Source organism: Citrobacter sp. Cu233 (assembly GCF_030332225.1).
Classification (GTDB): domain Bacteria; phylum Pseudomonadota; class Gammaproteobacteria; order Enterobacterales; family Enterobacteriaceae; genus Citrobacter.
In genome coordinates this window covers 173,015-230,516 of record NZ_JAOWIF010000033.1, presented here as the reverse complement: position 1 = coordinate 230,516, position 57,502 = coordinate 173,015, and the positions used below count along the sequence as shown (strand labels likewise).

Sequence of the window (57,502 nt, the reverse complement as noted above, 5' to 3'; positions counted from 1 at the left end):
TTACATTATGTGGATGGGGATTGTCGCTGATTGCGTTACCAGCGCTATTTTCTTAACGGCGATGGCACCAAACCTGCTGCTAATCGGTCTGATGAAAGGTGCATCTCACACGGCGCTAAGCTGGGGAGACTGGTTCTTAGGGATGCTGCCGCTGAGTATTTTGCTGGTGTTGATCGTGCCCTGGCTGGCATACGTGTTGTACCCGCCGGTACTGAAATCCGGCGACCAGGTACCGCGCTGGGCAGACACCGAGCTAAAAGCAATGGGACCGCTGTGCGCGCGTGAGAAAAAGATGCTGGTGCTGATGGTTGGCGCGCTGGTGCTGTGGATCTTCGGCGGTGACTATATCGATGCCGCGATGGTCGGTTACAGCGTGGTGGCACTAATGCTGGTGCTGCGCATCATCAGTTGGGATGACATCGTCAGTAATAAAGCCGCGTGGAACGTCTTTTTCTGGCTGGCCTCACTGATAACGCTCGCCACTGGACTCAATAACACCGGCTTTATCACCTGGTTTGGCAAGCTGCTGGCAAACGGGCTAAGCGGTTACTCGCCAATGATGGTGATGGTGGCACTGATCGTGGTGTTTTATCTGCTGCGCTACTTCTTTGCCAGCGCCACGGCATACACCTCGGCACTGGCGCCGATGATGATTGCCGCCGCTCTGGCGATGCCCGCTATCCCACTGCCAGTCTTCTGCCTGATGGTGGGGGCGGCGATTGGTCTGGGCAGCATTCTGACCCCCTATGCAACCGGCCCAAGCCCTATCTACTACGGTAGCGGCTATTTGCCAACGGTAGATTACTGGCGATTAGGTGCCATTTTTGGCCTGATCTTCCTCGTGCTGCTGGTGATAACCGGCCTGGTCTGGATGCCCCTCGTTTTACTGTAAACCCCACTGGGGCGGCGTATTGCCGCCCCTTTTTCCATAAGCTTCTCATATGACCCTTTTCCCACTGTGCTGAGGCATACTTTTTTGTACACAAATACCCTCATGCCGATAAGGGAAACGCTCTGGATACCGTTGCGCACGAGACACATACACGGGGCTGGCAGGCCGAACTGGATTTGCAGTTTACCCGCACCACACACAAAACGGTGCTTGCCTCGTCGCGTCATCACGGTCCGTTAACAGTCCAGCGCCCGTTTTACCCGGAAAACGACGTCTGTCATCTCTATTTACTTCATCCTCCCGGCGGCATTGTCGGCGGTGACGAGTTGCATATTTCCGTTTCACTCAACGAACACAGCCATGCCTTAATAACAATGCCCGGTGCGGGCAAGTTCTATCGTAGCCGTGGACCGCAGGCGCAGCTACGCCAGCATTTTACCCTCGCCCCACACGCCACACTGGAGTGGCTACCGCAGGACACGATCCTCTTTCCCGGCGCCAATGCCACTCTCCAGTCAGTCTTTCACCTGACACATGAAAGTCATCTGTTTGCCTGGGATCTCTTGTGTCTCGGACGACCGGTACTGCAGGAAACGTTCAGTCACGGCACGCTGCAGAACCGTCTGGAAGTATGGCGGGACGGACAACCGCTCCTGGTAGAACGCCTAAAGTTGCAAGGTGGAGACTTGAGCAGCATTGCCCGGCATCCCTGGGTCGGCACACTGCTGTGCTACCCGGCGAACGAAAATATGCTGGAAGGTGTACGCGAACGGCTTACACCACTGGGAAATTACGCCGGAGCCACGCTTAACGACGCGTTGCTTACGCTACGTTTTCTGGCAGATGACAACCTGGTCGTTCAGCGCGTGATGCGCGATATCTGGCAATTCCTACGCCCACTGCTTATGCAGAAATCTCCCGTACTCCCGCGAATCTGGCAAACCTAAGAGAGCCATTATGGAACTGACCCCCCGAGAAAAAGACAAGCTGTTGTTGTTTACCGCTGCGTTGGTGGCGGAGCGGCGCCTGGCCCGCGGGCTAAAGCTGAACTACCCGGAATCAGTGGCGTTGATTAGCGCTTTTATTATGGAAGGTGCGCGCGATGGCAAAACTGTTGCCTCACTGATGGAAGACGGTCGCCACGTTCTCACCCGCGATCAAGTGATGGAAGGCGTTCCGGAGATGATCCCGGATATTCAGGTAGAAGCCACGTTTCCGGACGGTTCTAAGCTGGTCACCGTCCATACCCCGATCGTTTAAGGAGCAGCAATGATCCCTGGTGAATATCAGATCTCAACGGGAACTATCGCGATCAATTCGGGCCGGACAACCCGCACGATCGTAGTGGAAAATCATGGCGACCGCCCCATCCAGGTGGGATCGCACTATCACTTTTACGAAGTCAATCCGGCGCTACATTTTAACCGTCAGTCCGCACGTGGTTTTCGCCTGAATATTGCTGCGGGTACCGCAGTACGTTTCGAACCCGGACAAAAGCGGGAAGTCGAACTGGTGCGTGTGGCCGGTGCACAGCGGATCGTGGGTTTTCGCGGTGAAGTCATGGGTGCACTGGAGGCAGACAATGAATGAACTGTCCCGGCAGGCTTACGTTGACATGTTTGGCCCGACAACCGGCGATAAAGTACGGCTGGCAGATACGGAATTGTGGATCGAAGTAGAAAAAGACTTCACCACCTACGGAGAAGAGGTCAAATTCGGCGGCGGAAAAGTGATCCGCGACGGTATGGGGCAGGGTCAAATGCGCACGCAAGCGTGTGTGGATCTGGTGATAACCAACGCGCTGATCGTCGATCACTGGGGGATCGTTAAAGCGGATATTGGCATCAAAAACGGCAGGATCTTCGCCATTGGCAAGGCAGGTAACCCGGATATTCAACCTGACGTCACGATCCCTGTCGGCGTTGGCACAGAAGCGATCGCCGGAGAAGGTAAGATCGTCACCGCTGGCGGTGTGGACACCCATATTCACTGGATCTGCCCGCAGCAGGCGCAAGAGGCTCTGGTCTCTGGCGTGACGACAATGATCGGCGGTGGCACGGGACCGGCAGCAGGAACCCATGCCACCACCTGTACGCCAGGCCCATGGTATATCGCCCGTATGCTCCAGGCGGCTGACGCGCTGCCGGTCAATATCGGTCTGTTGGGCAAGGGCAATGGTTCGAATCCCGACACGTTACGCGAACAAGTCGCTGCAGGGGCGATTGGCCTTAAGATCCACGAAGACTGGGGTGCCACCCCGGCGGCTATCGACTGCGCACTGACCGTCGCTGATGAAATGGACATTCAGGTCGCGCTGCACAGCGACACGCTGAATGAGTCTGGCTTCGTCGAAGATACGCTGGCGGCAATTGGCAATCGCACTATTCATACCTTCCACACCGAAGGGGCAGGTGGTGGCCATGCGCCGGACATCATCACCGCCTGCGCACACGCGAATATACTGCCCTCTTCTACCAACCCAACGCTGCCTTACACCGTCAACACCATCGACGAGCACCTCGATATGTTAATGGTCTGTCACCACCTCGACCCGGATATCGCCGAGGACGTAGCTTTTGCCGAATCGCGTATTCGTCGGGAAACGATCGCCGCCGAAGATGTGCTGCACGATATTGGCGCATTTTCCCTGACCTCATCGGATTCTCAGGCCATGGGACGCGTGGGAGAAGTGATCCTGCGTACCTGGCAAGTGGCGCACCGCATGAAGGTACAGCGCGGTCCGCTGGCGGAAGAAACCGGCGATAACGATAACCAACGCGTTAAACGCTATATCGCCAAATACACCATCAACCCGGCGCTGACCCACGGTATCGCCCACGAAGTCGGTTCCATTGAGGTTGGTAAACTGGCTGACCTGGTGCTGTGGTCACCGGCATTCTTTGGTGTAAAACCGGCAACGATCGTTAAGGGCGGGATGATTGCCTGTGCGCCGATGGGCGATATCAATGCCTCGATCCCGACTCCGCAGCCGGTGCATTACCGCATGATGTTTGGCGCGCTCGGCGCGGCGCGGCATCACAGTCGTCTGACATTTATCTCTCAGGCTGCTGATGCGCTAAACCTCCCGCTACAGCTCAATCTGCAAAGTGCCATCGCTGTCGTTAAGGGCTGCCGGACGGTGAAAAAAGCCGACATGATCCACAACAGCCTACAGCCCAATATCACCGTCGATGCCCAAACCTACGAGGTGCGTATTGATGGCGAACTTATCACCAGCGAACCGGCAGATGTGTTGCCGATGGCGCAACGCTATTTCCTGTTTTAAGGAGTGATGATGATCTATCTGACCCAACGCCTTAACCACGCCCATCCTGTCACTGCAAGCGTCACGCTACCCATTGATGTTCGGGTAAAAAGTCGCGCCAGAGTCGCGTTGAACGACGGCCGCGAAGCCGGGCTGATGCTACCGAGAGGCTTACTGTTGCGCGGCGGCGATCTGCTGACCAACGACGAAGGCAGCGAAGTCATCGAAGTCATCGCCGCGCCGGAGTCGGTTTCTGTCGTGCGCTGCGCCGATCCTTTCCTGCTCGCTAAAGCCTGTTATCACCTCGGCAACCGCCACGTTCCTCTGCAAATCCTGCCCGCTGAATTGCGCTACCACCACGATCATGTGCTGGACGATATGCTGCGCCAGTTCAACCTTGAGGTCACGTTCGCCCAGTTGCCGTTTGAACCGGAAGCTGGCGCTTATGCCAGCGAGTCACACGGCCATCATCACGGTCATGCGCACTGATGCATAGCACCCAACAGCTGCGCCTGATGCAGCTTGCCAGCAGCAGTTTACCGGTGGGAGCGTTTACCTGGTCCCAGGGGCTGGAGTGGGCGGTCGAGATCGGCTGGGTGACAGGCGTCGATGACTTCTCTGACTGGCAAATCCAGCAGATGGAGCACAATTTTTTTACCGTCGACATGCCGCTGCTGGCGAGATTGTATCGCGCCTGTGAGCAGGACGATCTCGCCGCCGCGCGCCGCTGGACTGCTTACCTGCTGGCCTGTCGGGAAACCCGCGAACTGCGGGATGAAGAACGCAGCCGGGGCATAGCCTTTACGCGCCTGGTCACCGACTGGGAGCCCGGTTGTTCCCCGCAATGGCGCGCGCTCTTTAGTGAAAGCCAGCTTTGCGGCATGGCCTGGCTGGGCGTGCGCTGGAAAATCCCACTGACAGAGCTGGCGTTAAGCTTCGGCTACAGCTGGATTGAAAGTGCGGTGATGGCCGGCGTCAAACTGGTCCCCTTTGGTCAGCAGGCGGCGCAGCGCTTGATTATCTCGCTTTGCGATCGCTATGCGCAGGGTCTGGCACAGGCACTGGCTTGCCCTGACATTTGTCTCGGCTCCTCTACGCCACTGGCCGCCATCGCCTCTGCCCGGCATGAAACGCAATATTCCCGACTATTCCGCTCCTGAGGAGAAAACATGAGTGCACACAAACACCCCCTGCGCGTGGGCGTAGGCGGCCCGGTGGGTTCCGGAAAAACCGCGCTACTGGAGGCATTATGCAAAGCCATGCGCAACACCTGGCAACTTGCCGTCGTGACCAACGATATCTACACCAAAGAAGATCAGCGCATTCTCACCGAGGCTGGCGCACTGGAGCCTGAACGGATTGTCGGCGTGGAAACCGGCGGCTGCCCACATACCGCAATCCGTGAAGATGCGTCAATGAACCTGGCGGCAGTTGAAGCGCTGAGCGACAAATTTGGTAATCTGGATCTGATCTTCGTGGAAAGTGGCGGCGATAACCTGAGTGCCACCTTTAGTCCGGAACTGGCCGACCTGACGATCTACGTGATCGACGTTGCCGAGGGCGAAAAGATCCCGCGCAAAGGTGGCCCTGGGATCACAAAATCTGATTTTCTGGTGATCAACAAAACCGATCTGGCACCCTACGTAGGTGCCTCGCTGGAGGTCATGGAACGCGATACCCTGCGCATGCGCGGCGAGCGGCCATGGACATTCAGCAACTTAAAATCCGGAGAGGGTCTGGAAACCATTATCGCGTTTCTGGAAGAGAAGGGGATGCTGCGGATGTAGCGTATTGCCCGGTGGCACTGCGCTTCCCGGGCCTACGATATTGTGAGCTTATGCCGCCGGTAATTCCGCCAGCGGCCAGCGTGGACGTACCGTCACGCCAAGGTCGGCCGTCGCGCCAGCTTTAAAACGCACCATGCCGGCATAGGCGATCATTGCCCCGTTGTCAGTGCAAAATTCCGGACGCGCATAGAACACTTCACCACGGCGTTTTTGCATCATCTCGGCCAGCTTTGCACGCAGCGTACGGTTCGCACTGACGCCCCCCGCCATCACCAGACGTTTAAAACCGGTTTGATCCAGTGCGCGCTTGCACTTGATCATCAGCGTATCGACTACCGCATCTTCAAAGGCTCGGGCGATATCTGCGCGAGTCTGATCGTCATTTTCGTTATTGCGAATGGTATTCGCAGCAAACGTTTTCAGACCAGAGAAGCTGAAATCCAGCCCCGGGCGGTCAGTCATTGGACGCGGGAAGACAAAACGCTTTTCGACGCCCTGTGATGCCAGTTTTGACAGCATTGGACCACCAGGATAATCCAGCCCCAGCAGCTTGGCAGTTTTATCGAATGCTTCACCTGCCGCATCATCAATCGATTCGCCCAGCAGTTCATACTGGCCAATTCCGGTGACGCTAATCAGCTGAGTATGACCGCCGGAAACCAGTAGCGCGACAAACGGGAATGCAGGCGGATTTTCTTCCAGCATTGGGGCTAACAGATGGCCTTCCATGTGGTGTACAGGAATTGCCGGAACGCCCCAGGCAAATGCCAGCGAACGCCCCACGGTTGCGCCGACCAACAGCGCACCAACCAGGCCAGGACCTGCGGTATAAGCTACCGCGTCAATCTCTTTGGCTGTCAGTCCCGCCTCTTTCAGCGCGGCCTGGATCAGCGGTACGGTTTTACGCACATGATCGCGCGAAGCCAGTTCTGGCACCACGCCGCCGTAGTCAGCATGTAATTTCACCTGACTATACAATTGGTTGGCTAAAAGACCTTTTTCATCGTCGTAAATGGCGATGCCGGTTTCATCGCAGGATGTTTCAATGCCCAATACACGCATGACTTGTTTTACCTCGCTCTATTACCGCGCAGTGTAGGACCAATGCGGGTTGATGTAAAACTTTGTTCGCCCCAGGAGTTCCGCTCGTGTATACTCCTTGTCCTTATAAAAGTCCCTTTCAAAATCGCGTCGGTGCTTTACAAAGCAGCAGCAATTGCAGTAAAATTCCGCACCATTTTGAAATAAGCTGGCGTTGATGCCAGCGGCAAACCGAATTTATTAAAGGTGAGAGTTACATGCCGGTAATTAAAGTACGTGAAAACGAGCCGTTCGACGTAGCACTGCGTCGCTTCAAGCGTTCATGCGAAAAAGCAGGTGTTCTGGCGGAAGTTCGTCGTCGTGAGTTCTATGAAAAACCGACTACCGAACGTAAGCGCGCTAAAGCTTCTGCTGTGAAACGTCACGCGAAGAAACTGGCTCGCGAAAACGCACGCCGTACTCGTCTGTACTAATCCATTGAGAGCCAACGCTCTCAATTCAGACTGAGTTGTAGTTGTAAGGCCGTGCTTCCGGAAGGAATGCGCGGCTTATTTTCGTTTATACACGTCATCATTCAAGCTGCCTCTGTGTTGGCTGCAGTCGCTCACCCCAGTCACGTACTAATGTACGCTCCTGAGGATTCGCTCCCTTGCCGCCTTGATGCATCCTGAATGATTTTGTGTATATGAGTCATCAAAAAAACAGGGGCATATGGCTGGACGAATTCCTCGCGTATTCATTAATGACCTGCTGGCAAGAACCGACATTGTCGATCTCATCGACGCGCGGGTAAAGCTGAAAAAGCAGGGCAAAAATTATCACGCGTGCTGTCCGTTCCATAACGAAAAAACCCCCTCTTTCACCGTAAACGGTGAAAAACAGTTTTATCACTGCTTTGGGTGTGGTGCACACGGCAACGCCGTCGACTTTCTCATGAACTACGACAAGCTCGAGTTCGTGGAAACCGTCGAAGAACTGGCCGCAATGCACAACTTAGAAGTGCCCTATGAAGCAGGCAGTGGCCCCAGTCAGATAGAGCGCCATCAACGGCAAAGTCTTTATCAATTGATGGACGGCCTGAACACTTTTTATCAACAGTCTTTGATGCAACCCGCCGCTACCCCTGCGCGCCAGTACCTGGAAAAGCGAGGATTAAGTAGCGACGTTATCACCCGTTTTGCCATTGGTTTTGCGCCCCCCGGTTGGGACAACGTCCTGAAACGGTTTGGCGGCAATCCCGAGAATCGCAAATCGCTGATCGACGCGGGAATGTTGGTCACCAACGATCAAGGACGCAGTTACGATCGCTTCCGCGAACGGGTGATGTTCCCCATTCGTGATAAACGTGGCCGGGTCATTGGTTTTGGTGGACGTGTGCTGGGCGATGCCCTGCCGAAGTACCTGAACTCCCCGGAAACCGATATTTTCCATAAAGGTCGCCAGTTGTATGGCCTTTATGAAGCCCAACAGGATAACGCCGATCCGCAGCGTCTGTTAGTGGTCGAAGGCTATATGGATGTGGTCGCCCTGGCGCAATACGGCATTAACTACGCCGTGGCATCCCTGGGGACGTCAACCACCGCCGATCACATTCAGCTGTTGTTCCGTGCGACGAACAACGTCATCTGCTGCTACGACGGTGACCGCGCCGGGCGCGACGCAGCATGGCGCGCGCTGGAAACCGCACTGCCTTATATGACAGACGGCCGCCAGCTACGTTTTATGTTTTTACCTGACGGCGAAGACCCCGATACGCTGGTGCGTAAAGAAGGGAAAGAGGCTTTCGAAGCCCGAATGGAGCAGGCTTTACCGCTCTCCGCATTTTTGTTCAACAGCCTGTTGCCGCAGGTCGATTTGAGTACCCCGGACGGGCGCGCACAGCTCAGTACGCTGGCGCTACCGCTGATCACTCAGGTTCCAGGCGAAACGTTGCGCATTTATCTGCGACAGGAGTTAGGGAACAAGCTCGGCATCCTGGATGACAGCCAGCTTGAACGTTTAATGCCAAAACTGGCAGAAAATGGGGCTTCCCGCCCTGTTCCACAGCTAAAACGTACGACCATGCGTATACTTATAGGGTTACTGGTGCAAAACCCGGATTTGGCCCCGCTGGTTCCGCCGTTAGGCGCACTGGATCAAAATAGGCTGCCTGGACTTGGCTTATTCAGAGAACTGGTCAACACTTGTCTGTCTCAGCCAGGTCTGACCACCGGACAACTTTTAGAGCACTATCGCGGTACAAATGATGCTGCGACCCTTGAAAAACTGTCGATGTGGGACGATATAGCAGATAAAGATATCGCAGAAAAAACCTTCACCGACTCACTCAACCATATGTTTGATTCGATGCTTGAACTGCGCCAGGAAGAGTTGATAGCTCGTGAGCGCACACACGGTTTAAGCAGCGAAGAACGCCGGGAACTCTGGACGCTGAACCAGGAACTGGCCAAGAAATAAACTGAAAGACAACAGTATTTAACGGCTTAACTGCCGAATATCGATCGGGAAGCCCCCGACAGCCGCACGGAGAGGCAGCGGCAAAATATAAGTATGCCCTCGTTTTGCCGTTGGCGGTTTTACCGCCCAACACCAATCAAACGAATTAAGTGTGGATACCGTCTTATGGAGCAAAACCCGCAGTCACAGCTGAAGCTTCTTGTCCAACGTGGTAAGGAGCAAGGCTATCTGACCTATGCCGAGGTCAATGACCATCTGCCGGAAGATATCGTCGATTCAGATCAAATCGAAGACATCATCCAAATGATCAATGACATGGGTATTCAGGTGATGGAAGAAGCACCGGATGCCGATGATCTGCTGCTTGCCGAAACCTCCAACAGTACCGATGAAGACGCGGAAGAAGCGGCTGCCCAGGTCCTGTCCAGCGTTGAATCCGAAATCGGTCGTACAACTGACCCGGTCCGCATGTACATGCGCGAAATGGGTACCGTTGAACTGTTAACCCGTGAAGGCGAAATCGACATCGCTAAGCGCATCGAAGACGGGATTAACCAGGTTCAATGCTCCGTTGCCGAATACCCGGAAGCCATCACCTATCTGCTTGAGCAATACGATCGCGTAGAAGCTGAAGAAGCTCGTCTTTCCGATCTGATCACCGGCTTTGTCGATCCGAACGCAGAAGAAGACATGGCGCCAACCGCGACCCACGTCGGCTCTGAACTCTCTCAGGAAGAGATGGATGACGACGAAGACGAAGATGAAGAAGACGGCGACGACGACAGCAGCGACGACGACAACAGCATCGACCCTGAATTAGCGCGCGAGAAATTCGGTGAACTGCGTACCCAGTACGAAATCACCCGCGACACGATCAAAGCGAAAGGCCGCAGCCATGCAGCCGCGCAGGAAGAAATTCAGAAGCTGTCTGAAGTATTCAAACAGTTCCGCCTGGTGCCAAAACAGTTCGACTACCTGGTAAACAGCATGCGCGTCATGATGGACCGCGTGCGTACTCAGGAACGTCTGATCATGAAGCTCTGCGTTGAGCAGTGCAAAATGCCGAAGAAGAACTTCATCACTCTGTTCACCGGCAACGAAACCAGCGAAACCTGGTTCAACGCGGCAATCGCGATGAACAAACCGTGGTCTGAAAAACTGCACGATGTGGCAGATGATGTTCACCGCGGCCTGCAGAAACTGCAGCAAATTGAAGAAGAAACCGGCCTGACCATCGAGCAGGTTAAAGACATCAACCGTCGTATGTCCATCGGTGAAGCGAAAGCCCGCCGTGCGAAAAAAGAGATGGTTGAAGCAAACTTACGTCTGGTTATCTCCATCGCTAAGAAATACACCAACCGTGGTCTGCAGTTCCTGGATCTGATTCAGGAAGGTAACATCGGTCTGATGAAAGCGGTTGATAAGTTTGAATACCGTCGTGGTTACAAGTTCTCCACCTATGCAACCTGGTGGATCCGTCAGGCGATCACCCGTTCGATCGCGGATCAGGCGCGTACCATCCGTATCCCGGTACATATGATTGAGACCATCAACAAGCTCAACCGTATCTCCCGCCAGATGCTGCAAGAGATGGGTCGCGAACCGACGCCGGAAGAACTGGCTGAACGTATGCTGATGCCGGAAGACAAGATCCGTAAAGTGCTGAAGATCGCTAAAGAGCCTATCTCCATGGAAACGCCGATCGGCGACGATGAAGATTCGCATCTGGGAGATTTCATCGAGGATACCACCCTCGAACTGCCGCTGGATTCTGCCACCACTGAGAGCCTGCGTGCTGCAACGCACGACGTTCTGGCTGGGCTTACCGCACGTGAAGCGAAAGTTCTGCGTATGCGTTTCGGTATCGATATGAACACTGACCATACGCTGGAAGAAGTCGGTAAACAGTTCGACGTTACCCGCGAACGTATCCGTCAGATCGAAGCGAAGGCGTTACGCAAACTGCGTCACCCGAGCCGTTCTGAAGTACTGCGCAGCTTCCTCGACGATTAATCTCGTTACAGCCGTATAAGCATAAACGCCACCGCAAGGTGGCGTTTTTATTTACAGCCCGCGCATAATTAGCGCGTCATTCAACTCCCGATACGCTCCCACTAACGTATCCAGCGTCATACGGCTTAACCCACTGGGGTTCGGCAATACCCAAATCTGCGTTGCACCAATCGTCAGTGTCTGTTTTCCCCACTGCGCGCCACGTTGACTGAACCCCTGCTCAAATGCCTGCTTCCCGAGGATTGCGAGCGCATCTGGCTGGTACTCTTCTATCTTCCCGATGAGCTTACGGCCACCGCTACGCATCTCCTGTAGCTTAACCTCATTGGCCTGTACCGTTGGTCTGTCGACGAATTTGGTGACACCGCAGCGGAAGTCCAGTAGGTGTTGCGCCTCTTCCGGCTTTAGCTGGCGTTCGGTAAATCCCGCCTGATGGATAACCTTCCAGAAGCGGTTAGCCGGATGCGCGAATGGGAAGCCGGTCCCCGCAGAAGACAGCCCCGGATTGATGCCGCAAAATACCACCCGCAGCCCCGGCGCCAGTATGTCCTTAACCATAATTACTCCGAACAATACATCAAGGGACAAGTATAACGGACTGAAAATACATTGTTTATAAAAACAGCATCCGTACGCTTATATCTGGATTGCAACGCGGAGTTACTTTATAATCCACCGCCACGGCCCCTTAGCTCAGTGGTTAGAGCAGGCGACTCATAATCGCTTGGTCGCTGGTTCAAGTCCAGCAGGGGCCACCAAATTTCAAGGGCTTGCGAGAAATTGCAGGCCCTTTTTAGTACCGATTATTCCTCTCATAAGTTACCCCCAGTGTTTATGCCTTTCAGCCAACGCCATCTGGTCGATATTAATCTTCCCCTCAACCTCCGATAATCGTCACCCAAAAATCAGGAGGTAAAATATGACGCTAAAACCAGGTGAGAACTCCGGTAACAACGGAGGTATCTATGTGGAGGTCGGGCCACGTGGTGGGGTAAAAGATAACTTTGCCACTATCGCGGACAACAAAACCGCGCCACCAACGCAAAGTCCTAAAAGCCACTGGGTGCTGGCAAAAAGAACACCCAACAGTAAACGTAAGTAAGAGCATCCGGCGCCAGCCTACTGCTTACAATCTGTCGAGTGCTTTGCCGCCCGGCAAGCATTGCGCGAAATATTCAGTGAGGAAATCTATGCAGGTTTTGATACGATCAGAGCTTGATGAACGCCGGGTATATACGGCCCAGATATTCGCTTCCTGATACCACTGGGACAATACGTGAACCAGTTCACCGCGTGCAATATACTGCGCAACATCCCATTCCGATCGCAATGTAATGCCATGACCTTTCAGTGCCCAAATGAGCACCACGCTACCGCTGTTGGAAGAATGAAAACCGTTTAGTCGGCAATGTGTCTGCTGCCTGCCATCCGTTAATATCCAGTTGCCAAATGCCGAGTTTTTTTCCTGAATCATCAGGCAATCATGTTGCACAAGCGCACTAACAGACTCTGGTTTACCGTGGCGTTCGAGATACTCAGGGGAAGCACAAAGGATCCGGCGATTAGTGGCCAATTGCCTTGCGATATACAATTCATTGATGTCATCCCCAACACGAATCTCAATATCGACTCCCTCCTCCACAAGATCCACTTCACGATCTGTTAGCATGAGTTTTACCGTGATATCAGGGTAGGCGATCATAAATGACGACAGCGCCTCTGCGACATATTTATGCCCAAAACCAAATGAGCAGTTGATGGTGATATGACCCGCCAACACGCCACGTTGATTATCCAGACGACTGACAAAGCCATCCATTTCACTGACGACCTGCATCGCCCCATCCAGCGCATTTTCACCTTCCGGAGTGAGACGCATCACTCTGTTATTACGGAAAAAAAGCCGGATGTTGAGGCATTTTTCAAGAATAGCGATACGTTTGCTGATATAGGAGGGGGATAGCCCCAGCTCCAGCGCTGCCCGGGCAAATCCACCGTTGCGGGCAACGGTGACAAAAACGAAAAGATCTTCAACAGAAGGCCAGCCCTCAAGAGGCTGGCGATGCTTTTTACCTACAGGCGTCGTTTTCATAACATCGCAGCGAGATGACGGAAAATGACAATGTTATAACACCGATCGCAAAAATGACTGCAGTTTCTGCATGAAGATCTCTGGGATCTCCTCTTGCAGAGAATGCCCGCAAGGCAATGCTTCACCCTGCACGTGCGTCGCTTTTTCTCTCCAGGTATCCACCACATCATACAACTGCCCGACCGTGCCCTGAGCTCCCCACAGCAGCAGTAACGGACACTCAATACGTGCAGACGCATCCGCAGCATCGTCTTCAAGGTCAATCGATGCCGCAGCACGATAATCTTCGCAGACCGCATGGATCATCTCTGGATTCTGGTAACAGCGCAGGTATTCATTGAACGCATCTTCTGATGTCGCCCCCGCAGTTTTCAACTGGCCTGCAATATGCTTACGCAGAAAAAATGCCGGATCGAGCGCGATCATTGTTTCCGGTAATGGAAAAGGTTGGATCAGGAAAAACCACCAAAAATAGCGCGTGGCAAACGCCTTATTGGTTAACGCGTACATTGTGGCTGTCGGGGCTATGTCGATGAACGTGCAACACGTCACACTGTCAGGATAATCCAGGGCCAGCCGATGTCCCACTCGTCCTCCACGGTCATGCCCGACAAAAGCGAACCGCGGATAACCCAAAATCGCCATCAGCATGACAATATCCTGCGCCATCATACGCTTTGAATAGGTACGATGTGCCGGGTCACTCGCCGGCTTGTCGCTGTCTCCATAGCCCCGTAAATCCGGCAAAATCACCGTATGGCTTTTCGCCAATTCCGGTGCGACTTTGCGCCATGTGATGTGGTTCTGCGGATGGCCATGTAAGAGCACCAACGGCGAACCGTTTCCTCCGGTGGCAACCCGGATTGTTAAACCATTTGGCAGCCGTACATCCTTTAATGCAAACCCTGGAATAAATGGAGAAGCGCCGCATTCAATAACTGTACTCATCACTGTCTCCTGTCTTCATTGCTTGCCCGACATTGCACCCGTTTCATCGCCATCTCTTTTCTTAGCCACCTGTGGATACCGGACGCTTTAACCATGGGCGACGTGCGTAATGCTGCGCCTCGAAATTTTCGATCTCTGGCAGATATTGCAGTGTCCAGGCAATCGCATCTTCGCCAGCGGCCAACATCTCTCGTTTGAGTTCACTAATGACAAAAGGAAGTGTTTCGTCTGCTGTCACAATCTCGCAGCGTTCAAGAGAAACCGTGATCAAATTGCTGTCAGCCTTCGCTGCTAACAGTGCCAGACGAGCCAGAGACGCGTCATCCAAAGAGATTGTCAGGATCCCGTTGCGCTGGCAGTTGTCATCAAAAATCCCGGCGAAAGTGGAACCTAACAGCGCCCGGATGCCCAACTGTTTTAATCCCCAAACGGCATGTTCACGGCTCGATCCGCAGCCAAAATTGGGGCCGACCAGCAAAAACGTCGCGTCCTGCCAGCCCGGCATATTGAGAATAAAATCGGGATTAGGCTGACCATTGCCCAGGAAACGGCGATCGAAAAACACCCCTTTATTCAATCCCTGACGATCGATCCCTTTCAGGAACTGTTTCGGCATAATCACATCGGTGTCGATATTCGGTTCCAGCATTGGCGCAATTCGCCCGCTAATTTGCTTAAACGTATCCATCTCATTCCCCCGCCTGAAGTAATGTCCTAACATCGACCAGATGCCCTGCTACCGCTGCTGCCGCGACCATCGCCGGGCTCATTAGATGCGTTCTTGCCCCTGCACCCTGCCGCCCTGGGAAATTACGGTTCGTACCCGATGCGCAGCGATCGCCTGCTGCCAGCACGTCCTCATTCATCGCAAGGCACATTGAGCAACCTGACTGACGCCATTCAAAACCAGCGTCAATGAAGATTTTCGCCAGCCCCTCGTCTTCCGCCTGGCACCTCACCTGCGTTGAACCGGGCACAATAATCCCGCGCACATGGCTGGCAATTTTGCGTCCTGCCACGACTTTCGCGACGGCCCGCAGATCCTCAATGCGACCATTCGTGCATGAGCCAATAAAAGCGTGCGAAATACGAATGTCACTCATCGGCGTACCGGGCCGCAGATCCATATACTGGAGAGCTTTCTCAAGCGCGAGGCATTTAAGTGGATGCGTTTCGTGTTCCGGGGATGGGACATAGCCGGTGATCGCACAGGTTTGATCCGGGCTGATCCCCCAGGTCACTTTAGGCTCAAGATCGAGACAGTCGATCGTCACGGTCTTATCAAAAACCGCATCGGCATCACTACTCAACTGCGACCATTCCTGCAATGCCTGTTGCCAGAGTTCACCTGTGGGCATTTGCGGCTTCCCGTAGATATAGTCAAAAACCTTTGCATCCGGCGCAATAATCGCACCGCGAGCCCCTGCCTCCACGGCCATATTGCAAAGCGTCATTCTCCCCTCAACACTCAGGGCACTGATTGTTTCACCGTCGAATTCGATGGCATATCCTGTCGCGCCATCTGCGCCAGTACGTTCGAGTAATTCAAGAACGATATCCTTTGCAGAACAACCAAAAGGTAATTCACCCTTAACGCTGACACGCAGGGTTTTCAGCTTACGATAGACCAGCGTCTGAGTAGCCAGCAGGTGTTCGATTTCCGACGTACCGATACCAAATCCCAGAGCGCCGAACGCACCGTACGTGGTGGTATGGCTGTCGCCAGCCGCAATCACCATTCCGGGCATGACCAGCCCCTGCTCGTGGGCAACGACATGTTCTATCCCTTGTCGTGGGTCCAGCACATCAAATAACGTGATACCAAAATCAGCGGCATTTTCCCGAAAATAATCAACCTGCAACTGACCGCCGGGATCCGTCATCAGCATATCGCGCTGTGTTCGGGTGGGATTAACATGATCAACATTCAGCAGAAAGGCTTCCGGATGCCGCACCGGCCGCCCCCGTTCCCTTAACCCGCTAAATGCTTGTGGACTGGTATATTCATTGAGTATCGAACGATCGATATAAAGTAAAACATGCCCTTCGTTATCAAGTTCCCGAACGGTATGCGATTCAACTAATTTTTCATACAACGTTTTAGCAGACATAGATATATTCCTGGGGTAACGAATGGCTGAGTAATGAGATATTCGTCAATGAGGCTTTTGGCTATAGTGACACATTCATGAAAAAACGATGATTCCAGGCGGGAAAGTATAAAAACACACTTCGTGTTGGTGAGCAGACGCCGCTCAGAGTAGGTTGCGCTGCGATCACAACGATTCCGCAGGTACCGCTGACCTGATTAGATTCATATTTGTATTTTGCCCAGAGGGACAAAACGAAATGGCGTATTTTATGAAATGGAGATCGTCAGAGGTTAACCAGATAATAAAAACGTGGTTATTTTTAAGATATAGAGTTAGCCACGCGTTTTAAACGCACCAGGATGGCAATCGAGATTAATCAGAATTATGGCAACGCTTTTGGACGCTGCCATCCAGAGATGGAAACGTCCGTTAGCGTTTTATGCGATAGTCAGCTCACACAAGTTCTTTGAGCTGCTCCTGCATATAGGTCGAAAAATACTCTGGATTCTTGATAAGGATACGGTTGCCGGAGGCCACTTTTTCTGCCCATCCGGCCACTTTTTTCGTGAACTCAGGATTCCATCCCTCCTGCTCACCCCGTGCCATCACAACTTCCGGACTCGCTGGCACACCTAAGTCATGCAAATACTTTAAGATTCCCTTAGCGGTACTTTCGTCCATTGAATGGGGTACTGACACCGAGGTGTTCATACCACCAATAAAATCCAATGCTTTCTCAATTGCTGTTGGCATGCTCTTATCCTTAAAATTAACCACGTGAGAGACACATTTATACTATGTACCCAACTCAGCCGGGATATCAAAGAGAACGTTGCCTTTATTTGATTTACCCCGCAGCTAAACGCTTGCGGCGACTGTTTTCTGCGCTATTTTTTTGCTTCCCCGGCTAAAACCAGGCCGGTTGCCACCGCATTACGCGGCCCTTCGGTCCCTCGGATATTGCCCTGTCCTGCGACGACACCGTAATGCGCCAACGCGTCGGTGATCATCTGCGGAATTTCAAAATCCAACGACGAGCCACCCACCAGCACCACAAAAGTGATATCACGAATGGAACCGCCGGGTGACACCTGCCGTAATGCACGCAGGCAGTTCGTCACAAAGACCTTCTCCTTAGCCTGACGTCGCACCAGACGAATTTTTTCCAGCGAAGTCTGGTTATCCACGGGGATCAGCTCGCCGTCTTTCAGATACACCACTTTGGCAAAAACCGACGGGCTGAGTGGTTCGCGGAAAAACTCCACCGCACCGTTCTCATGACGAATACTGAACAGGCTCTCTACTTTCGCCAGCGGGTATTTTTTTATTTCCTCGGCCAGAAACGGATCGCTCAGCCCCAGCTCCGTCTGAATCAACAGGCTGACCATGTTCCCTGCCCCGGCCAGATGTACCGCCTTTACTGCACCTTCGCTATTGATGATGGCAGCATCAGTGGAACCTGCGCCTAAATCGAGGATCGCCAGCGGCGCAGCACATCCAGGCGTCGTTAACGCGCCAGTCACGGCCATATTGGCCTCTACCCCCCCCACTTCAACAGAGGTGTTTAACCGCGCGCTCAACTCGCTGGCAATAGCCTGCATTTGTAAACGATCGGATTTCACCATCGCCGCAATGCCGACAGCATTTTCCATCGAACACTCCCCGGCGATGCCGCCCTGAACCTTACGAGGAATAAACGTATCAACTGCCAGTAAATCCTGAATATGCACCGCGTTCATGTCATGCCCGGACAGCGATGCCATCACCTTACGCACGCGTTCCAGCATACCGCCTGCGTGCGTTCCCGCTTCACCGCGAATGTCACACACAGGCGCACAGGCGCTCATCGCCTGCATGATAGCCTGCGCCCCTTGCGCCACGTCAGCCTCGCCGCCGCGCCTTTCTCCGCGGATAAAGATCTTACCCGCCGGGATCACCCTTGAGCGCACATCGCCCTGCGGCGTTTTCAGCACCACGGCGGAGCGGTTACCAATCAGCGCCCTGGCAATAGGGACGATGGTTTGCGTTTCCTCCGGCGTCAGGGCAAAGAACGTGGCGATGCCGTAGGGGTTAGACAGCGCACGAACAACCTGGCCCGCGGCCGCGACTTCGACCGCCGCCAATACCCCCTCCGGCACTTTTTCCAGCAGCGTGACTTCATCAACCACCGGCATCGTTCTACGCAGGCGATTATTGACCAGTACGCCATCATCTTTTTTCAGGATCGCCGCCACCACGTTGACGCCACGATCCAGCGCCTCATTGATAAGCCAAACGGCTTCGAGGAAATCCATTTCCTCACCCACCAATGGGATCCAACCCTCGGCAAACTGAGGCTCGTTCAACGATGCCAGGCGCTCCACGGCGATCGTGGTCCCCATCCCCACGCCGACCCCGCCAGGGGTTTGCGGGTTATGACCAATCATCGTCGATTCAGTAATGATGGTTTCCGTGATCGTTTCCATCGCCACATCACCAATTACTGGTGCGGCCTCATTGATACAGATTTTCGCCACATCTTTAAGCGACCATGGCGTTTTTTCCAGCGCCTGCTGCAGGGAAGCGACCACCCCGGCAATATTGTCCCGCGTTCCTTTCATGCCCGTGGTCGCGACAATCCCGCTGGCGATAAACCGGCCATGCTGCGCCAACGCCACTTCCGTGGTGGCGTTGCCGATATCAATCCCTGCAATTAACGGCATATTCCCTCCGTCACTGGCTATCTTTACGCAGCTTGTTTCTCTGCTGATACACCTCTGCCGACTCACGCACAAATCCGGCGTTCACTGTCGCATGCCAGGTATGTTCCAGCTCATCAGCGATCGCCTGTAGCTCCGCGAATGAAGAGCGAAACGGACGTAGTGCATTGTAGATTTCCAGAATGCGGGTATCCGGGATGGCAATCAGTTCCGCCGCCCGACGGAAGTTGCGCGCCACGGCGTGACGTTGCATCTGCTCGGCAATCTGCGCCTGATACTCCAGCGTTTGCTGGGAAATACGCACATCCTGCGGCCCCACATGTCCCGCCAGCACATTCTCAAGAGTGATATCGGTTAACGGTTTCCCGGTGGGGGTCAGGATTTTCTCCGGGCAGCGGGTAGCTAAAGGATAATCCTGCGCGGTCATGATGTTGTCGTTCATTGTCATTCCCTTACTAATGCAATATGCAGCGTGACAGGCGCAGCATCCTGCACCACATGCTTGGTTTCTTTAATGTGAAACAACGCGGCTTTGGCCATAAATTTGGGGCGCACCATCTGGTCATTGACCACCGGAACCGGCGAGGGCGACTCTTTGCGTGCATAGCGCGCAGCGTTCTTTCCAATCTGGCGATACGTTTCCAGCGTCAGCAGCGGGGCCTGAGAGAAGAGTTCAAGGTTACTCAGAGGCAGCAAATCACGCTGATGAATAACTGTCGTTCCCTTTGACTGAATACCAATCCCGATGCCGGAGCCGCTGAGGTTCGCCGCATCCCACGCCATAAAAGAGACATCCGAAGTGCGCAGAATTCTCACCACTCGCGCATGCAGTCCCTCTTCTTCAATCCCTGCCACCAGCTCTTTCAGAATCGCGTTGTGCGGCATATCAATCAGGGTTTTATGCTGGTGCTTGCCAAAGGCCGGCCCGACGCCAATCACCACTTCGTCGGCGCGATCGTCTGCTTTTGCCGCCTCACCTTCACTGACCTGCAAGGTAAAAACGGGCTTACGTTCAGTTGTGCATTCCACGATGTACCGCCTTATTCAATCGAACTGGGCTGAACCACACCCGCAATATTTTTAATTTCCGCCCAGCGTTCGGCACTGATGCGATAGCCGGTGCCGGGTCCCTGATAATCATTGATGTCGTTCACGGCGCTGACCACGTCGAACTGACGATCCAGAATGGCCGATGTTTGCAGGTAATCGCCGGTCACGCGCTGTCTCAACATATTGAGAATATTGCTGGCGATATCTTCAAATCCGCTACCGCTTAGCGCCCCGACGATATCCAGCCCGGTAATGTTACGCTTCATCATCTCTTCCACCGCCGCCAGATCTTCCACCACATTGCGCGCAGGCATGTCTTTGCTGCCGTGAGCATAGGTGGCAGCCTCCACTTCCTCATCACTGATTGTCGGCAGGCTCAGTTCGCGGAATACCGCCTGAATAGCCCGTGCCGCCTTGTTACGGATGGCGATGGTTTCTTCTTCAGTTACCGGGCGCAGACCGCCGTCAACCATCAGGTCACGTTGCAGTATGTTGTAATCATCGAAGTCTTCAGCATCGAAGTTAGAGCCAGCAAACATGTTGTCGTAGTTAGGGACGGCGCTATAGCCAGAGAAGATAAAGTCGGTGCCAGGCAGCATCTGCATCAGGGTGCGGGCGGTACGACGAATATCGGAGTGTGAGAAGGTCTGGTCATTGGCCGAGGCCACTTCAAGGTCGAGCATCGACGCAATCAGGTTTTCCGCCAGCACTGCGCGAATACCCGACGGCACTGCGCCCGTCATCCCGATACAACTGACCGCACCGTTTTGCAGCCCCTGCACACCCGCACCCTTGGTAATGAAAATGCAGCGGGATTCCAGGTACAACATCGATTTACTCTCGGAATAGCCCATCAAGGCTTCCGAACCGGTGCCGGAGGTATAGCGCATCTTCAGGCCACGAGATGCATAGGCCGAGGCGAGAAACGCTTTTGACCACGGCGTATCATCGCCATCGGTAAACACCGACTCCGTACCGTAGACCGATACCGTTTCGGCGTAGCTGGTTAACCCGCGCATTCCCAGTTCCAGCTCAGTAGCCTCTTCAACGGAACATTGTGTCAGTACGCCAGGGCGACCACACTGAGAACCGACCAACAGCGCCAGGGCGTTAAACGGCGCATAGCGGGCAATCCCGACCGTCGTTTCCTGCTCGGAAAAACCACGAATCCCCGCCTCAGCGGCATCGGCGGCAATCTGCACCGGATTATCTTTCAGGTTAGTCACGTGACACTGGTTGGAGGGCGTGCGTCGGGCGCGCATTTTCTGCAGCGCCATCATCATCTCTACCACGTTCATTTTTGCCATCACCTCCACCGCTTTCGCCGGGGTAATAGCGGTGGTAATGGCAATGATCTCTTCGCGACTGACGTGGATATCCACCAGCATTCTGGCGATCTCCAAAGCGTCGAGCTGCATGGCGCGCTCGGTTTCAGCCACGTTTATCGCGTAGTCGGCAATAAAGCGGTCAATCATGTCGAACTGTGCGCGGCTCTTGCCGTCCAGTTCCACAATACGACCCTTTTCCACCCTCACAGAAGAGGCCGGATCGTAGGGACTTTCCATGGCTATCAGACCTTCTTCCGGCCATTCGCCAATAAGCCCATCCTGATTTACAGGACGCTTCGCAAGGACTTCGAATCGTTTTGATCTTCTCATAGTTTATGGACTCAAAAGATAAAGAATAGGGACGCCAGGCTGTATCGCTGGTGCTCTACCACCCCAGCAATCGCCTTTATCAGCAATAGCCGAACTTTAAATGAGCAGGCCGATAAAAAAATAAAATTAATTACGTTCCAATTTGATACATATTTAAATGTCAGCGTTTCATATTGAAACGGTCAACAGGAATATCCACAAAGAATTGTGACACGCTTAAATGATCATTATCAATAAATGCCGAACGCAGGAAATAAAATTAATACTTTAGAAAAAACCACGCTATTGACTTAATAACGCGTCGCGAGAAAATACAGAAAACCCAATGAGAAAAAAAATAGCTGTAGCGCGATATTTTTTGCGACCTCAGCCCTACAACCTTGTCAGGAGATACTGTGAATAAGAGCCAACAAATCGCCACCATTACGTTGGCGGCAGCAAAGAAAATGGCGACTGCCGTCGAGGCAAAAGCGCTTGAAATCAACGTTCCGGTGGTCTTTTCCGTGGTTGACCGCGGCGGAAACACGCTACTGATGCAGCGCATGGACGAGGCGTTTGTCACCAGTTGTGATATTTCTCTCAATAAAGCCTGGACCGCCTGCTGTCTGCGACAGGGCACCCATGAAATTACTGATGCAGTACAACCAGGTGCTTCTCTATATGGTTTACAGCTCACCAATCAACAACGAATCGTTATTTTTGGTGGCGGTTTACCTGTTATATTAGACGGACAATTAATCGGTGCTGTCGGCGTTAGTGGCGGTACCGTGGAACAAGATAGATTATTGGCTGAGACCGCACTGAATTGTTTTTCCGAATTATAATTTAAATCTAAGAAGGTATATTATGAGCTATCGTATGTTTGATTACCTTGTGCCAAATGTTAACTTTTTTGGCCCAAATGCTATTTCCGTTGTCGGCGAACGTTGCAAACTGTTAGGCGGTAAAAAAGCACTGCTGGTCACCGATAAAGGTCTGCGGGCGATAAAAGACGGTGCGGTAGATAAAACGCTGGCACATCTGCGTGAAGCCGGGATTGAGGTGGTCGTATTTGACGGTGTAGAGCCGAACCCTAAAGACACTAACGTGCGCGACGGTCTGGAGGTATTTCGTAAAGAGCAGTGCGATATCATCGTTACCGTCGGCGGCGGTAGCCCGCATGACTGCGGTAAAGGTATCGGCATCGCGGCCACGCACGAAGGCGATCTCTACAGTTACGCCGGGATTGAAACGCTGACCAATCCGCTGCCGCCAATTGTTGCGGTCAATACCACCGCGGGTACGGCCAGCGAAGTCACCCGCCACTGCGTGCTGACCAATACCAAAACCAAAGTGAAGTTTGTGATTGTCAGCTGGCGTAACCTGCCGTCGGTTTCCATTAATGACCCGCTGCTAATGCTCGGTAAACCAGCACCACTTACCGCCGCAACCGGGATGGACGCCCTGACCCACGCCGTGGAAGCTTACATTTCCAAAGATGCTAATCCGGTCACCGATGCCGCCGCTATCCAGGCGATCCGTCTGATCGCCCGTAACCTGCGCCAGGCCGTCGCGCTGGGCAGCAACCTGAAAGCCCGTGAAAATATGGCCTACGCCTCTCTGCTGGCCGGTATGGCTTTCAACAACGCCAACCTCGGTTATGTTCATGCGATGGCACACCAGCTCGGTGGCCTGTACGACATGCCGCACGGCGTGGCAAATGCGGTACTGCTGCCACACGTAGCCCGTTATAACCTCATCGCCAACCCGGAGAAATTTGCCGATATCGCTGAGTTTATGGGCGAGAACACCGACGGGCTGTCAACCATGGATGCCGCTGAGCTGGCCATTCACGCCATCGCCCGTCTTTCCGCCGATATTGGTATTCCACAGCATTTACAGGAGCTGGGCGTCAAAGAGGCCGATTTCCCTTACATGGCGGAAATGGCGCTAAAAGACGGCAACGCGTTCTCGAACCCGCGTAAAGGGAACGAGAAAGAGATCGCTGAGATCTTCCGTCAGGCTTTCTAATCCAAAGGGGGCGCAATGTCACTTTCATCACCGAGCGTACATCTGTTTTATCACTCACGCTGGCAGGATACCCGCGCGCTTGATGAACTGTGCTGGGGACTGGAAGAGCAAGGCGTCCCATGCCGGACTGTCTGTTGCGACGAGAATGACTGTGCGCTGGCCTTGAGCAAACTTGCGGCCAAAAGCTCAATGCTGCGTGTCGGTCTTGGTCTCAACGCCACGGGTGATATTGCTTTAACCCACGCCCAGTTGCCCGAGGATCGGGCGCTGGTCCGTGGTCATATCACTGCCGGAATTGCGCAGATCCGCACGCTTGGCGCCAATGCCGGTCAACTGGTCAAAGTGCTTCCTTTCAGCGAGATAAAATAAATGTACCGTATCTATACCCGCACTGGTGATAAGGGCAAGACCGCGCTGTTTGGCGGCAGCCGTATCGACAAAGACGATATCCGCGTGAATGCCTATGGCACCGTGGACGAACTGATTTCCCAGCTTGGCGTCTGCTACGCCAGCACGCGCCTGACAGCGCTTCGCCAGGATTTACATACCCTCCAGAAGACGCTGTTTGTGCTCGGCGCAGAACTTGCCAGTGATGAGAAGGGCCTTGCTCGCTTAACGCAGACGATTAGCCCCGAGGATATTCAGGCGTTGGAGCAGCTTATTGATCGCAATATGACGCAAAGTGGCCCGCTAAAAGAGTTTGTTGTTCCGGGGAAAAACCTCGCATCGGCACAGTTGCATGTTGCGCGCACGCTGGCGCGTCGGCTGGAGCGACTTCTCATCGCCATGGACAGAACGTTGACGCTGCGTGATGAACTTAAGCGTTACATCAATCGTCTGTCAGATGCCCTCTTCTCGATGGCGAGGATCGAAGAAACTACTCCAGATGTTTGCGCTTAAACTGGCTGGCATCGATGTCGTACTGTTTCATCTTGCGCCACAAGGTTGTGCGGCCAATATTCAACAGTTGCGACATTTCCTGCACACGTCCGCTGGTGACGCGGGCGGCATGGATAATCGCCTCTTTTTCGATGGCGGTAAACGTCAGGCTGGCTGGCAGCAGTGAAGACGCCGTCTCCAGACCCGGACGTTCGGCAAACAGATAATCTGGCAGATTACTCAGGCGAATATGGCCGTTGTCGCTACTGATGGCAATATTTTCGATAATGCTGTTGAGCTCAAAATCATTGCCCGGCCACGAGTAGGCAACCAGTTGTGCCAGCGCGTCATCGTCCAGCTTCAGACTGGATGAAAAGCGTTTTTTCAGGCTATTTAAGCGTGTATGAATCAGCGCCGGAATGCTGTTACGCCGTGCCCGCAGCGGCGGAATAACAATTTCAAAGGAGTGTAATGCGTAATACAGTTGGCGGCTAAAGCGGTTTTGCTCCACCAGGTTGGCGAGATCAACCGTGGTAGTGGCAATCACTTTCACATCTACCGGGATCAGGCGGCGGGCATCAAGGCGGGTCAATACACCCTGCTTGATTACCTGCAACAACGCGGATTGCAACTCGGGTGCCAGATACTCAATTTTTTCCAGAAACAGCGTACCGCCGTTCGCCAGCTCAAGGCGGCTCAGCCGACCGTTTTCATCATCGGTTGGCGCACTGCCCATAAAATCCTGCCCCAGCACGCTGTTGGCATACAGTTGGCAGTTAACGGCGATATAAGGCCCGCTGGCACGTTCACTTTCATTGTGAATAGCCTGGCTCAGTAGCTCTTTACCCACCCCCTCTTCACCACACAACAGAATAGGGAAACTCCCTCTCGCCGCCTGGCGACCAAAATGGATCAGCCGACGGGTTTCCGGGTCATCCGTCGACATCTGTTCAAAGGTGTGGCTGACTTTCCCGAGCTGGCTGGTCATCAACTGACGCATTTGTTCAACGGGATGAAGCAGCAGAATAAAGCTGTTGCCCTGCTCTTCAACGATGGGTTTCAGAGTAATAACAGCATCAACAAACTGGTGCTGACTTTCGAAAGTCACTTCGACGTGATTCAGGCCGCGAGCATGTTTGATCGCCCGGCGCAGCAAGGTGGGCAGATTAACCAGGTCATTAATGTTTTTTCCCTGGCTGGCCTGTGCATCCAGATGTAAAAGCAAAGCGGCACGGGCATTAAGAAACTGCAGAACGCCCTGCTCGTTCCATGCCATTACGCCATCATCCATGCTCTCTAACAGCCCATACATCTGATTAAGATGGCGGTTAGATTCGGCCAACAGGCTGTCGGTCAGCAAAGAGTTACCGACTTCTCTGGCAATTGCCAGCGTCAGGGAGAGATCGGCAACGGATTCATGCTCCACCAGGCAGCACAGAGAAATAGAGCCAAACAGCCGCCCATGGTTATCAAAGACCGGGGTAGAGCAGAACGACCACGGATGCAGTGCCTGCTTAAAATGCTGATCGCCAGAGGTTTTTGTCGGCTGCCCTGGCATCGTTGCCAGCGATAGCGCACAACTGCCGATAATGCTTTCCGCACAGTAACTACCGTCACGAAAGCCAAGTTCCGCCAGCTGTTCCACCGTCTGCGGATCGCCGCACCGGCTGAGAATACAAGCCGATTCATCCAGAATCAGCAGCGCACAGGGACGTCCATCCATAAACTCCCAGGCATCTTCCAGCGCGGCCTGTCCAATCGTCAGCAGTGCCGTCTTACGGCGACAAATCGACTCAAAAGTCAGTCCCTGCGCCTGATGCGGTGCCTGCCAGGTTTCCCGCTGCATAAACTTGCTGCAACGATGCCATGACTGAGCAATGACCGAAGAAACTTCCTTCCCGATGCCATGAGTGTGCGCCGTCATATCCATTTCCGCTGTTTGACCATAGACAACCCCTCCGGCAGAGACTGTCAGAGGGGGAGAAAATGCCGAATAGAAGGCTTACCGACGTCTGATTAACGCGCCAGCCACTGCTGTCCCAACAGGTCTGCCGTCAGAATAGCGGCATGGACGCTTTCAGGCGTCACCGGGAACGGCATATTGTGAATGGTTTCACCTTCCGCGCAGGTGGCTTTCGCAACGGCCATAATCTTAGCGTCGATGCCATCTTTCACGCCCATTTGCGCCAGCGTTACCGGCAGATCCACTTTCTGGCAGAAATTCAGCACCGTTTCGATCTCTTCCATCGGGCTGTTCTGCAGTACCAGTTGCGCCAGCGTACCAAACGCCACTTTTTCACCGTGGTACAAATGGTGACACTCTTCCAGAATGGTGAAGCCGTTATGGATGGCGTGTGCCCCCGCGAGGCCACTGCTTTCAAAGCCAATACCGCTGAGATAGGTATTCGCTTCCACAATACGTTCCAAAGCATCGGTCACCACGCCAGCTTGCGCCGCCAGACGCGCCTTTTCACCTTCTGCCAGAAGCGTATCATAGCACAAGCGCGCCAGGCTCAGGGCTGCCGCTGTGGACTGCCCCCCCGCCATGCTGGTCGCTCTGGCGTCATAACACGCTTTTGCTTCAAACCAGGTCGAGAGCGCATCGCCCATCCCGGCCACCAGCAGGCGTACCGGCGCTTTGGCGATAATTGCCGTATCCATGACAACCATATCCGGGTTTTTCGGGTAGATCAGATATTCTTCAAACTCACCGGCTTCGGTATAGATAACAGACAGTGCACTGGTTGGCGCATCAGTTGAGGCGATAGTTGGAATCACCACCACCGGCAGTTTCTGGTAGTAGCCAATCGCTTTGGCGGTATCCAGCGTTTTCCCACCGCCAATCCCAACCACACCACGGCAACCGTGCTGCTTCAGAATGGCAATCAGGCGATTAATTTCAACATGGCTGCATTCGCCATTGAAGCGTTCCGCGTGGCAGCTAATACCGTGGCTGTGCAGACCATTGAGTACTTTGTCTCCCGCCAGTTTCATGACGAAGTCATCTGCAATCACGAAAAAGCTGTCTGCCAGATTTTTAGCGTATTGACCAAATAAGGTAGAAGCGTCAGGACCCTGGAGATATTTGGCTGGAGATTGAATAACTTTTAGCATTCCTTTCATCCTCAAATAAGTACATGTTTTTACATGGTGAGCCCTGGCGTTAACCTGTTTAGCCTGTTGCGAACGGCGAAAACGGGAGGTACCGGAGCGATGCAATAACTGTATGGCGAGGCGGGAACAAAAAAATCATTCGTCTTTTTGTTCTGATATGAAACAGATAAAAATGATATGCGTTCCATATTGAAACAATTAACCATAAAAAAACTAAGGTTTGCGATCCCGATCCGTTCATTTACCGGCAAATCCTTGCAGAACGCGAAAATCGAATTCCCTTTGCCTCTCTCTGCCCCCATTAAAAGCAGTAACAAAACGTTTACTATGCGGTGTGGCCAGCACTGAAAAAGCGATAAAAAAGTCGAGCGGGCTCGCATTGTGATCGTTCCCCTCACAAATACGTTTCATTACGGAACAAAAAATAACAATTACGTTCCGTAATGAAACTCATTTTGCCGCTGTTTTTTTCCACGCAGACTCCGCCAGAATCTCCCCATCGCCTCCGCACCATGACAATGCATTCGGGGGTTTGTCTTACACTCAACCTCGAGGAGCCGTTATGTCTCAATTCTTTTTTAATCAGCGTACCCAACTCGTTAACGACGTCATCGACGGTACGATTATCACCAGTCCGTGGAACAATCTGGCGCGTCTGGAAAGCGATCCGGCTATTCGCATCGTGGTTCGTCGCGATCTCAACAAAGATAACGTGGCGGTGATCTCCGGTGGCGGCTCAGGACACGAACCCGCCCACGTTGGCTTTATCGGCAAAGGGATGTTGACCGCGGCAGTCTGTGGTGACGTGTTTGCGTCCCCGAGCGTAGATGCAGTGCTTACCGCAATCCAGGCGGTAACTGGCGATGCTGGCTGTCTGTTGATCGTTAAAAATTACACGGGTGATCGTCTTAACTTCGGCCTCGCCGCCGAAAAAGCACGCCGCCTTGGCTATAACGTCGAAATGCTGATTGTCGGCGACGATATCTCCCTGCCGGATAACAAGCATCCTCGCGGGATTGCGGGCACTATCCTGGTACATAAAGTGGCAGGCTATTTCGCTGAACGCGGCTACAACCTCGCTACCGTCCTGCGTGAAGCACAGTATGCAGCAAGTAACACCTTCAGCCTGGGCGTCGCCATTTCCAGTTGCCATCTGCCGCAGGAAACCGACGCTGCACCACGCCATCATGCGGGCCATGCCGAACTGGGCATGGGCATTCACGGCGAACCTGGCGCCTCGGTTATCGCGACCCAAAACAGTGCGCAGGTGGTGACTCTGATGGTCGATAAACTGATGGCGGCACTGCCTGAAACCGGCCGTCTGGCAGTGATGATTAATAATCTGGGCGGCGTGTCCGTTGCTGAAATGGCTATCATCACTCGGGAACTGGCAAACAGCCCACTGCATCCGCGTATCGACTGGCTGATTGGCCCGGCCTCGCTGGTCACCGCCCTGGATATGAAAGGTTTCTCGCTGACCGCCATCGTACTGGAAGAAAGCATCGAAAAAGCGCTGTTAACCGAAGTAGAAACCAGCAGTTGGCCGACACCTGTCCCACCACGCGAAATCAACTGTGTGCCATCATCGCAGCGCAGCGCGTGTGTAGAATTCCAGCCTTCAGCCAATACGCTGGTCGCCAGGATTATTGAGCATGTCACCGGAACGCTTTCCGATCTGGAAGCACACCTCAACGCGCTGGATGCCAAAGTAGGTGATGGGGATACAGGTTCAACTTTTGCCGCTGGTGCACGTGAAATCGCTGACCTGCTGCATCGTCAGCAGCTTCCACTGGATAACCTCGCCACGCTGTTCGCACTGATCGGCGAACGCCTGACCGTGGTGATGGGCGGGTCCAGCGGCGTACTGATGTCAATCTTCTTTACCGCCGCCGGGCAGAAGCTGGGGCAAGGGGCTGATGTTGCCGAAGCACTGAATACAGGGCTGGCGCAGATGAAGTTCTACGGCGGTGCAGACGAAGGTGACCGTACGATGATTGATGCGCTGCAACCCGCGCTGACGTCTCTGCTGGCACAACCGCAAAACCTGCAAGCTGCTTTTGACGCGGCACAAGCAGGCGCAGAGCGTACCTGTCTGTCGAGCAAAGCCAACGCGGGTCGCGCATCGTATCTCAGCGGCGATAGCCTGCTGGGCAATATGGACCCCGGCGCACACGCTGTCGCTATGGTATTTAAAGCACTGACTGAGAGTGAGTTGGGTTAAATCATAACAGCCTGGTGGCGCGCTGCTTCCAGGCCTACCGTTTGCACACTGTTGTAGGCCGGATAAAGCGCTTGCGCCACCATCCGGCTGCATATTAGCGATAGACGCGAATACCGCCTTCTACGCCCCGGCTAAACAATACTTGCCACAGCTCAATGTCTCTGGCGCGGAACGCTCCGGCACAAGCGCACAGGTAATAATTGAACATCCTTCTGAAGGTCGCGGAATAACGCGATGACAGCTCTGGCCACGCCTGATTAAACCGCGCATGCCAGGCCATCAGCGTTTTATCATAGTCACTGCCAAAGTTATGCCAGTCTTCCATCACGAATCGCGATTCGCTCGCTTCAGCAATATGAGAAATCGCCGGTAAGCAGCCATTCGGGAAAATATATTTATTGATCCACGGATCAACGCTCATCCCTTTTTTATTGCTGCCAATGGTATGCAGCAGGAATAATCCGTCCGGTTTCAAACAGCGGTCAGCAATACTGAAATAGGTATCGTAATTTTTTGGCCCCACATGCTCGAACATCCCTACGGAGACAATACGATCGTAGTGCTTGTCGAGGTCACGATAATCCTGAAGCAGAATGGTCACATCCAGGCCTTCACAGCGCTGCTGCGCCATTTTTTGCTGCTCTTTCGAGATAGTGACGCCTTCTACCGCTACGCCATAATGACGCGCCGCATATTCGGCCAGTCCGCCCCAACCACAACCAATATCCAGTAAACGCATGCCCGGTTTCAGTTGCAGCTTTTCGCAAATCATTTTTAATTTGGCATTTTGCGCGTCGTCTAAGGTGGTTGCCTCTTTCCAGTAGCCACAGGAATATTGCATGTGGGGATCCAGCATGAGCGCAAAGAGATCGTTGCCAATATCGTAGTGTTCTTTACCGACAATCCACGCTCGACTGCGAGACTGCAAATTAAACAGACGGGCGCTGGCAATGCGCAATATATCCTTCAGATTTCCCGGCATTTGCTGGTCGAGTTTTGCTTTCAGGATTTTGCAGAACAGAACATCAAGCCGTTCGCAGTCCCACCAGCCTTCCATATAGCTTTCGCCAAGCCCTAAGGAGCCTTGTTGCAGCACCCGTTTAAAGAAACCGGCATGATGAAGTTGAATATCCCAGGGGCGGGAACCATTGATCTGAATATCTGCTTGCTGGAGCAGCTCTTTTCCCATTCGGGTCCAGTTATCATTTGTTTCATTGACGATGACAGCATCTGAACAAAGCGTGTTCATGGTATTTACCAAAAGTGGGCCAATAATTATTACGCAAGATTATTATGGAAAAAAGAGTGTATGTATTATGATTTGCGGACAAGATCTATCGAGCAGCGGCCACCTGACCGGGAGAATCACTTCTTTGAATATGGATACTTTCCCCCCAAAACAGTGGAACGCCTTCCCCGACGACTCCATGGCCGAGCTGCCGCAGGACGTTTACTTTCGCTCTTATGTCCTTGAAGCCAACCACCATGTTCCGCAGCACTCACATGCTTTTATGCAGTTTCATTTTGCCCGCAAAGGCAGTATGCGCATTGATGTCGCCGGCAAGTGCTGGATAATCCCCGCGCATTACGGCATCTGGATCCCCAATAATACTGAGCATGCAGTTTGGGCGCTGGATGATGTGCATTTAGAGAATCTGGATATTAAGCCAGGCTTTCTCGAGGAAAGAATCGATGAGTGTAAAGTTGTGGCGATCAGTGATTTCGCCAGAGAGTTTATTCATTACGCGACCACCTTAATTTCAGGCCATTATGATAATCAGTCAAAAGAAGGCAAACTGGTCAGTGTACTGGTGGACATTATTTTGCAATTACCAGAAGTCGCCTTTGTATTACCGTGGCCGCAGGATCGCGAATTAACCAAAGTGTGCCGAACAATACAAGCGTCTCCGGCGCTGGAACATTCCGTTGAGTATTGGGCACAACATTTAGGTATGTCTGCCCGTACCTTTTCGCGTCATTTCAAAAAAGAAACCGGATTACCCTTCAGCGTCTGGAAGCAAAAAATGCGAATTCTGGAGTCCGTACTTATGCTGAAGAAAAATAAAAGCGTAACCGCCGTGGCGCTCGATGTGGGGTATTCGAGCACCGCAGCGTTTAGTTATGCCTTCCGCCAGGCATTTGGCGTTTCACCGTCACATTATTAATTAACGTTCCGGCGTTGATGCCAGTAAGCTGCTGCACGCACCAACTGCTGATCGAAAGCCTCAGTAGCAAAGCGGGCGCTCAGGTTTTTCACCACTTTTCCTTCGCCAGTTATCCAAATGAAATAATCCTGTGCAGGCACGGTCAGCTGTGAAAGCTGCTCATTCACTGCCTGTTCGTCATGGCCGACAAACCACTGAATGGTAAAACCGTCGAGATGAGCAAAATAGTCCTGATACGCTGCATCGCGTACGCTGACCAGCGCCGTCACGTCTGGACGTACCGCTAAACGGCCGATCGCCTCCAGCCGACGACGTAGCGCTGGCATTCCAGATTCATCACAAACGTAAACCTGGTACGCATAGTCTTCTGGTACCACCAGCGAGCCACGTGGTCCGCCAATCGTCAATTTGTCACCTTCATGAGCATTCATCGCCCACGTACTCGCCACACCGCCGTCGTGGATATAAAAATCCAGCGCCAGTTCATGGCGTGCCTGGTCATACAACGGCGTGTAATCACGGGATACCGGACGCACACCCTCTGGCCAGACAATCCCCTCATCCGTCACTACGGGTGGCACAAAGTGACTGCCAGGTTCAGGAAAAAAGACCTTGGTATGGTCGTCAAAACCCTGTGAGCTGAAACCATCCAGAGCGTCACCGCCCAGTACAATGCGCTGAAAACCTGTGCTGATACGTTCAACGCGCAGGACGGTCAGTTCACGGAAGCGCAGCTCATTGCGAACGCGCTGTGGATAGCGTGAAGTGTTATTTGTCATTTTTTCGCCTTCGTGACAGAGATTAGATATATCTAAACAAATTTCAAATGATAATGATTGCTAATTAAGAATATTGCAAGAACTTTTTTGATAGAGTCATGACGGACCATTCCTAACGTCAGATGTAAAAATAAAAACATACAAATCAGTAAGTTGCATTATTATTTGCGAGTAGACTTGCAAATGCAAAAAGTTTAGATATAAATTAGATATATCGAAACAACATCAGGAGATGAATGATGCAAGATCATCATGAAGGTTGCTGCAAACATGCAGAACACCAGCACGAAGGCTGCTGTAAAGGCGAAGGGCATCGCCACGAAGGTCACCACAGCGAACACCACGAAGGTTGCTGCAAAGGTGAAGAACGTCGTCACGAAGGCTGTAACAAAGAACACCGCCATGAACATGGCTGCGGACATCGCCACGGTGGCGGCGGTGGTGGCGGTCGACGTCAGCGCTTCTTCGGCCACGGCGAATTACGTCTGGTGATTCTGGATATTTTGACCCGCGATGCCAGCCACGGTTATGAGCTAATCAAAGCGATTGAAACATTGACTCAGGGTAATTACACCCCAAGCCCGGGCGTTATTTACCCGACACTGGATTTCTTACAGGATCAGTCGCTTATCGCCATCCGTGACGAGGAAGGTGGACGTAAGCAAATAACAATCACAGAGCAAGGCCTGCAATGGCTGGAGGAGAACCGGGAACATCTGGAACATATCCACGAACGTATTAAAGCACGCAGTGTCGGCTTTGAATTACGCAAGAATCCACAGATGAAAAGAGCGCTGGAGAATTTTAAAGCCGTGCTGGATCTGCGGGTCAATCACGGTGACACCAGCGAAGCGCAAATCAAGAAGATCATCGGTATTATCGATCGCGCATCGCTGGACATCACCCAGCTTGATTAAGCAGGCTGCGCATCCTCTTTGCGCACGCGGAACACTTTAATCATCTCTTTTAAGTGTAATGCCTGTTCGTTTAATGACGCCGCTGCCGCAACGGACTCTTCTACCAGACAGGAGTTCTGTTGCGTGGTGGTGTCGATCAGGCCAATCGCACTGTTAATCTGCGAAATACCGTCCGTCTGCTCACGGCTGGCCTGACCGATTTCCCGTAATATCACATCCATTTCTTCAACGTTAGTGACCATTCCATTGATCAACGCATTGGCTTTTTCAACCAGCGCCAGTCCTTCCCGGGTTTGACTGGTGGAGTCTTCAATCAGATTGCGGATCTCGCTGGCGGACGATGCGCTTTTTTGCGCCAGTTGACGCACTTCTCCAGCAACTACCGCAAAACCACGCCCATGCTCACCGGCGCGTGCCGCTTCGACAGCCGCATTTAGCGCCAAAATATTGGTTTGAAACGCAATCGAATCTATCAGGTTGATAATTTCTGACATACGGTTAGAGGTTTCATTAATCACGCGTATTTTCTGCGTCACCTGATTCATCATCTCACCGTTGTTTTTCACGACCGTCGCCGCTCCCGTAGACAGCTTCGTCGCTTCATGGGTATGGTCTGCCGTCGTTTTGACCGTCGCGGTAATTTGTTCCATCGACGCTGCGGTCTGTTCTACCGAGCTTGCCTGTTCTTCGGTACGCGCAGCCAAATCCTGGTTACCCGCTACAATCTGTGCCGCCGCGGCAGAGATATTCTCGGAGCCGTTTTGCATTTCCTCGACAATCTCTAGCAGTCGGTTTTTCATTGCCATCAGCGCTTGCAGCAGCACACCGATCTCATCCTTCTGTTCCATACTGATGTTGCGAGTGAGATCGCCCTGCGCAATCGCCTCAGCAAACTGCACTGCTTCATTAAGAGGTCGGGTAATTGACCGCACAATATACCAACCCATCACACAACCGGCAGCAATGCTTATCAGCGCCAGAGTAATCAACAGTGCGCGATTGGTATGGAAATCGTATTCCACCTGAGCACCCGCCTTCTGCATCTGGGCATCTTCAATAGCGATCAATTCCTGCACTTTTGCTTTATAAGCCTGCTGCACATTCACCGTGCGGGTCATCATCTCGTGCATCGCACCAGAGCGATCGTGATTCTGCAACGCCTGCAGAATGCGGAATCGGGAAGCCAGATACTGCTCACGCACATCGCGGATATCCGCAATAATTTTTTTAGAAGCATCATTGAGAGGCGCAGCACTCAGCGCATCCAGCAGAGCAGAAATTTGCTGGCTGATGGTATCGAGCTTTTTCTGGGACGCCTGGGTCCATTTACCTTCCTCATCCAATAACATCAATTGTTGAGTACTGACAAACTCCTGAAAATTATCAATGAGCAGATTGGCTTTTACCGTAATCGGATAGTCATTGGTAATGATGTTCTGCATCCCACTGTTACTACGATCCAGACTCAACAGCGAAAGGCCCGAACTCACCATCATCAGTACAATAAACAAACCAAACGCGATAAATAATTTCGAGCGAATCTTTACGTTATGCAAGAACATATTTTCTCCCTGGAGACAGTTTTCTTCAGACAGATATCCTTATCGGTCAGCATTCACCTAACTTTATGATATTGATCGTTTTTTAATTTACACCAATGTTACTAAATAGTTTTTGACGATGAATCAAGCTAGACCGATCGTTATATAAGCGATATTTCAAAATATTTAAAAACGAAACACTTGCTGTCAGAGCGGAATAAGGAAAATAGTACCGTAATACCAAAGTGGTATCATTTAATATATAATTAACAAAGTTATTACAAAAAAACGCCTACCGGGGACGATAAGCGTTTGGCGGGAAAATAGGATGGGGAGAGAATTAATGCAGCACAGTCACCGCATCTTCCAGGCGACCGGCACGATGTTTTACCATTGCTGAAATCTGTGCGCTCTCTTCGACCAGTTCGGCATTTTTCTGCGTAATGCTGCTCAACTCATTAACGGCACGGGTCAGGCTGGAAAGTCCATCTGACTGCTCCAGCGTTGAATGGCTAATTTGAGCAATCAACTGTGTCACATTCTGGACCTGCGCCACAATATCATCCATTGTCCGCCCTGCGGCATGAACCTGATCGGAGCCGGACTGCACCTTGTCGGCGCTGGCATCAATCAGTTTACGGATGTCATTTGCTGCGCTTGCACTACGACTGGCAAGATGGCGTACTTCTCCGGCCACCACCGCAAATCCTTTTCCTTGTTCCCCAGCCCTGGCCGCTTCAACCGCCGCATTCAGCGCCAGAATATTTGTCTGGAAGGCGATATCGTTAATCAGGGTCGTGATAGTGCCGATCCGTTGGGTGCTGTTGGCAATATCGTCCATTGTTTTAATGACCGTATCCATCGCCTCACCGCCCTGTGTCGCCGCGCTGCTGGCGGCAATAGACAGCTTGTCAGCTGCTGCTGCTGTCGCAGAGTTTTGCTTCACTGATGCCGCCATCTGATTCATGGTGGTGACCGTTTCCTGCACATTCTCTACCGTCTGCTGTGTATGCTTGTTTAAATCATCACTGCCTTTCGCCAGCGTTTCACTGTCATTGCGCACACAGCTGACCTGACTCGACACGTCATGAATAAGCCAGCGGCACATTAACCCTAACTGCCCCACCGCCCGTAGCATCAGACCCAGTTCATCGCTACGGTTAAGATGGGTCACACTGTTGCGCTCGCCAGTCGCTACTTTCAGTGCCTGCTGGGCCACATTCTCGATTGGGCGCACAATCTGCCATTCGAAAATAACCGTCGCCAGCATCATCACCAGTGCGCTCACTAACAGTTGCGGCCATTCAGCCCCCATCTGCTGTAGCGCAGTTGCCAGGATAACAAACATGAAAGCCATGACACTGCGTACCCGCCAGCGAACCGGAAGCGACGGGAGTTTACCCAACCAGCCTTTACGTACCACCAGCCCCTTATGGACGCGCCGATTACAACGGCCTTCATTGAGTGCTTTATATAAAGGTTCGACCGCCGCAATTTCCGCTTCCGTCGCCCGGGTACGGATCGACATATACCCGGTTACGCGCCCTTCCCGCACCATCGGCACCGCATTGGCCCTCACCCAGTAGTGATCGCCATTCTTCCGCCGGTTTTTCACAATACCGCTCCACGGTTCCCCCTGTTTCAGGGTGTACCACATATCCGCAAACGCCGCTTTCGGCATGTCCGGGTGACGAACCAGGTTGTGCGGCTGAGCAAGCAATTCATTCAGCTGATAGCCGCTGACCTGGACAAAGGTATCGTTCGCATGGGTGATATAGCTTTGTAAATCGGTAGTCGACATGAGGGTGATATCATCATCCAGCGGTGTATTTTGCTGACTAACGTAGGGATGAGAAGACATGGTTGCGTCCTGTGCAGGTTATCTGGTTGTTAACTCTTTCGGCTTATGTTATTTCGGCGCTAATCTTTTTAACTTTAGTTGTTAAATTTGATTTAGATCGCAATTTGCGATTAAACCTCAAAATTTGTATGTTTTCTAATTCATTGATTTAAAATACTTTCATTACGTAACTATTCAACACACCTTCACTCTGCGCACCGCAACAGTGCAATTATTGCCCACTTTTAGCGCAATAACGCGTTTTTCCCGTCGGTTTTACGCGCCTAAACCTGGGCAAAATGCCAGCAAATGTTAATGCTTGAGATTAAATGTTGCGCAAGCAAGATCTTCCCTGGTGTTTATCCCGATTTTCGTTAAGCGCGTCGGGATGGCGCAATCCCTGCAATACTTAATTCAGTATCATGTGATACGCGAGCTCCGGGAGCATATTTTGAACAGGTTACCTTCCAGCGCATCGGCTCTGGCCTGCAGCGCACACGCACTGAATCTCATCGAGAAGCGAACGCTTGATCATGAGGAAATGAAAGCACTAAACCGAGAGGTGATTGATTACTTCAAAGAGCATGTCAATCCGGGGTTCTTAGAGTATAGAAAATCTGTAACTGCCGGCGGGGATTACGGAGCCGTAGAGTGGCAAGCGGGAAGCCTGAATACGCTTGTCGACACCCAGGGACAGGAGTTTGTCGATTGCCTGGGAGGTTTTGGAATTTTCAACGTGGGGCACCGTAATCCAGTAGTGGTCTCCGCCGTACAGAATCAACTCGCGAAACAACCTCTGCACAGCCAGGAATTACTTGACCCATTACGGGCCATGCTGGCAAAAACACTTGCTGCACTGGCTCCCGGAAAGCTGAAATACAGTTTCTTCAGTAACAGCGGGACCGAGTCGGTTGAAGCGGCACTAAAACTGGCGAAAGCGTATCAATCGCCGCGCGGTAAATTTACATTTATTGCCACCAGCGGTGCTTTCCACGGTAAATCGCTGGGGTCGCTATCCGCCACCGCTAAATCAACCTTCCGCAAACCGTTTATGCCGCTGCTGCCGGGCTTCCGCCATGTTCCTTTTGGCGATATTGATGCCATGCGCACCGTCCTGAGCGAATGCAAAAAGACCGGCGACGATGTTGCCGCCGTGATTCTGGAGCCAATCCAGGGAGAAGGAGGCGTGATCCTACCGCCGCAAGGGTATTTAACCGCGGTACGTAAACTTTGCGATGAGTTTGGCGCGCTGATGATCCTCGACGAAGTGCAAACCGGCATGGGACGCACCGGCAAGATGTTCGCCTGTGAACATGAAAACGTGCAGCCTGACATTCTGTGTCTGGCCAAGGCGCTGGGGGGGGGCGTGATGCCAATTGGCGCGACCATTGCCACCGAAGAAGTGTTCTCCGTCCTGTTCGACAACCCTTTCCTGCATACCACCACCTTCGGTGGCAACCCGCTCTCATGCGCGGCGGCGCTGGCGACCATTAACGTCCTGCTGGAGCAAAATTTACCCGCTCAGGCAGAGCAGAAAGGCGATATGTTGCTGGATGGTTTCCGTCATCTGGCGCGTGAATATCCGGATCTGGTGCACGACGTTCGCGGTAAAGGCATGCTGATGGCGATTGAGTTTGTCGATAACGAGATTGGTTACAGCTTTGCCAGTGAAATGTTCCGTCAGCGAGTGCTGGTCGCCGGAACACTGAATAACGCGAAGACGATCCGTATCGAACCGCCGTTAACATTAACGATCGAGCAATGCGAACTGGTATTGCGATCAACCCGCAAAGCCCTGGCCGCATTACGGGTGAGCGTGGAGCAGGTGTAACCACTGCCGGATGGCGATACGTTAGTATCGCCATCCGGCAAATTCGTTCTCTGGCCCCGCTCCTTTTTTGAATCCCATCACAATCACGGCATTCCCCTTTTCCCTTTTACACGGCGACGGCTAAATTAGTAACTCATCCGACCACATAACAATAATTTTACATACTGGACACCTTTATGAGCTATCCGTCGCTGTTCGCCCCGCTCGATTTAGGCTTCACCCGGCTTAAAAACCGCGTGTTGATGGGTTCAATGCATACCGGGCTGGAAGAGTATCCCGATGGTGCAGAACGGCTGGCTGCGTTCTATGCCGAACGCGCTCGCCACGGCGTAGCCCTGATTGTGACCGGAGGAATTGCGCCCGCGCTATCGGGCGTGGGTATGGAAGGCGGCGCGATGCTGAACGACACCAGCCAGCTGGCGCACCACCGTATCATTACCGATGCGGTTCACGACGAAGGCGGGAAAATCGCCCTGCAAATCCTGCACACCGGTCGCTACAGCTATCAACCGCATCTGGTTGCGCCTTCAGCCATTCAGGCCCCTATTAACCGCTTTACGCCGCATGAATTGACGCACGATGAAGTGCTGCAACTGATTGAAGATTTCGCCCATTGTGCACAGCTGGCGCGGGAGGCAGGCTACGATGGAGTGGAAGTGATGGGCTCGGAAGGCTATCTGATCAACGAATTCCTGACCCTGCGCACCAACCAGCGTAATGATGAATGGGGCGGTGACTATGCCAACCGTATGCGTTTTGCCGTGGAAGTCGTGCGGGCGGTACGCCAGCGTGCCGGCAGTGACTTTATTATTATCTTCCGCCTGTCGATGCTCGACCTGGTGGAGCAAGGCGGAACCTTTGACGAAACCGTCCAGCTAGCACAGGCTATAGAAGCCGCAGGTGCCACAATGATTAACACCGGCATTGGCTGGCATGAAGCGCGTATCCCCACCATCGCCACACCGGTACCCCGGGGTGCGTTTAGCTGGGTAACGCGCAAGCTGAAAGGTCATGTGACAATCCCACTGGTCACCACTAACCGTATTAACGATCCGACCGTTGCGGATGACATACTGGCACGCGGCGATGCCGATATGGTATCGATGGCCCGACCATTCCTTGCTGATGCTGAGCTGCTGTCAAAAGCGCAAACCGGACGATCCGATGAGATCAACACCTGTATCGGCTGCAACCAGGCTTGTCTGGATCAGATTTTCGTGGGAAAAGTTACCTCCTGTCTGGTGAATCCACGCGCCTGTCATGAAACCAAAATGCCCATTGTTGCAGCGACTCACCTGAAGAATCTGGCCGTTGTGGGTGCGGGTCCTGCGGGCCTCGCTTTTGCTATTAATGCCGCCGCACGTGGTCACCACGTGACGCTGTTTGACGCGCATGGTGAGATTGGCGGGCAGTTTAATATCGCCAAGCAGATCCCCGGCAAAGAAGAATTCTATGAAACACTGCGCTACTACCGCCGGATGATCGACGTAACGGGTGTCACACTGAAACTCAATCAGTTTGTTAGCGCCCACGAACTGCAAGCCTTTGATGAAGTGATCCTCGCCAGCGGGATCGAACCACGTACGCCACCGATCGATGGTATCGATCATCCTAAGGTACTAACCTATCTCGATGTATTACGTGATAAAACGCCGGTAGGGAAACGCGTGGCGATCATTGGCTGCGGAGGGATCGGTTTTGATACCGCCATGTATCTGAGCCAGCCCGGCGATCCCACCAGCCAGAATATTGTCGAGTTCTGCGTAGAATGGGGAATCGACACCAGCCTGCAACAGCCCGGCGGTTTACGTCCGGAAGGCCCACATCTACCCCGCAGCCCACGCCAGATAGTGATGTTGCAGCGTAAAGCCAGTAAACCTGGGCAAGGTTTAGGTAAAACAACGGGGTGGATCCACCGCGCTACCCTGCTTTCACGTGGCGTAAAAATGATCCCGGCGGTGAGCTATCAGAAGATCGATGATGACGGGTTACATGTGATGATCAACGGTGAGCTACAGACCCTGAATGTGGATCACGTGGTGATTTGCGCCGGCCAGGAGCCACGCCGGGAGCTGCTTGATCCGCTGCATGCGGCGGGTAAAACAGTGCATCTGATCGGGGGGTGTGATGTGGCGATGGAGCTGGATGCCCGACGTGCTATTGCACAAGGGACCCGCTTAGCGCTTGAGATTTAACAAAATGTACCTCGTAGGCCTGATGGCGCTATGCTTATCAGGCCTACGGGGTAGCGCGTTGTAGGCCGGATAAGGCGTTAGCCGCCATCCGGCACACGCGATTAGCGGCGACGACCCGTTTTGACCGCTTTCAGCACCACAAACTTATTGTTGGTGGCGAGGGTCTCGCAGTTGCCGAAAATCTTCTTCAGCTTGTGGAAGTAGTCGAGGTGACGGTTAGCCACAATATACAGTTCGCCGTTGATCTTCAGGCAGCGGCGGGCATGGTGGAACATCTCCCAGGCGATGTTATCGGTCAGCGCATGTTTCTGATGGAACGGCGGGTTACACAGCACGGCGTTAAAGCGGAAAGGCTCCACGCCAGACAGCGCGTTGTTGATCATAAATTCACAGCGATCCAACGCTTCAGGCATGTTGCTTTCGACGTTCAGGCGGCTTGATGCCACCGCCATCGGTGATTCATCCACAAACACCACGCTCGCTTGCGGGTTCTTCTCCAGCAAAGTCAGGCCAATCACACCGTTGCCACAACCAAGATCGACAATCTCCCCTTCCAGATTTTCCGGCAGGTGCTCAATAAAGAAACGCGCGCCAATATCCAGCCCGGTACGGGAGAAGACGTTGGCATGGTTATGGATAGTCCAGTCGGTGCCTTCCAGTTTCCAGCTCAGCGTCTGCGAGGCATCAGCCAGTTCTGGATTGCTGAAGGTGCAGTTAATCAGACGGGCTTTTTTCCACGCCAGCGTGGTAGTGGTTGGGCCCAGCACCTTTTCAAACAGCTCAAGCGTTGAGGTATGAATATCACGCGCCTTCGCCCCTGCAATGATGCGCGTTTGCGGCGTAACAACCTGACGCAGCGCACGGAGCTGTTGTTCCAGCAGCGCCATCGTTTTGGGAATTTTAATCAGCACAATGCCCGGCGCCTGCGGGTATTCAGCGGTGCTGTCGAGAAACTTGACGCTGGATTCCGCGATATCGTTATGGCGCAGGTTTTCACGCGTCCCCAGTTCGCTTAAATAAGAGTCGCCAATGCTGTATGGCGTATGTTCCGACAGTGCACAGCCCAGCGCGCCGAAAGTATCATTCAGGAGCAGCACCGGGCCGCTAATCTCGGTATCGTCCAGCTGTTGCAACAGATATTCATCTGCAGCTTCCCACGCCAGCAGCGGGTTAACGTCATCCGTTTCCGGGAAACGTTTAAGTGACAGCGAACGGAAACCGTTGTCTATGTGGCTCATCGGCCCTCCTGAATGGTAAAATTTCGGCGTATCCCTGAAAAGGGTGCGTGAGTATACACTTTTTATACTTTATATGGGGCACTAATGAGTCAGTTGACCTATCTGCAAGGCTACCCGGAGAATTTACTTTCCCAGGTTCGTACGCTGATTGCTGAACAGCGTCTGGGGGCGGTGCTGGAAAAGCGTTATCCCGGTACACATGACTTCGCGACTGACAAAGCGCTCTGGCAATATACCCAGGATCTGAAAAATCAGTTCCTGCGAAACGCCCCGCCGCTGAATAAAGTCATGTATGACAGTAAGATACACGTGCTGAAAAATGCGCTGGGTCTGCATACTGCCGTCTCCCGCGTGCAGGGTGGCAAGCTCAAAGCCAAAGCGGAGATCCGCGTCGCTACCGTCTTCCGTTCTGCACCTGAACCTTTTTTACGCATGATCGTCGTGCATGAACTGGCACATCTGAAAGAAAAAGAGCACGACAAAGCGTTTTATCAGTTGTGCTGTCATATGGAACCGCAGTACCACCAGTTGGAGTTTGATACCCGCCTGTGGCTCACGCAACAATCGCTGAAGCAAACTGCGTAGTCACGCACTGGCTTTGTCTTCAGAGCATGCTAAATTGACGCAAGGATCCCTTTTCGCAGCCTGAAGGCATTTATGATACGTTTCGCAGTGATTGGCACAAACTGGATCACCCGCCAGTTTGTGGATGCCGCCCATGAAACCGGCAAATATAAGTTAACCGCAGTGTATTCCCGTAGCCTTGAACAGGCACAGACCTTCGCCAATGATTATCCCGTCGAGCATCTGTTTACCTCGCTGGAGGCAATGGCGCAAAGTGACGCCATTGATGCCGTTTACATTGCCAGCCCGAACTCTCTGCACTTCCCGCAGACAACGCTGTTTCTACAACACAAAAAGCATGTCATTTGCGAGAAACCGCTGGCCTCTAACCTGGCACAAGCCGAAGCCGCTATCGCCTGCGCGCGCGAAAATCAGGTCGTGCTGTTTGAAGCATTTAAGACCGCCAGCCTGCCTAATTTCCTGCTATTACAGCAATCACTACCAAAAATTGGGCGAGTCAGGAAAGCGCTGATCAATTACTGCCAGTATTCTTCACGTTATCAGCGTTATCTGGACGGTGAAAATCCCAATACGTTTAATCCGGTGTTTTCTAACGGTTCGATTATGGATATCGGCTTTTACTGCCTGGCCGCTGCGGTTGCGCTCTGGGGGGAACCACTAAGCGTTCAGGCAAGTGCCAGCCTGCTGGAAAGCGGCGTCGATGCCCACGGCGTGGTCGTACTCAATTACGGCGATTTTAGCGTCACGTTGCAGCACTCGAAAGTCAGTGATTCCGTGCTGGCCAGTGAAATTCAGGGCGAATCAGGGTTGCTGGTTGTCGAGAAGATTTCCGAATGTCAGAAAGTGTGCTTTATTCCGCGCGGCGGCAAAACGCAGGATCTGACGGTGCCTCAGCATATCAATACTATGCTTTATGAGGCAGAGGCTTTTGCTCATCTGGTTGATTCCGGCGAAGTGGATCATCCGGCACTGAACGTCAGTCGTATTACCGCCAAACTGCAGACAGAGATTCGCCGCCAGACCGGCGTTATTTTCCCCGCAGATGATGCTCAGATACCGCTGACTGCGTAAAAGTATGTAAAACGAATGTTGCAGGCCATTGACTGAAAGCATGGCCTGTAATATTTTGTAACCCGCAAAGGGGAGTAACTTCGTTGTCGGTTGATCGTCATTACGATGTGTGAAAAACCACATCCGGTCACCGGGCGATAACAAAGGAATACGACAGCGTATTCCTTTGTTGTTGTAAGTGAGACCTTGCCGAATGGCAAGGTCTATGCATAAAAAGCAGCGGCTAACGTCATTCGGCGTTGGCCGTTTTTTTATGCATGGGGAAATAAAATGAATACTGTCGGCACACCGTTGTTATGGGGTGGCTTCGCTGTTGTGGTGGTCATTATGCTGGCCATCGATCTGCTGCTACAGGGGCGTCGTGGCGCACATACGATGTCGATGAAGCAGGCAGCGGCCTGGTCAATCGTCTGGGTAACGTTGTCGTTGCTGTTTAACGCGGCATTCTGGTGGTACCTGGCTGAGACTCAGGGCCGTGCCGTTGCCGACCCGCAGGCGCTGGCGTTCCTTACCGGCTATCTGATCGAGAAATCGTTGGCGGTAGATAACGTCTTTGTCTGGTTGATGCTATTCAGTTACTTCTCCGTACCTGCGGCACTGCAACGTCGGGTACTGGTGTATGGTGTACTGGGCGCGATTGTATTACGTACGATCATGATCTTCACAGGCAGTTGGCTTATCGCCCAGTTCGAATGGCTGCTATACGTGTTCGGCGCATTCCTGCTGTTTACCGGCGTGAAGATGGCGCTGGCGAAAGAAGACGCTTCCGGTATTGGCGACAAACCCTTAGTGCGTTGGCTGCGCGGCCATTTACGTATGACCGATACCATTGAAGACGAAAAATTCTTCGTGCGTAAAAACGGTCTGCTGTTTGCAACGCCGCTGATGCTGGTATTGATCCTGGTTGAACTGAGCGATGTGATTTTTGCCGTCGACAGTATTCCGGCAATCTTTGCCGTCACCACCGACCCGTTCATCGTACTGACCTCTAATCTGTTCGCTATCCTGGGTCTGCGTGCGATGTACTTCCTGTTGGCAGGTGTGGCGGAGCGTTTCTCGATGCTGAAATATGGTTTGTCGGTCATCCTGGTGTTTATCGGTATCAAGATGCTGATCGTCGATTTCTACCATATCCCGATCGCTATCTCGTTAGGTGTGGTCTTCGGTATTCTGTTTGTGACGCTGGTTGTGAATGCGTGGGTCAACCACCAGCACGATAAAAAGCAGCAAATACAGTAACTTTCACTTAGCTAGTTGATAAAGCCCGACCGCACATTGCGTGCGTCGGGCTTTTTGCTGAACATGTCAAAATAATGTTAATTTAAGGTTATAAAACATGACATGAGCGCGGAAACCAGGATATTGATCTTCCCGAACCGGCATTTTTCCTTATACTCAGCCATGCAAACACTTTGTTACATCCAGAAAGATGCGTCATGAGAACGCACAACGGGTGAACAACAACACAATCAAAGGATGACTACATGACTACGCTACGTTCATCGGGGCTGCTCTCGCGTTTGGCGCAGGGGAGCCTGGTTAAACAAATTTTGGTAGGTTTGGTACTGGGGATTCTGCTGGCACTGGTTTCAAAACCTGCGGCAGAAGCCGTCGGCCTACTGGGGACACTGTTCGTCGGCGCATTAAAAGCCGTCGCCCCAATCCTCGTACTGATGCTGGTAATGGCATCTATCGCAAACCACCAGCACGGGCAAAAAACCAATATCCGCCCCATTCTGTTCCTTTACCTGCTGGGAACATTTTCAGCAGCATTAGCCGCCGTAGTATTCAGCTTTGCCTTCCCCTCGACGCTGCATCTTTCCAGCAGCGCTGGCGATATCGTGCCGCCATCCGGCATTATTGAGGTCATGCGCAGCCTGCTGATGAGTATGGTAGCTAACCCTATTGATGCTCTGCTGAATGCTAACTATATCGGTATTCTGGTATGGGCTGTCGGCCTTGGCTTTGCGCTACGCCATGGCAATGAGACAACCAGGAATCTGGTCAATGATATGTCCGATGCCGTCACGTTTATGGTGAGACTGGTTATCCGCTTTGCACCGATAGGTATCTTCGGTCTGGTCTCTTCCACACTGGCGACGACGGGCTTTGCCACGCTGTGGGGCTACGCGCAACTGCTGGCGGTGCTGGTAGGCTGTATGCTGCTGGTTGCGCTGGTGGTCAACCCGCTGCTGGTGTTCTGGAAGATTCGTCGTAACCCATACCCGCTGGTATTGACGTGCCTGCGCGAAAGCGGCGTGTACGCCTTCTTTACCCGTAGCTCTGCAGCCAATATTCCGGTGAATATGGCACTGTGCGAGAAACTGAATCTGGACCGTGACACCTACTCTGTTTCTATCCCGCTGGGGGCCACCATCAATATGGCGGGCGCGGCGATTACCATCACGGTTCTGACGCTGGCGGCCGTGAATACGCTGGGGGTCCCGGTTGATTTACCGACGGCTCTGTTGCTGAGCGTGGTGGCATCGCTGTGTGCTTGCGGTGCGTCAGGCGTGGCCGGGGGATCTCTGCTGTTGATTCCACTGGCGTGCAATATGTTTGGTATCCCGAATGACATCGCCATGCAAGTGGTCGCCGTCGGGTTCATCATTGGCGTATTGCAGGACTCCTGTGAAACAGCGCTGAATTCATCAACAGACGTACTGTTTACTGCCGCAGCCTGTCAGGCGGAAGACGAGCGTCTGGCAAACAACGCCCTGCGCGGCTAATCACAGCCCCTCCGTCATCGGGCGGAGGGCTTTTCTTGCTGTGCACTGTTTTCAATTTTAAAGGGATCAATACCGCGTTTTTGCATGCGCCTGAAGCGGACAATGTTCAGGCCGTTCATCACCAGAAAGCTTCCTTCAATCATCGTCCCGCCAATCGATCCCAGCCAGAAATTGTGAATAACCCAACAGCCCGTTGCACACCACATCACACAGCGCACGGTTAACCCTTTGCAACGAAACAGTGCCCAGGTACTGGCAAGCGTGCCGATAATAGGCAGTAGCTCCATAGCATGCTGCAATTTTGCCAGCCCAAGAACCAGTGTAAGGACAATAAAAACCGTCATGACCCACAGCTTGCGGGTATGCATTGAGACCAGGGTACGTACAGTATTAAGCTCAGCGCTCATTCCCGCGGGCCAGGCCCCCATCAGAAAGAAGTGTACGCCAATGGTGGCGCTATAGACGGCGAGCTGTAGCCGGAACCGGCGCTCGTCACGATTAAAAAAAGTGGTAATACCGATCAGAAAGGCGATGACACCTACGCCCTGGGCCAGCCAATACGCGGTCATGGAAGATCCTTGTCAGAAAATACAAAAGCAAACGGCGCTCCATATTATGAAACGCCGTTTTTTTAAATCCACTCGATTTCGATTACCCAATAGATTTCGTGCTACAGCAAGGCGGCAAGTTCAGGCACTCCCGGGATCTTACTGGAGTAAGTGACCGGGGTGAATGAACGCAGCCAGCGCGGCTGTCGCGCGAAAAATTAAGGGTCATTACAGCGTTACGCCACTTTTAAAGATAGCCAGTTCACGGAAATCATTGCGTTCGTTGCAGGTCTGTTTGCCGTTGGCAAACTCAACGATGGTATCGACAAACTCATTCAGCAGTTGCGGCATCGCTTTACCGTGGATTAGCTGCCCGGCATCAAAATCGATCCAATGCTTTTTCTTCGCGGCCAGCTCGCTGTTGGTAGCGATTTTCACCGTCGGAACAAAACCACCGTACGGTGTACCGCGCCCGGTACTGAACAACACCATATGACAGCCAGCCCCCGCCAGCGCACTGGTCGCAACGGCGTCATTACCCGGAGCACTTAACAGATTCAGACCTGGCGTTTTCAGGCGTTCGCCGTAGCGCAGTACATCGACAACTTTGCTGGAACCCGCTTTCTGTGTACATCCCAGCGATTTATCTTCCAGCGTGGTGATGCCACCCGCTTTGTTCCCCGGCGATGGGTTCTCATAGATCGGCTGGTCGTGAGCAATGAAGTATTGCTTGAAGTCATTGACCATGGTCACCAGCTTACCGAAGGTTTCTTCGTCGCGGCAGTGGTCCATTAATAGCTGCTCAGCACCGAACATCTCCGGGACTTCAGTCAGCACGGTAGTCCCGCCGTTCGCGATCACGTAGTCAGAGAAACGCCCCAGCATCGGGTTAGCGGTGATACCAGACAAGCCATCAGATCCGCCACATTCCAGACCAAACTTCAGCTCGCCGAGTTTACCCGGCTCACGCTTATCGTTACGCATCACGCTGTACAGCTGATGGAGATGTTCGATCCCCGCTTCCACTTCGTCTTCCTGGTGCTGGCAGACCATAAAGTGAACGCGTTCAGGATCATACTCACCTAACGTTTCGCGAAAAGCATCAACCTGGTTGTTTTCACAACCGAGGCCAACCACCAGCACCGCCCCCGCATTCGGGTGACGCACCATGTTTTGCAGCATGGTGCGAGTGTTGATATGGTCGTCACCCAGTTGCGAGCAGCCGTAGGTGTGGCTGAAAAGATGAACGCCGTCGATACCTTCGGCGTCGTGGGTCTCTTTCAGGAAACGGGTTTGCATCTGACGCGCCATCGCATTGACACAGCCGACGGTCGGCAGGATCCACAGCTCGTTGCGTACCCCAACATCACCGTTCGCGCGGCGATAAATCTGCACGTCGCGATCGGCTGCCTGAGCAACTTCCGCCTGAAAATCCGGTTGGTAGCTATACGTGTCCAGATCGCTCAGATTCGTACGCGTGTTGTGAGCATGAATGTGCTCACCCGCAGCGACATCAACCAGCGTATGGCCAATTGGCAAACCATATTTAACAACGTTTTCGCCTTGCGCAATATCGCGTAAAGCAAATTTATGGCCACGTGTTACCGCCTGGCGCAGGGTAATAGCCTGTCCATCAACGGTGACTTCGGTCCCTTCGGCCAAATCCGCGAGCGCAACCGCGACGTTATCCAGCGTGTGGATCTTGATGTATTGCATACCAACCCCGGGCCTTAGTTCAGTTCAATGGCGAAGTAATCGCGTGCATTGTTGAAGCAAATATTTCTGACCATTTCACCCAGCAGTTGAATATCTGCAGGTGCTTCACCAGCGGCAACCCAACGGCCAATCATCTGGCACAGGATGCGACGGAAGTATTCATGGCGCGTGTACGACAGGAAGCTGCGGCTATCAGTCAGCATACCCACAAAACGGCTCAGCAGACCGAGCTGTGCCAATTGTGTCATCTGACGTTCCATCCCATCTTTCTGGTCGTTAAACCACCAGCCGGAACCGAACTGCATTTTGCCCGGCATGCCTTCACCCTGGAAGTTACCAATCATGGTGCCCAGCACTTCGTTATCGCGCGGGTTCAGGCAGTACAGGATGGTTTTCGGCAGCAGGTTCTGTTCATTCTGCTTGCTTAGCAGTTTGGACAGTTCTTCAGCCATCGGACGGTCGTTAATGGAGTCGAAACCGACATCCGCGCCCAGCAGTTTGAATTGACGCAGGTTGTTATTACGCAATGCACCAATGTGGTACTGCTGCACCCATTCACGACGTGCGTATTCAGCGCCAAGGAACACCAGTACGGCAGTTTTGAACTGGGCAACTTCGTGCTCGCTCAGGGTTTCACCCGCCAGACGACGCGCCAGGATGTTATCCAGTTCCGCTTCGTTAGACTCGGCAAACAACACCACATCCAGCGCATGGTCGGAGACTTTACAGCCGTGTGCAGCAAAGTGATCAAGACGTTTAGTTAGCGCGGTTTGCAGGTCGGTAAAGCGGCGGATCTCAGTGTCAGACACTTCACCCAGCTTCGCCATGTAATCGTTAAAGGTCGCCAGTTCAATGTTGAAGGCTTTATCCGGACGCCAGCTTGGCAGCACTTTGATAGTAAAGGTGCTGTCTTTCGCGACCGCAGCGTGATGCTCCAGAGAGTCGATCGGATCATCGGTGGTGCCGACCATTTTTACATTCATCTGCTGCATGATTCCACGCGCGGAAAACTGATCCTGCGCCAGCAATTCGTTGCACTGATTCCAGATTTCATCGGCAGTTGCTGGAGACAACAGCTTACCTGTAATACCAAATGGGCGACGCAGTTCAAGATGTGTCCAGTGGTAGAGCGGGTTACCGATGGTGTGTGGGACCGTCGCGGCCCATGCTTCAAACTTCTCGCGATCGGACGCATCACCGGTACACAAGCGTTCAGCGACACCGTTAGTGCGCATGGCGCGCCACTTGTAGTGATCACCCTTCAGCCAGATGTCATACAGGTTGTTAAAACGGTAGTTATCAGCGATTTGTTGCGGCGGCAAATGGCAGTGGTAGTCGAAGATTGGCTGGTCTTTGGCGTAATCATGATACAGACGGCGGGCAAATTCGGTATCCAGCAGGAAATCTTCTGTCATAAACGGGGTCATTATCGTCTTCCTCTCAGCGAGTGCGTCAGATTGCTTATGTTTTGATGCTGTCAAAGTTATCACACCAATTTCCATACACTGAAGATATTTTCGTGAGTTAGATCAACAAATGATGACAAAAAAATTACTCTCAAAGAGGTAAAACTCACGGCAGGCCGCGCCAGCACTGGCTTTGCTGAATCGAATTAATGACCACACGAAGATTCACACTTTTGTGATGGCACTCACCTTTTAAAGCTGTATGACAAGTTATCTTTTTGCCGTCGCGATACATAAGCCGACGGAATGCAAATTACCGATGGTCCACCATCGGATTGACCGGTACGGAAACCGAATTAGCACAATCATTGACATGGCAAAGTTCGGGGCAGTGCCAGTTTTTTCGGTCACGCCCTTCGTAAAAGAACATCCTCCGCCCTGGACTGGAAGATGACCGCTCGTTAGCGGACATAACAAAACGATGAGGTTTTACATGCGTAAAATTAAAGGGTTACGTTGGTACATGATCGCACTGGTGACGCTTGGCACCGTGCTGGGTTACCTGACACGTAACACTGTGGCGGCAGCTGCGCCAACTCTGATGGAAGAGTTACACATCTCCACTCAACAGTATTCCTATATCATCGCAGCGTATTCTGCTGCTTACACCGTAATGCAACCCGTTGCTGGTTACGTGCTGGATGTGCTCGGCACCAAAATAGGCTACGCGATGTTCGCCGTTCTGTGGGCCGTCTTCTGTGGTGCCACGGCGCTGGCTGGTAGCTGGGGTGGACTGGCACTGGCACGAGGCGCAGTCGGTGCCGCAGAAGCCGCGATGATCCCTGCAGGTCTGAAAGCCAGTTCTGAATGGTTCCCGGCAAAAGAACGTTCTATTGCCGTAGGTTACTTTAACGTCGGCTCTTCTATTGGCGCGATGATCGCTCCGCCGCTGGTCGTGTGGGCTATCGTCATGCACAGCTGGCAGATGGCGTTCATTATTTCTGGTGCCCTGAGCTTCATCTGGGCGATGTCCTGGCTTGTCTTCTATAAGCACCCGCGCGACCAGAAAAAACTGTCTGACGAAGAGCGTGATTACATCCTTAACGGTCAGGAATCACAGCACAAAAACAGCACAGCGAAGAAAATGTCGCTTGGCCAGATCCTGCGTAACCGCCAGTTCTGGGGTATCGCGCTGCCACGTTTTCTGGCAGAACCGGCCTGGGGTACATTCAACGCCTGGATCCCGCTGTTCATGTTTAAAGTCTACGGCTTTAACCTGAAAGAGATTGCGATGTTCGCGTGGATGCCAATGCTGTTCGCTGACCTGGGCTGTATCATCGGGGGTTACTTACCGCCGCTGTTCCAGCGCTGGTTTGGCGTAAACCTGATCGTGTCTCGTAAAATGGTCGTCACCATGGGTGCACTGCTGATGATTGGCCCAGGGATGATTGGTCTGTTCACCAGCCCGTATATTGCTATCGCCCTGCTGTGCGTCGGTGGTTTTGCTCACCAGGCGCTGTCTGGCGCGCTGATTACGCTCTCTTCTGACGTATTTGGCCGTAATGAAGTCGCGACCGCTAACGGCCTGACGGGTATGTCAGCCTGGCTGGCGAGTACCCTGTTTGCCCTGGTCGTTGGCGCCCTGGCTGATACCATCGGCTTTAGCCCACTGTTCGCCGTACTGGCAGTATTCGATCTGCTCGGTGCGTTAGTCATCTGGACGGTACTGCAGAACAAATCGGCAAGCGAGATTGATTCAGGTCCGCAAACCGGCACTCCCGCTACGCAAAATTAACCTGACGCTGGTCGTCATCGGTATATAATGCAGAGCCGCCAGTTGACTGGCGGCTTTTTTGTCGGTGCGAGTAGAGCCGTCATCGCAAAAGTGGTATAACAAATATAGTCTGCCGTATCATGCCTGGAGTGCATATGGAAATCACTGAACCACGACGTTTGTACCAACAACTTGCTGCCGATCTAAAAGAACGCATCGAGCAAGGCGTCTATCTGGTGGGCGATAAACTTCCCGCTGAGCGCTTTATTGCCGATGAAAAGAATGTCAGCCGTACTGTGGTTCGTGAAGCGATTATTATGCTCGAGGTTGAAGGCTACGTTGAGGTGCGTAAAGGATCTGGTATCCACGTCATCTCTAACCAACCCAAACATTATGTTGCTCCCGACGAAGGTCTGGAATTCGCCAGCTACGGTCCTTTTGAATTGCTGCAAGCGCGTCAGCTTATTGAGAGCAACATCGCCGAGTTTGCCGCCACCCAGGTGACCAAGCAGGACATCATGAAACTGATGGAAATCCAGGAGAAGTCGCGCAACGAAAAAAGCTTTCGTGACTCCGAATGGGACCTGCAGTTCCATGTTCAGGTCGCGCTAGCGACGCAAAACTCAGCTCTGGCCGCCATTGTTGAAAAAATGTGGACCCAGCGCGTTCACAACCCCTACTGGAAGAAATTGCACGATCACATTGATCTGCGCACGGTAGACAACTGGTGTGATGACCATGACCAGATCCTGCGGGCATTAATTCGCAAAGATCCGCATGCAGCCAAACTGGCGATGTGGCAGCACCTCGAGAACACAAAACAGATGCTGTTTAACGAAACCAGCGATGATTTCGAGTTCAACGCGGATCGTTACCTTTTCACGGAAAATCCGGTAGTTCATCTGGATACCGCTGCAAACAGCACAAAATAAACCTTCTGACTTTCACAGGCGCGGTAATAGCGCCTGTTTCTGGCACTCGGTAAGCATTAGGTATAAAGTGTCAGCCTGTGTAAATCCTCTCGCCTCACTCCATTGCGATCAGCAAAATCAGAGTTCAACCGCCGTAATTTCTATAACGGACTACGTTGACCTTTGTTACAATTAAAAGCGTTTTGAATTTTTTATGTGTTAGTGCTTGCTTACTTCACAACTTAACAGGGAACAGTTCAGGCCGTGAATTTGTGCAGACCGCGATCCATGCAAAAAACACCAATAAAATCGCGGCATTACAAACTCAAGAACAACGGCGTGACCATAACCGATTCTCCAGGAATACTGAATGGAACTACTGACTCAATTACTGAATGCTTTATGGGCTCAGGATTTTGAAACTCTGGCCAATCCTTCCATGATTGGTATGCTGTATTTTGTACTGTTTACAATTTTGTTCCTGGAAAATGGGTTGCTACCAGCGGCCTTTTTACCTGGTGACAGTTTGCTGGTACTGGTCGGCGTACTTATTGCCAAAGGCGCAATGGGTTTTCCGCAAACAGTACTGCTACTCACCACCGCAGCCAGCCTCGGTTGTTGGCTCAGCTATATTCAGGGCCGATGGTTGGGTAATACCCGCACCGTGCAGAACTGGCTTTCTCATCTTCCGGCTCATTATCACCAACGCGCGCATCATCTTTTCCACAAGCATGGTCTGTCTGCGCTGCTGGTGGGCCGATTCATTGCGTTCGTCAGAACATTACTGCCGACCATTGCCGGGCTGTCCGGCCTGAACAATGCCCGCTTTCAGTTTTTCAACTGGATGAGCGGATTATTATGGGTGCTTATCCTGACATCACTGGGTTATCTGCTGGGCAAAACGCCGGTATTCCTCAAGTATGAAGATCAGCTGATGTCATGCCTGATGCTGCTTCCCGTTGTTTTGCTGGTATTTGGCCTCGCAGGTTCACTGGTTGTATTATGGAAAAAGAAATACGGGAACCGAGGGTAAATTATGCTGAAATCACGCATAACGCTCCGACGACTGGCCTGGACTACCACTTTTATCCTGTTTTTAGGCGCGCTTATCCTGACCTGGTCAGCCATTCGCCAGCAGGAATCGACGCTGGCCATTCGTGCTGTGAATCAGGGCACCAGCATGCCAGACGGCTTCTCTATCTGGCATCATCTGGATGCCAACGGCATTCGTTTTAAAAGTATTACCCCGCAAAATGACGCGCTGCTGATCACCTTTGATTCCAGCGCGCAAAGCGCAGCCGCGAAGGTCGTTCTGGACAGAACATTACCGCATGGCTTCGTTATTGCTCAACAGGATGATGACAATCAGGCAGTGCAGTGGTTATCTCGTTTACGGGATACACCGCACCGCTTTGGTTAATCTCCAGGAATCTGAATTAGATCACTCACTTTGGTGATTTCACCGTTTAGTGCCTATGATTAATAAACTGAAGTTATGACCTACAGCTTTATTATTCTGGAGCATCGACCACAAAGCACCGGGTCGAATCACAATGGAAGGTTCAAGAATGAAATACCGCATCGCTTTGGCAATTAGTCTTTTCGCTCTCAGTGCCGGCAGCTACGCTAACTCCCTCTGTCAGGAAAAAGAACAAGATATTCAACGGGAGATTAGTTATGCCGAAAAGCACAACAATCAGAGCCGCATCAATGGCCTGAACAAAGCGCTGAGTGAAGTTCGGGCAAACTGTACTGACAGCAAACTGCGCGCGAATCACCAGAAAAAAATCGCAGAACAGAAAAATGAGATAGCCGAACGTCAGCGTGATTTAGCCGAAGCGAAGCAAAAAGGCGATGCGGATAAAATCGCAAAACGCGAACGTAAGCTTGAAGAGGCTCAGAAAGAGCTGAAGAAACTTGAGACCCGCGATTACTAAGTACGGTAACTACCCACTCACCTGGAGAAAACTATGTCGAAAGATAACGCTACGGAAAATCTGCGCGCCGAGCTGAAATCCCTTGCGGATACGCTCGAAGAAGTACTGAGCTCCTCTGGCGATAAGTCGAAGGAAGAGATGAGTAAAATTCGCAGCAAAGCCGAACATGCGCTGCGCGAGAGCCGCCATCGCCTGAGCGAGACCAGCGATGTGATTGCTAAGCAAACCCGTGAAGCTGCGGCCAAAGCCGATAACTATGTGCGCGAAAACCCATGGACAGGCGTTGGTATTGGCGCTGCGGTCGGTGTGGTGCTTGGTGTACTGTTGTCGCGCCGCTAATAATGGCTGACTCTCAACACGCACAAGGTCCGGGCAAAAGCGTCCTGGGGATTGGACAACGGATCCTCACGATTCTCGTTGAGATCGTAGAGACCCGATTACGGCTGGCCGTCGTTGAACTGGAAGAGGAAAAAGCTAACCTTGTCCAGATCGTGCTGATGCTGGGACTGACTATGCTCTTTGCGGCATTTGGGCTGATGAGCCTGATGGTGCTTATCATCTGGGCCATTGACCCTCAGTACCGCCTGAACGCGATGATTGCCACCACCGTTGTGCTGTTGCTTTTAGCGCTCGTTGGCGGGATATGGACGCTACGTAAAGCCCGTAAATCAACACTATTACGCCATACACGCCACGAACTTGCTAATGACAGGCAGGCCCTGGAGGATGATGTCTAATGAGCAGTAAAGTCGAGCGCCAAAAACGTAAGGCACAACTGCTTGGTCAGATCCAGCAGCAACGGCTGGATCTGTCTGCCACCCGCCGCGACTGGCTGGAGGTGACTGACGTATACGATCGTGGCTGGAAAACGCTGCTGAACCTGCGCGCCTGGGTGCTGGTCGGCAGCAGTATTATGGCTGTACGCACCATTCGTAATCCTAATCTGCTGGTTCGCTGGGCTAAACGCGGTTTTAGCGTCTGGAGCGTATGGCGTCTGATTAAATCGACAATCAGACAGCAACAATTGCGCGGTTAACCCCTGCCGTATCCCTTATTTTGCGGGTTCCTCAAATTTTTTGAAAATTACTGACAGTTTTCCTTGCTAACAATTGTCATCCAGCACGTCTATGATTCTCTCCATCGACAGCAACGACGCGCTCTGCAGCGTTGATGCACAAAAGACAAAACAATCCGCCTGAGTGGTTTCCTGGAGAGTACGATGAAAAAATTAGAAGATGTTGGTGTACTGGTAGCGCGCATTCTGATGCCAATCCTGTTTATTACTGCAGGTTGGGGAAAAATCACCGGATATGCGGGTACCCAACAGTATATGGAAGCCATGGGCGTCCCTGGTTTTATGTTGCCGCTGGTTATTCTGCTTGAGTTCGGCGGCGGTCTGGCCATCCTGTTTGGTTTTCTGACCCGTACTACCGCGCTGTTCACCGCAGGCTTCACCCTGCTGACCGCGTTCCTCTTCCACAGCAACTTTGCGGAAGGGATGAACTCTCTGATGTTCATGAAAAACCTGACCATCGCAGGCGGTTTCCTGCTGCTGGCTATCACTGGTCCGGGTGCGTTCAGTATCGACCGCGTACTGAATAAAAAGTGGTAAGCAAGCTATACTAAACGCATCAAAAAGCGAGGAGACATCTCCTCGCTTTTGCTATCTAAAGAGGTGATAAAATGGGACAACTCATTGACGGCGTATGGCATGACACCTGGTACGACACCAAATCGACCGGAGGTAAATTCCAACGTTCTGCATCGGCTTTCCGTAACTGGCTCACCGCAGATGGCGCATCAGGACCCACTGGCGAGGGTGGCTTCGCCGCCGAAAAAGACCGCTATCATCTGTACGTTTCTCTGGCCTGCCCGTGGGCGCATCGCACGCTAATTATGCGTAAACTCAAAGGTCTGGAGCCCTTCATTTCCGTTTCCGTAGTGAATCCGCTGATGCTGGAAAACGGCTGGACGTTTGATAACAACTTTCCGGCAGCAACAGGCGATACGCTTTACCAGCACGAGTTTCTCTATCAACTGTATTTACACGCCGATCCGCACTACAGCGGCCGGGTAACGGTTCCCGTGCTGTGGGATAAA

At 52.6% G+C, this 57,502-nt stretch carries 55 protein-coding genes, 1 tRNA gene and 1 pseudogene (2 of these 57 cut by a window edge); 36 read left to right on the top strand and 21 right to left on the bottom strand.

Translation table 11 applies throughout. The features are described 5' to 3' along the window. From OGX95_RS11255 to ureG, 8 genes are all read left to right on the top strand, one after another. A protein-coding gene (locus tag OGX95_RS11255; protein ID WP_286629469.1) for an anion permease crosses the window boundary here: on the top strand, positions 1-892 show its 3' portion. It extends 572 nt beyond the left edge of the window; only the last 892 of its 1,464 coding nucleotides appear in the window; its start codon lies beyond the left edge, outside the window; it ends in the stop codon at positions 890-892. Positions 893-1,014: 122 nt separating this feature from the next. Further along, on the top strand, positions 1,015-1,839 hold the full coding sequence (locus OGX95_RS11250) for an urease accessory protein UreD (protein ID WP_286629724.1): 825 nt from the start codon (positions 1,015-1,017) through the stop codon (positions 1,837-1,839). Between the two features lie 10 nt (positions 1,840-1,849). Then, on the top strand, positions 1,850-2,152 hold the full coding sequence (locus OGX95_RS11245; protein ID WP_137382538.1) for an urease subunit gamma: 303 nt from the start codon (positions 1,850-1,852) through the stop codon (positions 2,150-2,152). Between the two features lie 9 nt (positions 2,153-2,161). Next, positions 2,162-2,482 (top strand): urease subunit beta, encoded by a 321-nt coding sequence (locus OGX95_RS11240; RefSeq protein ID WP_286629468.1) that lies wholly within the window; start codon positions 2,162-2,164, stop codon positions 2,480-2,482. Continuing rightward, positions 2,475-4,178, top strand: a complete 1,704-nt coding sequence (gene ureC, locus OGX95_RS11235; protein WP_286629467.1) for an urease subunit alpha — start codon at positions 2,475-2,477, stop codon at positions 4,176-4,178. Before OGX95_RS11240 ends, ureC begins: the two co-directional genes overlap by 8 nt. 9 nt (positions 4,179-4,187) lie before the next feature. Then, on the top strand, positions 4,188-4,646 hold the full coding sequence (gene ureE, locus OGX95_RS11230) for an urease accessory protein UreE (protein WP_286629723.1): 459 nt from the start codon (positions 4,188-4,190) through the stop codon (positions 4,644-4,646). Continuing rightward, positions 4,646-5,317 (top strand): urease accessory protein UreF, encoded by a 672-nt coding sequence (locus OGX95_RS11225; protein WP_286629466.1) that lies wholly within the window; start codon positions 4,646-4,648, stop codon positions 5,315-5,317. The genes ureE and OGX95_RS11225 overlap by 1 nt, the downstream gene beginning before the upstream one ends. A gap of 9 nt (positions 5,318-5,326) precedes the next feature. Further along, on the top strand, positions 5,327-5,944 hold the full coding sequence (gene ureG / locus OGX95_RS11220; protein ID WP_286629465.1) for an urease accessory protein UreG: 618 nt from the start codon (positions 5,327-5,329) through the stop codon (positions 5,942-5,944). 48 nt (positions 5,945-5,992) lie between these two features. Here the strand turns inward: ureG and tsaD are convergent, their stop codons facing one another. Continuing rightward, positions 5,993-7,006: a tRNA (adenosine(37)-N6)-threonylcarbamoyltransferase complex transferase subunit TsaD gene (gene tsaD / locus OGX95_RS11215; RefSeq protein WP_038633989.1), complete on the bottom strand. Its 1,014-nt coding sequence runs from the start codon at positions 7,004-7,006 to the stop codon at positions 5,993-5,995. Between the two features lie 236 nt (positions 7,007-7,242). Between tsaD and rpsU the strand changes: the two genes are divergently transcribed. From rpsU to rpoD, 3 genes are all read left to right on the top strand, one after another. After that, positions 7,243-7,458, top strand: coding sequence for a 30S ribosomal protein S21 (gene rpsU / locus OGX95_RS11210; protein ID WP_001144069.1), 216 nt, complete (start codon positions 7,243-7,245; stop codon positions 7,456-7,458). A 238-nt stretch (positions 7,459-7,696) separates the two neighbouring features. Beyond that, positions 7,697-9,442, top strand: coding sequence for a DNA primase (gene dnaG, locus OGX95_RS11205; RefSeq protein ID WP_286629464.1), 1,746 nt, complete (start codon positions 7,697-7,699; stop codon positions 9,440-9,442). A gap of 165 nt (positions 9,443-9,607) precedes the next feature. Next, entirely contained in the window at positions 9,608-11,455 is a 1,848-nt protein-coding gene (gene rpoD, locus OGX95_RS11200) for an RNA polymerase sigma factor RpoD (RefSeq protein ID WP_003024699.1), read from the top strand. A 51-nt stretch (positions 11,456-11,506) separates the two neighbouring features. Here rpoD and mug read toward each other — a convergent pair whose 3' ends face one another. Continuing rightward, positions 11,507-12,013: a G/U mismatch-specific DNA glycosylase gene (gene mug, locus OGX95_RS11195; protein ID WP_286629463.1), complete on the bottom strand. Its 507-nt coding sequence runs from the start codon at positions 12,011-12,013 to the stop codon at positions 11,507-11,509. Between the two features lie 124 nt (positions 12,014-12,137). On the opposite strand from mug, the gene OGX95_RS11190 reads away from it, so the two are divergent. Together OGX95_RS11190 and OGX95_RS11185 are read left to right on the top strand one after the other, a co-directional pair. After that, positions 12,138-12,213: transfer RNA gene (locus tag OGX95_RS11190), tRNA-Ile, on the top strand. Between the two features lie 161 nt (positions 12,214-12,374). Then, positions 12,375-12,606, top strand: a pseudogene (locus OGX95_RS11185) (cytoplasmic protein); the annotation flags it as partial. On the opposite strand, the gene OGX95_RS11180 reads toward OGX95_RS11185, so the two are convergent. The 9 genes from OGX95_RS11180 to OGX95_RS11140 form a co-directional block, all read right to left on the bottom strand. Continuing rightward, on the bottom strand, positions 12,582-13,547 hold the full coding sequence (locus OGX95_RS11180) for a LysR family transcriptional regulator (RefSeq protein WP_286629462.1): 966 nt from the start codon (positions 13,545-13,547) through the stop codon (positions 12,582-12,584). The pseudogene OGX95_RS11185 and the gene OGX95_RS11180 overlap by 25 nt on opposite strands. A gap of 33 nt (positions 13,548-13,580) precedes the next feature. After that, positions 13,581-14,495, bottom strand: a complete 915-nt coding sequence (locus tag OGX95_RS11175) for an alpha/beta fold hydrolase (protein WP_286629461.1) — start codon at positions 14,493-14,495, stop codon at positions 13,581-13,583. Positions 14,496-14,556: 61 nt separating this feature from the next. Beyond that, positions 14,557-15,183: a 3-isopropylmalate dehydratase small subunit gene (gene leuD / locus OGX95_RS11170; protein ID WP_286629460.1), complete on the bottom strand. Its 627-nt coding sequence runs from the start codon at positions 15,181-15,183 to the stop codon at positions 14,557-14,559. A 1-nt stretch (position 15,184) separates the two neighbouring features. Further along, a complete protein-coding gene (leuC, locus tag OGX95_RS11165) occupies positions 15,185-16,606 on the bottom strand; it encodes a 3-isopropylmalate dehydratase large subunit (RefSeq protein ID WP_286629459.1) in 1,422 nt (473 codons plus the stop codon). 435 nt (positions 16,607-17,041) lie between these two features. Further along, complete coding sequence (locus OGX95_RS11160) at positions 17,042-17,365, bottom strand: DUF1889 family protein (RefSeq protein WP_071887391.1); 324 nt, start codon at positions 17,363-17,365, stop codon at positions 17,042-17,044. Between the two features lie 110 nt (positions 17,366-17,475). Then, positions 17,476-19,290, bottom strand: a complete 1,815-nt coding sequence (locus OGX95_RS11155; protein WP_286629458.1) for a diol dehydratase reactivase subunit alpha — start codon at positions 19,288-19,290, stop codon at positions 17,476-17,478. Between the two features lie 10 nt (positions 19,291-19,300). Next, on the bottom strand, positions 19,301-19,729 hold the full coding sequence (locus tag OGX95_RS11150) for a diol dehydratase small subunit (RefSeq protein WP_286629457.1): 429 nt from the start codon (positions 19,727-19,729) through the stop codon (positions 19,301-19,303). 2 nt (positions 19,730-19,731) lie between these two features. Next, positions 19,732-20,316 carry a propanediol/glycerol family dehydratase medium subunit gene (locus tag OGX95_RS11145; RefSeq protein WP_040230555.1) on the bottom strand — a complete coding sequence of 195 codons (585 nt, stop codon included), beginning with the start codon at positions 20,314-20,316 and terminating at the stop codon, positions 19,732-19,734. A gap of 11 nt (positions 20,317-20,327) precedes the next feature. Then, the gene (locus tag OGX95_RS11140) at positions 20,328-21,995 is read right to left on the bottom strand and encodes a propanediol/glycerol family dehydratase large subunit (RefSeq protein WP_286629456.1); all 1,668 of its coding nucleotides are present in this window, start codon (positions 21,993-21,995) and stop codon (positions 20,328-20,330) included. Positions 21,996-22,390: 395 nt separating this feature from the next. Between OGX95_RS11140 and OGX95_RS11135 the strand changes: the two genes are divergently transcribed. From OGX95_RS11135 to OGX95_RS11120, 4 genes are read left to right on the top strand one after another with little or no spacing between them, the layout of a single operon-like run. Continuing rightward, positions 22,391-22,819, top strand: coding sequence for a GlcG/HbpS family heme-binding protein (locus OGX95_RS11135; protein ID WP_286629455.1), 429 nt, complete (start codon positions 22,391-22,393; stop codon positions 22,817-22,819). Between the two features lie 22 nt (positions 22,820-22,841). Further along, on the top strand, positions 22,842-24,005 hold the full coding sequence (dhaT, locus tag OGX95_RS11130) for a 1,3-propanediol dehydrogenase (RefSeq protein WP_116360753.1): 1,164 nt from the start codon (positions 22,842-22,844) through the stop codon (positions 24,003-24,005). Positions 24,006-24,020: 15 nt separating this feature from the next. Beyond that, on the top strand, positions 24,021-24,374 hold the full coding sequence (locus OGX95_RS11125) for a glycerol dehydratase reactivase beta/small subunit family protein (protein ID WP_286629454.1): 354 nt from the start codon (positions 24,021-24,023) through the stop codon (positions 24,372-24,374). Beyond that, on the top strand, positions 24,375-24,905 hold the full coding sequence (locus OGX95_RS11120) for a cob(I)yrinic acid a,c-diamide adenosyltransferase (protein ID WP_286629453.1): 531 nt from the start codon (positions 24,375-24,377) through the stop codon (positions 24,903-24,905). Here OGX95_RS11120 and dhaR read toward each other — a convergent pair. Next, positions 24,883-26,808 (bottom strand): dihydroxyacetone kinase operon transcriptional regulator DhaR, encoded by a 1,926-nt coding sequence (gene dhaR / locus OGX95_RS11115; RefSeq protein ID WP_286629452.1) that lies wholly within the window; start codon positions 26,806-26,808, stop codon positions 24,883-24,885. The two genes, OGX95_RS11120 and dhaR, sit on opposite strands and share 23 nt — an antisense overlap. A gap of 92 nt (positions 26,809-26,900) precedes the next feature. Next, positions 26,901-27,998: a glycerol dehydrogenase gene (locus OGX95_RS11110; RefSeq protein ID WP_286629451.1), complete on the bottom strand. Its 1,098-nt coding sequence runs from the start codon at positions 27,996-27,998 to the stop codon at positions 26,901-26,903. 562 nt (positions 27,999-28,560) lie between these two features. Between OGX95_RS11110 and OGX95_RS11105 the strand changes: the two genes are divergently transcribed. Further along, complete coding sequence (locus OGX95_RS11105; protein ID WP_286629450.1) at positions 28,561-30,219, top strand: glycerone kinase; 1,659 nt, start codon at positions 28,561-28,563, stop codon at positions 30,217-30,219. 94 nt (positions 30,220-30,313) lie between these two features. Here OGX95_RS11105 and cfa read toward each other — a convergent pair whose 3' ends face one another. Then, positions 30,314-31,468 carry a cyclopropane fatty acyl phospholipid synthase gene (cfa, locus tag OGX95_RS11100; RefSeq protein WP_286629449.1) on the bottom strand — a complete coding sequence of 385 codons (1,155 nt, stop codon included), beginning with the start codon at positions 31,466-31,468 and terminating at the stop codon, positions 30,314-30,316. 67 nt (positions 31,469-31,535) lie between these two features. On the opposite strand from cfa, the gene OGX95_RS11095 reads away from it, so the two are divergent. After that, positions 31,536-32,384 carry a helix-turn-helix domain-containing protein gene (locus tag OGX95_RS11095; protein ID WP_353655427.1) on the top strand — a complete coding sequence of 283 codons (849 nt, stop codon included), beginning with the start codon at positions 31,536-31,538 and terminating at the stop codon, positions 32,382-32,384. Here the strand turns inward: OGX95_RS11095 and OGX95_RS11090 are convergent. Next, entirely contained in the window at positions 32,381-33,163 is a 783-nt protein-coding gene (locus OGX95_RS11090) for a siderophore-interacting protein (RefSeq protein WP_286629447.1), read from the bottom strand. The genes OGX95_RS11095 and OGX95_RS11090 overlap by 4 nt on opposite strands. A gap of 239 nt (positions 33,164-33,402) precedes the next feature. Between OGX95_RS11090 and OGX95_RS11085 the strand changes: the two genes are divergently transcribed. Then, on the top strand, positions 33,403-34,080 hold the full coding sequence (locus OGX95_RS11085) for a PadR family transcriptional regulator (protein ID WP_286629722.1): 678 nt from the start codon (positions 33,403-33,405) through the stop codon (positions 34,078-34,080). Here the strand turns inward: OGX95_RS11085 and OGX95_RS11080 are convergent. Next, entirely contained in the window at positions 34,077-35,642 is a 1,566-nt protein-coding gene (locus tag OGX95_RS11080; RefSeq protein WP_286629446.1) for a methyl-accepting chemotaxis protein, read from the bottom strand. The genes OGX95_RS11085 and OGX95_RS11080 overlap by 4 nt on opposite strands. A gap of 319 nt (positions 35,643-35,961) precedes the next feature. Next, a complete protein-coding gene (locus OGX95_RS11075; protein WP_286629445.1) occupies positions 35,962-37,482 on the bottom strand; it encodes a methyl-accepting chemotaxis protein in 1,521 nt (506 codons plus the stop codon). A gap of 430 nt (positions 37,483-37,912) precedes the next feature. On the opposite strand from OGX95_RS11075, the gene ygjG reads away from it, so the two are divergent. Continuing rightward, a complete protein-coding gene (gene ygjG, locus OGX95_RS11070) occupies positions 37,913-39,292 on the top strand; it encodes a putrescine aminotransferase (protein WP_167335587.1) in 1,380 nt (459 codons plus the stop codon). Positions 39,293-39,468: 176 nt separating this feature from the next. After that, entirely contained in the window at positions 39,469-41,487 is a 2,019-nt protein-coding gene (locus OGX95_RS11065) for an NADPH-dependent 2,4-dienoyl-CoA reductase (protein WP_286629444.1), read from the top strand. A gap of 101 nt (positions 41,488-41,588) precedes the next feature. Here the strand turns inward: OGX95_RS11065 and rlmG are convergent, their stop codons facing one another. Beyond that, positions 41,589-42,725, bottom strand: coding sequence for a 23S rRNA (guanine(1835)-N(2))-methyltransferase RlmG (gene rlmG, locus OGX95_RS11060; protein ID WP_286629443.1), 1,137 nt, complete (start codon positions 42,723-42,725; stop codon positions 41,589-41,591). An 84-nt stretch (positions 42,726-42,809) separates the two neighbouring features. Between rlmG and OGX95_RS11055 the strand changes: the two genes are divergently transcribed. The 4 genes from OGX95_RS11055 (at position 42,810) to sstT (ending at position 47,110) form a co-directional block, all read left to right on the top strand. Then, positions 42,810-43,310, top strand: a complete 501-nt coding sequence (locus OGX95_RS11055) for a M48 metallopeptidase family protein (protein ID WP_155021876.1) — start codon at positions 42,810-42,812, stop codon at positions 43,308-43,310. A 72-nt stretch (positions 43,311-43,382) separates the two neighbouring features. After that, positions 43,383-44,381 (top strand): Gfo/Idh/MocA family protein, encoded by a 999-nt coding sequence (locus OGX95_RS11050; RefSeq protein ID WP_286629442.1) that lies wholly within the window; start codon positions 43,383-43,385, stop codon positions 44,379-44,381. Positions 44,382-44,651: 270 nt separating this feature from the next. Next, on the top strand, positions 44,652-45,620 hold the full coding sequence (locus OGX95_RS11045) for a TerC family protein (RefSeq protein WP_286629441.1): 969 nt from the start codon (positions 44,652-44,654) through the stop codon (positions 45,618-45,620). 245 nt (positions 45,621-45,865) lie between these two features. Further along, a complete protein-coding gene (gene sstT, locus OGX95_RS11040; RefSeq protein ID WP_286629440.1) occupies positions 45,866-47,110 on the top strand; it encodes a serine/threonine transporter SstT in 1,245 nt (414 codons plus the stop codon). A gap of 14 nt (positions 47,111-47,124) precedes the next feature. On the opposite strand, the gene OGX95_RS11035 is transcribed toward sstT, so the two are convergent. The 3 genes from OGX95_RS11035 to uxaC form a co-directional block, all read right to left on the bottom strand. Further along, positions 47,125-47,679 carry a YgjV family protein gene (locus OGX95_RS11035; RefSeq protein ID WP_286629439.1) on the bottom strand — a complete coding sequence of 185 codons (555 nt, stop codon included), beginning with the start codon at positions 47,677-47,679 and terminating at the stop codon, positions 47,125-47,127. Between the two features lie 207 nt (positions 47,680-47,886). Next, positions 47,887-49,374, bottom strand: coding sequence for a UxaA family hydrolase (locus OGX95_RS11030; protein WP_286629438.1), 1,488 nt, complete (start codon positions 49,372-49,374; stop codon positions 47,887-47,889). A 14-nt stretch (positions 49,375-49,388) separates the two neighbouring features. After that, positions 49,389-50,801 (bottom strand): glucuronate isomerase, encoded by a 1,413-nt coding sequence (gene uxaC / locus OGX95_RS11025; RefSeq protein WP_286629437.1) that lies wholly within the window; start codon positions 50,799-50,801, stop codon positions 49,389-49,391. 472 nt (positions 50,802-51,273) lie between these two features. On the opposite strand from uxaC, the gene exuT reads away from it, so the two are divergent. The 10 genes from exuT to yqjG all read left to right on the top strand — a co-directional run. Further along, positions 51,274-52,575, top strand: a complete 1,302-nt coding sequence (gene exuT, locus OGX95_RS11020; protein ID WP_286629436.1) for a hexuronate transporter ExuT — start codon at positions 51,274-51,276, stop codon at positions 52,573-52,575. A 134-nt stretch (positions 52,576-52,709) separates the two neighbouring features. Then, the gene (gene exuR / locus OGX95_RS11015; protein WP_005131459.1) at positions 52,710-53,486 is read left to right on the top strand and encodes a transcriptional regulator ExuR; all 777 of its coding nucleotides are present in this window, start codon (positions 52,710-52,712) and stop codon (positions 53,484-53,486) included. Positions 53,487-53,835: 349 nt separating this feature from the next. Then, the gene (gene yqjA / locus OGX95_RS11010; RefSeq protein WP_003828561.1) at positions 53,836-54,498 is read left to right on the top strand and encodes a DedA family general envelope maintenance protein YqjA; all 663 of its coding nucleotides are present in this window, start codon (positions 53,836-53,838) and stop codon (positions 54,496-54,498) included. 3 nt (positions 54,499-54,501) lie between these two features. Then, positions 54,502-54,885 (top strand): EnvZ/OmpR regulon moderator MzrA, encoded by a 384-nt coding sequence (gene mzrA / locus OGX95_RS11005; protein WP_286629435.1) that lies wholly within the window; start codon positions 54,502-54,504, stop codon positions 54,883-54,885. Positions 54,886-55,033: 148 nt separating this feature from the next. After that, entirely contained in the window at positions 55,034-55,402 is a 369-nt protein-coding gene (locus tag OGX95_RS11000; protein WP_286629434.1) for a DUF1090 domain-containing protein, read from the top strand. Between the two features lie 33 nt (positions 55,403-55,435). After that, positions 55,436-55,741 carry an ElaB/YgaM/YqjD family protein gene (locus tag OGX95_RS10995; RefSeq protein WP_003024832.1) on the top strand — a complete coding sequence of 102 codons (306 nt, stop codon included), beginning with the start codon at positions 55,436-55,438 and terminating at the stop codon, positions 55,739-55,741. A gap of 2 nt (positions 55,742-55,743) precedes the next feature. After that, positions 55,744-56,139, top strand: a complete 396-nt coding sequence (locus OGX95_RS10990; RefSeq protein ID WP_271442083.1) for a phage holin family protein — start codon at positions 55,744-55,746, stop codon at positions 56,137-56,139. Next, positions 56,139-56,438, top strand: coding sequence for a YqjK-like family protein (locus OGX95_RS10985; RefSeq protein WP_286629433.1), 300 nt, complete (start codon positions 56,139-56,141; stop codon positions 56,436-56,438). Before OGX95_RS10990 ends, OGX95_RS10985 begins: the two co-directional genes overlap by 1 nt. 183 nt (positions 56,439-56,621) lie before the next feature. Further along, positions 56,622-57,014 (top strand): DoxX family protein, encoded by a 393-nt coding sequence (locus OGX95_RS10980; protein WP_005131473.1) that lies wholly within the window; start codon positions 56,622-56,624, stop codon positions 57,012-57,014. Positions 57,015-57,085: 71 nt separating this feature from the next. Beyond that, a protein-coding gene (yqjG, locus tag OGX95_RS10975; RefSeq protein WP_286629432.1) for a glutathionyl-hydroquinone reductase YqjG crosses the window boundary here: on the top strand, positions 57,086-57,502 show its 5' portion. 570 nt of this gene lie beyond the right edge of the window; only the first 417 of its 987 coding nucleotides appear in the window; it begins with the start codon at positions 57,086-57,088; the stop codon falls past the right edge of the window.

What these genes read in the sequence shown, in the direction of transcription:
- mug (WP_286629463.1), bottom strand. Translation starts at nt 12,013, where the DNA reads ATGGTTAAGGACATACTGGCGCCGGGGCTGCGGGTGGTATTTTGCGGC.
- OGX95_RS11080 (WP_286629446.1), bottom strand. Translation starts at nt 35,642, where the DNA reads ATGTTCTTGCATAACGTAAAGATTCGCTCGAAATTATTTATCGCGTTT.
- OGX95_RS11180 (WP_286629462.1), bottom strand. Translation starts at nt 13,547, where the DNA reads ATGAAAACGACGCCTGTAGGTAAAAAGCATCGCCAGCCTCTTGAGGGC.
- OGX95_RS11150 (WP_286629457.1), bottom strand. Translation starts at nt 19,729, where the DNA reads ATGAACGACAACATCATGACCGCGCAGGATTATCCTTTAGCTACCCGC.
- OGX95_RS11120 (WP_286629453.1), top strand. Translation starts at nt 24,375, where the DNA reads ATGTACCGTATCTATACCCGCACTGGTGATAAGGGCAAGACCGCGCTG.
- OGX95_RS11075 (WP_286629445.1), bottom strand. Translation starts at nt 37,482, where the DNA reads ATGTCTTCTCATCCCTACGTTAGTCAGCAAAATACACCGCTGGATGAT.
- mzrA (WP_286629435.1), top strand. Translation starts at nt 54,502, where the DNA reads ATGCTGAAATCACGCATAACGCTCCGACGACTGGCCTGGACTACCACT.
- OGX95_RS11110 (WP_286629451.1), bottom strand. Translation starts at nt 27,998, where the DNA reads ATGCTAAAAGTTATTCAATCTCCAGCCAAATATCTCCAGGGTCCTGAC.
- OGX95_RS11000 (WP_286629434.1), top strand. Translation starts at nt 55,034, where the DNA reads ATGAAATACCGCATCGCTTTGGCAATTAGTCTTTTCGCTCTCAGTGCC.
- sstT (WP_286629440.1), top strand. Translation starts at nt 45,866, where the DNA reads ATGACTACGCTACGTTCATCGGGGCTGCTCTCGCGTTTGGCGCAGGGG.
- OGX95_RS10980 (WP_005131473.1), top strand. Translation starts at nt 56,622, where the DNA reads ATGAAAAAATTAGAAGATGTTGGTGTACTGGTAGCGCGCATTCTGATG.
- OGX95_RS11105 (WP_286629450.1), top strand. Translation starts at nt 28,561, where the DNA reads ATGTCTCAATTCTTTTTTAATCAGCGTACCCAACTCGTTAACGACGTC.
- exuT (WP_286629436.1), top strand. Translation starts at nt 51,274, where the DNA reads ATGCGTAAAATTAAAGGGTTACGTTGGTACATGATCGCACTGGTGACG.
- tsaD (WP_038633989.1), bottom strand. Translation starts at nt 7,006, where the DNA reads ATGCGTGTATTGGGCATTGAAACATCCTGCGATGAAACCGGCATCGCC.
- OGX95_RS10985 (WP_286629433.1), top strand. Translation starts at nt 56,139, where the DNA reads ATGAGCAGTAAAGTCGAGCGCCAAAAACGTAAGGCACAACTGCTTGGT.
- ureC (WP_286629467.1), top strand. Translation starts at nt 2,475, where the DNA reads ATGAATGAACTGTCCCGGCAGGCTTACGTTGACATGTTTGGCCCGACA.
- OGX95_RS11045 (WP_286629441.1), top strand. Translation starts at nt 44,652, where the DNA reads ATGAATACTGTCGGCACACCGTTGTTATGGGGTGGCTTCGCTGTTGTG.
- ureE (WP_286629723.1), top strand. Translation starts at nt 4,188, where the DNA reads ATGATCTATCTGACCCAACGCCTTAACCACGCCCATCCTGTCACTGCA.
- exuR (WP_005131459.1), top strand. Translation starts at nt 52,710, where the DNA reads ATGGAAATCACTGAACCACGACGTTTGTACCAACAACTTGCTGCCGAT.
- rpoD (WP_003024699.1), top strand. Translation starts at nt 9,608, where the DNA reads ATGGAGCAAAACCCGCAGTCACAGCTGAAGCTTCTTGTCCAACGTGGT.
- cfa (WP_286629449.1), bottom strand. Translation starts at nt 31,468, where the DNA reads ATGAACACGCTTTGTTCAGATGCTGTCATCGTCAATGAAACAAATGAT.
- OGX95_RS11065 (WP_286629444.1), top strand. Translation starts at nt 39,469, where the DNA reads ATGAGCTATCCGTCGCTGTTCGCCCCGCTCGATTTAGGCTTCACCCGG.
- OGX95_RS11085 (WP_286629722.1), top strand. Translation starts at nt 33,403, where the DNA reads ATGCAAGATCATCATGAAGGTTGCTGCAAACATGCAGAACACCAGCAC.
- OGX95_RS11125 (WP_286629454.1), top strand. Translation starts at nt 24,021, where the DNA reads ATGTCACTTTCATCACCGAGCGTACATCTGTTTTATCACTCACGCTGG.
- OGX95_RS10990 (WP_271442083.1), top strand. Translation starts at nt 55,744, where the DNA reads ATGGCTGACTCTCAACACGCACAAGGTCCGGGCAAAAGCGTCCTGGGG.
- rlmG (WP_286629443.1), bottom strand. Translation starts at nt 42,725, where the DNA reads ATGAGCCACATAGACAACGGTTTCCGTTCGCTGTCACTTAAACGTTTC.
- ureG (WP_286629465.1), top strand. Translation starts at nt 5,327, where the DNA reads ATGAGTGCACACAAACACCCCCTGCGCGTGGGCGTAGGCGGCCCGGTG.
- OGX95_RS11035 (WP_286629439.1), bottom strand. Translation starts at nt 47,679, where the DNA reads ATGACCGCGTATTGGCTGGCCCAGGGCGTAGGTGTCATCGCCTTTCTG.
- yqjA (WP_003828561.1), top strand. Translation starts at nt 53,836, where the DNA reads ATGGAACTACTGACTCAATTACTGAATGCTTTATGGGCTCAGGATTTT.
- OGX95_RS11175 (WP_286629461.1), bottom strand. Translation starts at nt 14,495, where the DNA reads ATGAGTACAGTTATTGAATGCGGCGCTTCTCCATTTATTCCAGGGTTT.
- OGX95_RS11090 (WP_286629447.1), bottom strand. Translation starts at nt 33,163, where the DNA reads ATGACAAATAACACTTCACGCTATCCACAGCGCGTTCGCAATGAGCTG.
- leuC (WP_286629459.1), bottom strand. Translation starts at nt 16,606, where the DNA reads ATGTCTGCTAAAACGTTGTATGAAAAATTAGTTGAATCGCATACCGTT.
- OGX95_RS11140 (WP_286629456.1), bottom strand. Translation starts at nt 21,995, where the DNA reads ATGAGAAGATCAAAACGATTCGAAGTCCTTGCGAAGCGTCCTGTAAAT.
- OGX95_RS11055 (WP_155021876.1), top strand. Translation starts at nt 42,810, where the DNA reads ATGAGTCAGTTGACCTATCTGCAAGGCTACCCGGAGAATTTACTTTCC.
- dhaR (WP_286629452.1), bottom strand. Translation starts at nt 26,808, where the DNA reads ATGACGGCGCACACTCATGGCATCGGGAAGGAAGTTTCTTCGGTCATT.
- dnaG (WP_286629464.1), top strand. Translation starts at nt 7,697, where the DNA reads ATGGCTGGACGAATTCCTCGCGTATTCATTAATGACCTGCTGGCAAGA.
- OGX95_RS10995 (WP_003024832.1), top strand. Translation starts at nt 55,436, where the DNA reads ATGTCGAAAGATAACGCTACGGAAAATCTGCGCGCCGAGCTGAAATCC.
- OGX95_RS11030 (WP_286629438.1), bottom strand. Translation starts at nt 49,374, where the DNA reads ATGCAATACATCAAGATCCACACGCTGGATAACGTCGCGGTTGCGCTC.
- OGX95_RS11155 (WP_286629458.1), bottom strand. Translation starts at nt 19,290, where the DNA reads ATGCCGTTAATTGCAGGGATTGATATCGGCAACGCCACCACGGAAGTG.
- rpsU (WP_001144069.1), top strand. Translation starts at nt 7,243, where the DNA reads ATGCCGGTAATTAAAGTACGTGAAAACGAGCCGTTCGACGTAGCACTG.
- OGX95_RS11050 (WP_286629442.1), top strand. Translation starts at nt 43,383, where the DNA reads ATGATACGTTTCGCAGTGATTGGCACAAACTGGATCACCCGCCAGTTT.
- OGX95_RS11095 (WP_353655427.1), top strand. Translation starts at nt 31,536, where the DNA reads ATGATTTGCGGACAAGATCTATCGAGCAGCGGCCACCTGACCGGGAGA.
- OGX95_RS11225 (WP_286629466.1), top strand. Translation starts at nt 4,646, where the DNA reads ATGCATAGCACCCAACAGCTGCGCCTGATGCAGCTTGCCAGCAGCAGT.
- OGX95_RS11245 (WP_137382538.1), top strand. Translation starts at nt 1,850, where the DNA reads ATGGAACTGACCCCCCGAGAAAAAGACAAGCTGTTGTTGTTTACCGCT.
- uxaC (WP_286629437.1), bottom strand. Translation starts at nt 50,801, where the DNA reads ATGACCCCGTTTATGACAGAAGATTTCCTGCTGGATACCGAATTTGCC.
- dhaT (WP_116360753.1), top strand. Translation starts at nt 22,842, where the DNA reads ATGAGCTATCGTATGTTTGATTACCTTGTGCCAAATGTTAACTTTTTT.
- leuD (WP_286629460.1), bottom strand. Translation starts at nt 15,183, where the DNA reads ATGGATACGTTTAAGCAAATTAGCGGGCGAATTGCGCCAATGCTGGAA.
- OGX95_RS11240 (WP_286629468.1), top strand. Translation starts at nt 2,162, where the DNA reads ATGATCCCTGGTGAATATCAGATCTCAACGGGAACTATCGCGATCAAT.